This is a genomic window from Longimonas haloalkaliphila (genome assembly GCF_055379825.1).
Map to the genome: position 1 here is coordinate 1 of NZ_AP043949.1, position 57,671 is coordinate 57,671.

Sequence of the window (57,671 nt, forward strand, 5' to 3'; positions counted from 1 at the left end):
AATCTATCGAAGCACTTGATCTTAGACATCCTAAACCGTTTCGAGTACGATGATGGCTCGCCGCTAACATACGCAGACTCCACACGCAGCCGATGGGTGCAGGGCTTTCTCTCCGTTCTCCGTGATATTGGCGTTGTAGAAGGGAAGTACGATGAGTACGGGACGCCTCCTACAATCGATGCGGAGCCCCTCCATACTGCAGCCCTTTATTCCTGGCGTACGGTTGGAGATGATTGGCTGCAGCATCCGGTTGGATTGAGGTATCTCTTCCAGCCGCGCGCTATGATTGACCGCCTCGTGCAACGTCTTGGCAACACCGAGCATTGGCAAGTCTATAACCAACAAGGCACAACCCTTCTAACCCCGGTTCCACAGGAGTAAGGCACTGAATCGCTGTTGCCTCTCTCGCTTCATGGTGGATCTCACTACTGCATCTCGCTTCTATTTCTCGCTTCAGCTTTCCGTGGCATGGACATCAACCGCTCTGATCTCACGTCCTGGTTCCGCTCGTTTCCTCATCGCCTCGAAGAGTCTGTTCGTGTTGATCGTGAACCCGCCGGGTCCGATTCTTCGAATGAGGAGATGACCCAGGAACGACTGGAGATGTTATCGACCTTCCACGTCACAGAGTCTGCAAACGACTACCTGACAGATCTCTTCGCCCGCGTGGCCGGAGAGGCCGAAGGGGATAGACAGGGGGGAAATCATTGGCTATACGGCTACTACGGAAGCGGCAAAAGCCACCTTCTCGCGGTTACCGGGTATTTATTGGACTCGAAGTGGATTTCCGAGGTAGGCAAGGACCAAGTCTGGGCCCAGTTCTCGCAAGGAAATAGCGACTTGGGACAGATGCAGGCGGCATGGGAGCTGTGTCTGAATCGATACCACGTCAAACCGCTGCTGATCAATCTGCTAAAAGATCAGGGTCGGCGCGATCGCGGATTTGGGCGTACCATCCTTCGGCATGTCTACCTCGACAAGAAATGGTCGCCCCACTTACGCGTTGCGTTCTTTGAAAAGTGGTACCTTGAGCACCGAGGCACAGCCGACGAGCTGGAGCAGAAGGCCCAAGTCATCTTGGAAGACAGAGGGGCCAACATTGATGCTCCTGTATGGGAGAAAGTGCAGCAATACCCCATTCTGGCTGAGGGCGTACTTCCACGGCTCTTTGAAAAGGAAGTCGGGACGCGCGACGGGTATGAGGATGTCGTAAATCGAAACCTGAAAGCAGAAGTCGTGGCCGACCAGCTGGAGACTGCCCGTCAGGCCATCGAGGCCGAGGCAGAGAAACCAACCCGCCTCCTTCTGCTGCTGGATGAGATGACGTTGTTCATCGGCACGCACTATTCGCTCCTCACCGAACTCAATGCACTCGCCGAAGCCATTGATGCCGTTGGGGGCGATGAGACGGGTGGTCCGCTATTTCTGGTTGGAACGGCGCAGGAAGACCTCTCTCGTGTTCAGTCAAAATCTGCTGCACAGCAGGCTGACTTTAGCATGTTGGATGATCGTTTCCCGCATCAACCCAGCCTGCCGTCAAGCCACGTTGGGGACATTGTGCAGAGCCGCCTCCTGGAAAAGTCAGCATCTGGCCAGTCCCAGTTCGAGGACGCACTTGCCCAAACAGCCGGAGAGCGCGAAACAGCACTTGTCTTTCGGGGCGTCGAGAAAAACACGACCGGGTCTCCGCTCGATGAGATTCGCCCCGACGAGGTCATACCGCATCTTCCGCTGCTGCCATACCAGCCCGAGCTATTTCTGGACATTCTCGCGAGCTTACGCGAGACAGGGACCGACCGTGCAAAGTCTGTATTTTCTGGAACTGCCCGTGCTGTTTTGGCACTTGTCAAAGGACTTCTGGAGAAATGGGCCGAGGAAGCACAGCAGCTGGACAGTCCGCCGCATCGCATTATCTCGCTGGTTGACTTCTTCGAGATGATTCGGCCTGAACTCAAGGACATTATTCCTCAAGAGCTGAAGACCATCGAAGCGGTTGAACGTGCTGAAGCGGAAGGGACGCTTCGTGAACTGGATGTGAGGGTGTGTAAGGTTGTTCTGCTGCTGCAACACGTCCCCGAAATGATCCCGCTGAGCACGACCCAGAACATTGCCGTTGCCGTTACACAGAACCTAAGCGGCGAGACCATAACTGCAAAAGTAGCTGCCATTGCCGATGCGCTGGATGGTCGGCTCAAAAAGTATATTCGGTCCGATCCCGCATCCGATGCGTCCTTGCGCTTCACTACGCGCCAGGAGCGGGAAGCTATTGAAGACGCCGAAGCAAACATAGCGGCATTCTCGGTGCAAGATGTCTTGCGCGAGCTTACCGAGCCCATCGCAACATTTAGACAGCGGGGAGCCCGGTCGCTCTGGCAGGACGTCTTAAAACAGCTCGACGTACCATACAAGATACAGTACGAGAAGGGAGGGAGTGCATACGCGACGCAATATACATTCGCGATCGACGGCCACGATATTGAGACCACATACGGAGACGACAACGGACTGAAAGTTCGTGTCCAAGTCGAAGGGCTGGTCTACGCAGCAGACGTTCACGACATGGATGCGACGAACGCATTCCGGTGGAGCGTCAGCCAGGAGGCCGATTCGCTGTGGACTGATTTGAAACGATGGGCGGCTTTTGCAGCTGTGTGTCGCGCTTCCAACGTTCCCGAATCGATCGAAAAGTACCTCCTACGTCTTGGGGAAACGCTCCCGGACCGAATTGCACAGTCCATCAAAGACGGCGAGCTAAAAGTTCAGTCTCATGAGCCCGCAACGCTCCAGGAAGGGATAGAGCGGTACATTCGCCGTGTCGGATACCAAGGGGCCTTTCACCCGGAAATGCTGTTCATCACCAAAGACCGTCTTGCCGAACTCAAAGGCATTCGCTCAACCGAAGATCTCCCAGACTGGGCACGGGCCATCGGTGTCGTATGCAGCGAGGCGGACGGCATGGAGCACACCATCTTTCGTCAGATTCGCGGCTATGCGGGCCGTCCGATCAAAGAGCACGAGGGGATGACGGTGCAGGCGGTTATAGAGCACGTCAACCAGCGGGAATCGGCATATGAGGATATCGATCCGGCCCTGGTGGCTCTGCTGTGGGGCCTCTGCCAGTGTGGTACGTTTCTCCCTGTCACGGAGGATGGTGAGCCTGTTGATGCAGATGTCCTGCTCGACGCCACCCAGTGGCACCGGCTCCGCCTGCGGATCGCTCAGGGAGCCAACTCCCGCACTGCCCTGGAGCGTCTGCCAACCGTTACCGCTGCCGATACACACAACGGTATGGTGGTGAAAGCGCAGACGTTCATAAAGAACAAGCAGCAACAGCTCCGCACCTTGCAAGACCGCGTGGATACGGTGCTGCGCGACATGGAGACCGATGCCGTAACGGGTCTATTCAACACGCTGCTCTCCAAACTGCAGCAGATGGAAGCACAAGTAGAACGGTGGGTTGATGAAACCAAAGCGTCCTCTCCGTCCTGGGAGGCAGTCGTAGAAGAAGCCCTCAAACTCGACTCCAAACTACGTCAAGTTGAGAGCCAGTGGACCCACCGCGAGGTCTACCTCCTCCAGCTGGATGCGCTGCTCTTCTTCAACCAGCGCGTCGCTTCTAAAGTGGATGCTTCTCCTGAAGTAAGCCGCGAAGCCAAGAGCGCACTGGATGTGCTTTCAGGTGAAGCGCAGCAGGCCGCCAATATCACATGGTGGACAGAGAGCGGGTGGACTGAGTTCGCTGACCTGCTGGCGCACCGCGGAAACGCGCTGAAAGCACTGCGTACGTGGTGGGAGACCGCCATGCACGAGACGGGGGCTGATGCGCTGCTCGACCACGCAGAAGACCACGCGTGGTTGGTATCCCCAATCCATCTGCCAGGAAACACCATCGGGCGTTCCTTCCAACGGCGCTACTTAGACGGCCCTCGCAGCGCACGCCGCCAGATTCAGCGTGCCGTGCAGTGCATGTACCCACTTATTGAGGACGCTCCTGGCCTCGACACAGCTGACGTGCGACGCACCATGGAGCGGCTGCGAAACGGGGAGTACCCGGCACTGCCTGATCCCGAAACTATCGACAACCATCTAAGCACACTGCGCACCTTGGATGATCTCACAGAGGGCTGTGGCCCGTCGGAAATCGCAGGAGTCGGATTCTGGCCCGATGACAGCGCTCAAATTAGTGAAGCCTTACAGCGTACGTCTACGCTGAGTAAAACCGGTTCCGACATCGAGTTGATCTCTCATTCTGATGGAGTCATTATAACCGCACGCTCATGACTGAAGACAACCCACTTTCTGCATTCAAACAGAAGCTCGTCGAATTTGCCACGGGCAAGCGGCGGGGCATCCGCAATCCATTCGTGATCGTACCGGTTCACCCTGCATATGAACAGGCCGTGGCCCAGCAACTGGCGGGCTGGCAGCCCGGCCGTGGGGCATCTGTTACGCCGATCTACCTGGACCGCGTTATGCCCCAGACCGATGTCTTCCAAACGGTGCTGGAGCTTCCCGATTCATTCTTTCAAGATGAAGACGGTTCCTCAGACGCACAAACACGGGCCGAAAGCGAAGAGGTCACGCTTCGAGAAAATCTGGCCACGGAGATGGTCGATCATATCGTGAAAACGCGCACTGCTATCTGTGATCAGCCCAGCAGCATCCTCTTACTCCTTCATCTGGGAGCCCTGTATCCCTTTGCGCGTGCCTCGGCGCTCCTGGATGAGCTCGACCGGCTGCGCGTACAGGCTACGGTCGGCATTCCCTTTCCAGGACGGGTCATCGGAGGCAAGCTGAGCTTCTTCGGGGAAGAGGCCCAGCACTACTATCCGGCCCACCGCGTAAATGGACCGGTCGACAAGAGCCATCTCTCGCAGCCGGCCATAGGCGCTCCTGCGTAGCGTATATTGGTCTTTCAGCACTCGTCGGTTCGCATTCTCTCTGATTCTGACTCGCTTCTCGTTTATGTCTGACTCTGCTCCTCCACTTGCTTCTATCTTTCATCGCGACCCGACGCGCCCGCTTGAAGAGGTGCAGAAGGTGAACTCGGTCGCACAGGCCCAGCGCGACGTAGAGGAGTTCTACGAGACCGCCAGCGCGCGCCGGGTGCTTGAGCAGCTGGGAGCGGTTGTAAAACGTGGCAAACAGCTTGACCCTCGGTTTCTGTATCTGCATGCCACATTTGGATCCGGCAAGACGCACCTGATGAAGCTCATCGGCTATGCGACCGGACAGGCGGGCGTAGACCCAGAGGTCGTCAACCAGCTAAGCATGCGGTTCGATGGCTTTAAAGCGCTGCGCCAGGCCTTCGAGGCAGCAGACCCGGACCGGTTCGTGCCCGTTTTTCTCAATCTGCTGAGCCGCGACGCCTCGGAAGAACCGCCCATTCCGCTCGTTATCTACGAGTCGATTGGGCATCAGATGAGGTATCCATCAGAACACCGCTGGATGACTGAGTTTCTGCTTCAACTCGAGCGTCGCGTCTCGGCCAACAACGTCTGGGACGCTCTGCGGTCGCACCGCGTCGATGGCAAGGCGTTTCTCGACGATCTGGGAGAAACACGCATCTGGCTCTACGAAGCGGTGCCCGCGGTCATGGATCAGTTCGGCGTGGCATGTGACCATACGGATGTTAAGACGTGGATCCGGGACGCGACCGAGCACGTCACGCCCGGGGCCTTCGATGCCGATGCCCTCGCCACGCGTATTGAGGACGTGCAGACGCTTCTCTCCGAGCGCACGGGCCAGTCCACCGAGCTGATGCTGGGCTTAGATGAGATTGCTCTGTTCATCGGCACGGACCGCACGCGCTACGAGGAACTCCGCACGACCATAACAACGCTCCAGCAGGATCCCGATAGCCCGAATCCGGTGATTCTGGGTACTGGGCAGTGGAGCCTTCAGGGCGTACACAAGCGGTTTATTGGCGATGTCGACGAGCGCGCCTGGTATAGCCAAGAAGTCGAACTGGAAGGCGCCGACACGGAAGCCATTGTGCGCAAGCGCTGGCTGCAGAAAAAGTCAGCCCACCGCCCCCTGCTGGAACGCCGCCTGGAAGCGATGCCCGAGGCGCCGGAAACGCTGTCCAACGGATACTCGGTAGGCGATGTCGTGGATGCGTACCCCCTTCGGCCGGGCGACCTGCGCTGGATCCGGGCCGCGATGCAGTCGCTACTAACGCGCGACCGCGTCAGCGCTACGGATCACATCCAGGGGCGCGCGTTGCTCGTGCTGGTGCGCGCGCTGTTCGTGCGAAAGCAGTGGGCCGACACCCACACCCTGGGCGACCTGGCCACGTGGGCCGATCTCTACGACATGCTGCAGCGCGAGACCAATCTGGTGCCCACGTGGACCGAGGAGCTGCTGGCGCGGCTCGGCACGATAGACCATCAAACGGATGTGCCGGTTATCCAGGTCGCAAAAACAATCTTTCTCCTCAATCAAATTGCCGAGGTCGATGCCACACAGGCGGTCATCGCGTATCTGCTGTGCCCCAACGTCACGTCCGATCTGGACCGTTTTGAGGCTGAAGTCCAAGAAGCGCTTACGGTGCTGGTCGATCACAACTACATCTTTGAGGATGCGCAGGCCCAACCATCCACGTACCGCCTGCTCACGCGTGAGGAAATGACGCTGGAAGATAAGATCGACGAGCGGGAACGCTCAGTGTCCTATCCGCGCATGCGGTCGGTTCTCACCACCTGGATGCGCAATGCCCAGTCGTACTTCGCTGCTGAGGGCAACCGCCAAGAAGTAACGATCGGAAACGAGCGCGACGTTCCGCTCACCTGGTTGTACTCGGTGCTCCAGCCGGTGCCCGATCCCTCCGACCATGCCACAACGGTAGCGGTGCGTGTGCTCGTGGGTACCGAAACCGAGGTCGACGAGCAGCGCCAGACCTGGATGCAGGCCAACCGGGCCTCAGATACACGCGAAGATGCCCTCGTTGTCGTTACGCTCCCTCCAAACTACGTGAACGAACTGCAGCGCCACATTGCACGGGGCGATGTGCTTGGTCGCGAAACGCGCTCCTTTCGCGAGGTGCGCGCTGATCATGATGAGCAAGAGCGGCAGCTGCGCCACGTGCTGCACAATCAGATGAACACGGCCCCGATTTGGGATTCGCAGAAGCGCACGGACTATGGGCCGCTCTCGACGGGGTTTGCGCCCTATGTGACCGATGTCGTGCTGACCCGGGACCGCAAGTTTCCCGATCGCCGGTCGCTGCAGAACGCCTTCCAGCCTATTGATGATGGCCCCAGCTTCGTTTCGTTTTTCCGAGGGGAAGGCGCCTGGCCCCTCGCTGAATCCGATGCCGCCACGCTGGGCGTGAGCCTGAACAGCCACGCCATGATCGATGAGGACGATTCCGATCGGCTACGCCCCGATGGCGATACGTGGCCTGCGCAGTTTATGCAGGCGGCTCGCAATGCGGGCAACACGCTTATACAGGGCCAGGCTGTACTCGACATGATCGAGACGCGCACCGGTCCGTTCCGAGGGACCTCGGTGGAGGCCATAGCGGCGCTTCTCCTCGCGTTGGCTACACGGCCGCTCATCCAGCTAAAACGAGACGGCACCGTGCTGCGCGACCCGGGCGATATGGGCCGGGCCCTAACGACCAAAGGAGGAATCAGGAGCCTCACTATTGGCCTACAACCGCCTCCCGACCAGGACCAGGTTGCGCGTATTCGCACTGTGCACCAGCTCCTTATCACGCAAACCACCGCACCGACTGGCATGAACAAGGCCGCTCGTGAGGTGATCGACTGGGCGGGTAGCCACACCAGCCAGATCCAGCAGGTACGGCAGTTTGTGGAGGCCACATTCGACACAGCATCCGTCACCGCGTTGGCTGACCTGCTCCATCGTGCCAGTGCACAGCCGGCCTCGGTAGATGCCGAGACGCTGGGCAGCGAGCAGCTGGTGCCGGAGGTCCGCTCGTTCGCACACGCACGCAGCTATCATCTTGGCCGTGAGACGCGCCTCTGGGATGACGTCACGACCATGCAGCAAACCCTTCGCACCGAGGCGCCCGACCTCCAATACGCACTGGATCCAATCTTTGCCGAAACCAAGGTGCCGTCCCCAGCCGAGGTGCGCGACTGCCTTTTGCGGGCGAAGGAGCTTCTCGCCAAGGAGCGCGCCCGCGAGGAAGGCAACGAGGACGACCGCGAAGAAGACCCTGCCCCCCAGCCCGTGGCGCCCGATCTGTCTCCAGATACCCCCGACCCGGCGCCTCCAGACGCAGACCCGCTTCCCGACGCCCTCCGCAAGCGCCTGAACGAATCCGCCAACGGCACAATCGTTCTGATTCGCTGAGCACGCCATGCAGCGCCCGATCTTTTGTTTTCCTACGTTCCCCCTTCCGTATGAGCACCCAACTCGATAAAGCCCATCGCGAGCATCTCGAAACGGTTGTCAAAGACCTGCGCTCGCGGGCGGAGCAGACGATTCAGTACCAGATCGACACCCATCTGAATCTGGAGAAAGACACCGACACGGTGCCCGACCGGCTGGAGGAGTCTGAACGCCGCTTGCGCGAGCAGGTGCGCACGGCCATCCGGCGCGAGCAGGCGGGCGACCAGCGCACCTGGGCCACGGCTCGCGACCTGTACGTTAAGGCCGTGGGCTACACGCTCGTGAATCGCCTGGCGGCCCTTCGCTGCATGGAGGTGCGCGGCTTTCTCGACCGCAGCCCCACGCGCTTTCGCGAGGACGGCCTCACCCCAGCGGCCGACCGCCTCGTGATGGAACAGTTCATGACGCCGGAGGAAGGTGTGTGGACCGGCTTTGTGCAGACGTGCCAGAACCGCGCCGAGGAGGTAGACCTGCTCTTTGACCTTCACGACCCGTACAGCCTCCTCTACGGTGACATGAGCGGCTGGACAGGCACCAGCGATCCCTCGTGGAGCACGCGCCTGCGCGCCGATCTGGTGGAGCTGCTCCGCGACCTCTGCGCTAAGCTCGATACGGTCGAAGATGCCGTTTGGCGAGCCGATGATGTGCTCGGCTGGGTGTACGAGTATTATAATATCCCCGACCTCGCGAAGGTAGAGGACAAGCGCTCTCTCAATCCAGAAGATGTCACGGTAGCCAACCAGTTCTACACGCCGCACTGGGTCGTGCGGATGCTCACGGACAACAGCCTCGGGAAGCTCTTTCTGGAGCATGAAGGTACGCTCCAGGAGACCATCCAGGAGCAGGCCGAGCGGTTTTCTCCGGAAGACCGCAAGACCCGTGATCCAGAAGCGGCCAACAGCCTAACTGAACTCTGCACGTATCTTGTTCCTACCGAGGAAGAAGGCGAAGCCACCGACTTCGACCATCCCAGCGAGATTCGCGTGTTCGACCCGGCCTGTGGTAGCGGACACTTCTTGCTCTATGCCTTCGATGTGCTGGAGCGTATCTGGTGGACGATGGAGCCGGGCATAGACCGTGCTGACGTTCCCGCCAAGATTCTGCAGCACAATCTGTTTGGCGTGGACCTGGACCTTCGCGCCTGCCAATTAGCAGCGTTTAACCTGTACCTGAAAGCCCGCACCCGTGCCGAAGAACATGGTGTTACGTCGTTTGAGATGCCGCAGGTGGGCATTGTGTGTGCCGACGCCCACAACATCGACACAGATTTGGCTCATTCAGTATTTGATGAGGTGGCCGGCACCAATAACGCGACGCGAGACTTGCTCGATGAAACGGTAGAGACCTTCGTAACGACGTCTGGGCTCGGTAGTCTGTTTGACCCAAAAGCACCATTCCGAAAGGCTTTTGAGGAACGTGGGGCGGAACTGAGTGCTGTTCATGGGTCCGATCTCACTGCACTCTTCCGGGACATCCGGAAAGCTGTGCAGCAGCACACGGACAATGGTGGCTTCGCGGCGGCAGATCTTAGGAGCCTTGCTCGCCTGCTAGTGCTTTTGTCGCAGGATTACGATGTGACCCTTATGAATCCCCCCTACGGATCCGCTGGAAGGATGCCTGCGGAAGTCAAAAACTATGTATCCCAAAAATACACCTACTCTCCAGAGTACTATATAAACTTTTTTGAAATAGGAAAAAGACTCGGAAAGAAGCATTCCAGGGTCTCTATGTTGGTTCCAAGGTCCTTCATGTTCAACAGGTCCTTTGAGCAGTTTAGAGTGGACTTTGTTAGTGGTAAAGGGAGTTTTGACTTTCTTGCAGAGTTTGGCCGAGAGATTCTAGATAACGCCACTGTGCGTACAGTGGGTACGGTCATTCGAGTAGGCGCAGCAACTGAGCAACGAAAAGGACGTTTCGTCCGCCTGAGTGACGTAGACGGTGATAAAAAGGAGAAGGCGTTTATAGGGGCTGTTTTTGATAATCCACGAGATGGTGACATTAACCGTTTATACGAGCGAGAAATATCAGAATTCCAGTTGGTCCCATCTACTCCGCTTTCGTATTGGGCACCGAAAAGCATTCGAAAGCTTTTCCATGAGAGTGTAGTCTTAGATGCGAATCAGGCTGGCTTACCGGGTCGGGGTAGCGGAGCAGAAGTGGTAACTGGGGTCAAGACAGGGAAAATATCACGGTTCCTCAGAAAATTCTGGGAGGTCCCCAGTTCCACTAGAAACTGGATGCCATTCCCTAAAGGAGGCGAGGAAACGTGGATGCTTCCGCGAATAGATCTTTGCGTGAACTGGAATGGCAATGGTTCCGAGATCGAACGACAGCCGGCAGCTACGCAGGGTACAAAGGGCAATTATTTCAGAGAAGGAATAACATACAACATAGAAAAGAGCAACGGACGCCGATTTGGCATAATGCCAAAATGTTCTGTCTTCTCGGCTAAGGGGGTTGCGATATTCACCGATGCGCCAAGAGCACCAGTCGTAGGCTATTTGAATAGTAGACTTGTCACCTACCTGGTTTTTTGTCTCACTCCGGAACGCACTTGGCAGATTGGTACTGTTGCTAAGTTGCCATGGAAGAAGGAGCTGATGCAGAGTGAGGAGGTTCTGAACCTGTGTCGGCAAATATTATCGGGTTTAGCCACTCTGAGGCAGAGCAGCTTTCTGTCTCCGCATTACAGAGGGCCTTTGATGCTTCGAATGATTGGAGAAACGGAGCCGAGTAAAGCTTACAGATGGCACCCCCACAGAAATACAGTCGAATTTCCCGATACTGTGGATCTCCCGTCGGTTAGTCCAGAGATAAGTTTAGAGGGGTTGGGAATTCAGGCTGAGACTTTCCGCAGTTCAGTTCGGAGGGGCATCTCACGTGCGGAGCTCAGACTCAATGAGATCATATTTGCACACTTCGATATTCGTAGTGATCAGCGTAGTGAAGTGCTCACTGAGATAGCCTTGCGGACCAATGAAGACCCCCAAAGGCTTACGGAGTATAATCCCGAATTAATAACCGAGCCCCCAGAAGATTTTCCCGAACTGGTAAAGAAGATGCTCCTCCACCTCATCTTCGAGATCCTGGAAGAAGACGACGACGGGATCGTGCTACTGGGCACCGAGTCAGACGGCGAAGAGACCGACCTGCTGGCCCAAATGATCGACAAATTTGAATCCATCTGGGGCGAGTACGCCGCCGACCGTCTGCAGGAAGTCGACGACATTCTGGGTAGCCGCGAGGCGACCGACGACGCCTACCCGAACCTGAGGCACTGGCTACAGCACAAGCTCTTTGCGTTTCACTGCAGCCAGTTCGAGAACACCCCTATCCTTTGGCAGCTTAGCACCGATCGGCTGGACGGGGGAAACACCGATGCGGTCGGCTTTGCCTGCCTCGTAGACTACCACCAGATGGACGGCAGCCTGTTCGACCGCCTCAGCACCCGTTACCTGGATGCCCGGAAGACCGCCTTGCGCGAGCGCGAAGCCGCCGCCCGCCGCACCATGGAGGACAACGGCGCAGATGCCGCCACCCAACGTGAAGCTACAGCCGAAGCCAAACGCTGCGCCGCCGGGCTGCGCCAGATTGAGGAGTTGGAAACCCGCATGACCAACCTCAGCCGCACAAAGCCCCGCTCCTGGGCCGCCGACGTGAAAGACATCGCCAAGGAGACCGCTCCGAAGGTCCGCCGCTTCCGCGAGCGCCTCGAAGACCGGCTGGATACGCTCGACCGGCTGCATGAGATCAGTCCGTCCGCGTGGTTCAAAGACCGGTTCAGCGACAAGTTTATGGAGAAGGTGAACGGTGAGCGCGAAGAGTGGATCGACGCGCTGGAGGACCTGGAAGCCGCCTGCAAACAGTTTGCCCAGCCGGCCAACGAGCCGGTGGAAGCCCACCTGTACGACCTGCTGCCCTACTTCAACGACAAGCTCACCGGCTCCACGCACTACGCCAGCTACGGCATCTTCTTCCTGAACTACTACTTCAAGAAAGGCAGCGACCTGGCCGAGCGGTTGGCCGCGGGCGACGGCGACAAGCTCACCGAACAGCAGCGCCTCGTCGCCGAACTCGCCACCCACACCGACGACGACATCGCGCTGGGCGAGGAGATCAAGAGCGCCTGCAAACGCATGCAAAAGCCGATGGACGCCGACTGGAAAGCCCGAGCGCTCGAAGAAGTCGAAACCGCCGGCTACACCCCCGTGAAAAAGCACGGCGTCGCCATCAACATCACGCCCTTGGCCGAGAAGAAGCTCGTCCCGTCGTTGGTGGAGGATAAGGTGCTGTAACCCCACAAACCTACAGAAACCACGACGCCTACGCGTCTGGCTCTCTTTTTCGTAACACTTTTTCAATAACCCCGCATTCCCATGCCTGATACCGGCACAAAAACCCTCGGCGACGTCCTCGCCAGTGGCATTTACCGCATTCCAAGCTACCAGCGCGGCTACGCCTGGACCTCCGATGAGGTGAACGAACTCATCGACGACCTCGAATACGTGACAGACCATCAGTCGGTGCAAAGCCACTATATAAACTCGATCATTGTCACCGAGCCGGAGGAAGAAGATATTGACGGGCTCCATATAATTGATGGTCAACAGCGCGTTATCACGTCCGCGCTTCTTGCCAGTGAGATCCTGCGCACCGCCGAAGCCATTGAGGATTCTGCGGATGCAGGTTTAACGCACATTGGAGATGAGATCTCGAAAAAGCTGCACAACGATATCTATCACACCATTCGTTCCCGGAGTGTACTCCGTCGCGTGTTACCGGCCACTGAGCATCAGGAGATATTTAAAGCGCTCATGCCCAAAGATCCTAATGAACCGAGAAATCTGGAGGCCCTTGAAGCGAAAGCCGATTCCCCTTCAGAGCAAAAGCTTGTGGGAACCGTAAAGGTTATTCGAGAGCGCATAGATGACATGCTACAGTCATGCAAGCCGAATGCGCAGGACCGCCTGCTGTATCTCGATCGCCTCGCGACAACGTTGCACGGGAAGTTTATCGCCACATTGCACGAAGTTGCCAACCCCAGTGAAGCCGGACGTATCTTCGAGGCGATCAACGACCGAGGGCGAGCGCTAAACCGTATCGACAAAATTAAGAGTTACGTCGTGTACCGGGCCAGCCTCAGCGATGTCGGGATGAATGTCACGAATCTGCATGAACAGTTTACCCAGGTCTACGAAACCTTGAACCGGTATGCCCCCACACCCGATCAGGTAGACAAGCTGGTTGACCGGATGACTGCACACCATTGGACCATGTTTGGCGAGCCAGACAAGATCGAGCGCTCTGACGACCTGGTTGGTCGCCACAAAACCGCCAGTCAGGATATCGATCAAATCAAGCACGCAAAGTACCACATTCCGAAAGAGGCTTCAGACGAGCGCGTGCAGCAGTGGATGAGTACGTACGTTGATTCTCTACGTAGGAGTGCAGACGCATACATCCACTTTCGAGGGGTTCTGAATAAAACTCTTTTCAATCAACTGGCTGAACGATTGCATGCGACGGTGGATGCGAAGGCCATCCGCCACTCTCTGTATGTTGCAGAAAAATTTGGTCCTTCAACGACCCATCCGCTCCTTATAGCTGTCTTCTTGCGTTTCGCAGATACAGAGGCCTACGGACGTGTCCTGAAGGCGATAGAACGGTTTGTTATTCGCGTATTTGCCGTGTGCAGTGCCCGCCGTGATACGAAACGGAGCAAAATTGAACCGATTGCCCGAGCCCTCTTCTGGGCCGGACGCGATGACCTGACAGACGTCTTCCCAGAAGACTCGTCTATCGTTGCTATCATCACCAAAAACCAAAACGAGTACGACTTCAACGGAAGTCTGGATGATGCTGACCGACTCATCGACATTTTAGATGGGTGGGCGCGTGACTACTGCTACGCTGAGACCAGCGATGGACGTAGTGTTGATGAGTTTGAGAGGCGTCTCGCGGAAGACAATCTCAACGGACATGGAGAAGCCGGATGGAGCGGCCTGCGTCCCCCAAATGTGCGTAACTACCTTCTGTACTGGTACGAAGCGGCGATCCGAAGAGGAGGTGTTGGCCTGCCCGACTTCTTTGAGAATGACGTCCACGACTTCACTGTAGAGCACGTGTGGCCTCAAACGAACAATGGAGAGACATACCCCGCGGATCTCGACGAAGAAACATATGAACGCTATCTCAACCGCTTCGGCAATCTTGCTCTTCTCTCGCTGTCCGAAAATGTCAAAGCGGGAAATAACGATTACGAGACAAAATGGAACCGCATTTACAGAGATGCGAGCGACGGGACCGCGATGGTCCGCAAGGACTTCCCCGACCCCGAAGGTAAGATATCCAGTCCAGCACGCGATAAGGGATACGAAGCGTGGAGCACTGACCTCATTGAATGGCGGAGCAAGCGCATGGCGCGTACCCTTGCGCAGCACTGGGGGCTTGATGACGGGTCGTGATGATCCACTGCGTTGCAGCTACGATCGACTAAGAACGGAGGTCGCTTTCCGGCTTTCTCAAGCTCGAACCCCTGTATACGTCACCACGTACACTCACTGTACGTCTACCGTATCACTACACCGACCGTTTGGCCATGAAAACCAAACTGACCCTGCGCATCCGCGACGACGTCAAGGCCGAGGCCAAGGAAATTGCCGCCAAGCGGGGCGTGTCGGTCTCCCAGCTTGTGGAAACCTATTTTCAGATGCTGGCCAAGCCGAAATCGGGCGACGATGCCTCCGCCCGGCAAGACACACCGCTTGAGCGCGACACAGCGACAGGTCATGACACCGCACTCTCGCCCCGAATTCAAGCCCTGCAAAAGGCACTCGGCCAGCCTGCCCCTAAGGTTGAGATGGACGAAGACACGCAGCGGTGGGTAGACCATGCCGCTGCAAAGCATGCTTGACTCTACGGGGCGCCTTGCGGCATACCAAACAGATAACGCCGCCTGCTCGTGCCCTACACGGCTGCACTCCGATCTTTCAGGCTTCTACCGTTTGCATGCACGTCCTATTCGACACCAACGTTATCATTGATGCAGCCATCCCGGAACGCGTGTACCACGCTGCTGCGTTGCAACTGCTCTCTCATGTCGACCGTGGACACATTACCGGATTGGTTACCGCAACGTCCATTGCCACATGCTGGTACGTAGCCACAGCACATCACGACGTCGATCCACGTCCGCTATTCGAGGTGATTGAAGCAACGTTTGCCTTTGCCCCAATGTCACGCGCGGCCCTACGTACTGCTTTAGACGCCCCACGCGCTACCGACTTCGAAGACATGTATCTTGCTGCAGCCGGTTCGAATGCGGGTGCCCAGTGCGTAGCAACGCGCAACGAGGACGACTACGCCCAGAGCGGTCTCACCGTGTACCACCCTGATGAACTTGTGTCGATACTCGCCTCGTAACAGTGTACTGCACTGCGTATCCACGCTGTGCATCCACTCACACGCTCTGCTTTTTCTTCCCACTCTTTGCCTATGTCCGTCTCATACTCACAATCCACCTCGCAAGCCCCCACGCGATCGCTCCGTGGCGAAACAGACGCATTCCTCCGTGCCACCTTCGAGCAGGCACCAGGGCCACGACGTCGGATCCTCTGGTGGGATGCCGGTGGCCACCTGAAGGACCTTTTGAAGGAGGTCTGCCGAGACCGCGATATCGCTTTCCTCACCAAATCGCATCCACTGGCCTTTCGGGAATGGGTTGCCGATCAGGGCGATACTCCGGAGGGGGAGCCCGAGCGTGTCGTGTGGTATTTTCAAGGCGCTCCAGCGGGACGCGACTGGTTTCGTGACGTGCAAGAGATGGGCGCCGTGATCGAAAAAGGAATCGAAGACATCGTTGCGCAGCTGTATGACGTCCCCGTCTGGAAAGTCCGCCCATGGGGAAGCGAAGGCACGTCAGTCACTGAAGACATCGCTGCCATCTTCAATACCGAACTGCGCGGCCCGAGTCGCCCCACACTCGACGAGCTGCAGATGCGGCTGCTCACAGGCGACAACAGCAAGCCCGCGGAGTACATTCTCCGGGCGGGATGGGACGGTCTGCCCTCTACTCCAAACGTAGTTGACAAAATACGCGGCCTCCTGACAGCTGAAGGCGTGCCGGGCTTGCACGACGCACATTCTCCCGAAGCAATCGTCGAAGCAGTCCGCCGTTGGGCGGTAGCCGGATGGCTTCACGAAAGCGGAGTCTCCCTGGAGGCATTGCCGTATCACAGTGCCAGCGATCTCAAGTGCGGCCTGCGTCGCCTCAAGAAGGTTCTTGAAAGTGCTGAAGGCTCAACCTTTTTACCTCAGTTTCAGAAGGTATACTGGCCCGAAGTTGTCGACGCACTTGATGCGCCTTGGGAAATGGCAGGCCCCTGCCCGGTCGATGGTGCATTGGAGACGCGATTGTGGACGGACTGGCTGCAGGCGTTTGGCAACGAGCGATATGAGCAGTGTTGTAACCGGGCTACCCAGCGGGCTACTGCCTTCAAAAAGGCAACAGGACAGAGCCAGGCTGAAATTGGCAAGCACGGATCACCGTGGACGCGGGCCTGGCAACAGGCGGCCGCTCTTGCCGACCTTGCTCATCGCTACGCAACGTGGGACAACCGCGACGTGCCTGTCCATGAGCTGTATGCAGACGAGGAGGAAGGCAGTTGGCACATCGACGACGCCGTCCGGCGTATTATCGTCTCAGGAGTCCCTGAGGCCGACCTCCCCGAAGGTCATCCTGCCACCGACGCACTGTCTACGCACCGCTCGAAGCTGGTCACGGGCCGGTATCTGACGTACCTGAAGCGTCTTGCGGATAAGATGGAAACGACGCTGGCTACAGGCAGCCTGCTGGATGACACATTAGCATCCAGCACCACTTTTTGGAACGACAATGATGAGAAGCTCGCAGCAGGCAACGACGGCCTACTGTTCTACATCGACGCTTTGCGCCTCGACCTCGCACGCGCCCTGAAACGTCGTCTTGAAGAGCGCGCCGAGCAACCCACTGTAGATATCTCCCTGACCATCACCGAGTCACGGCGCCTCAGCGTGCTCCCCTCTGAGACCAAGTTCGGGATGGCTGCTGTCTTGCCAATGCAATCGAGTCCATTCGAGATGAAGCTGCACAAGGGGACACTTGAAGCCGCACGTGGCCAGATCCTCGACACAACGCGCCGCAAAAAGCTCCTTGAAGATGACGGCTGGGCTGTGACCGACAATGCCGACGACGAGCGGGCCTGGTCGCAAGGACGTGTGGCGCACACGATCACTGAGCTGGACGAGTATGCCGAGAAGGAGCTTCCAAACATTGAAGACTTGCTGGCTGAGCGTATTGAGAAGTTGGCCGATCGGATCTTTGAGAAGCTGAACAAGGGGCGTTGGAGCCGGGCGTATGTGATCACCGATCACGGCTTTGTACTCCTTCCAGAAAACACCGATTTCGCTCCTCTAACTCCTCCCGAGGGGGATGTGGCCCGGCGCCGGGTAGCTGGCGCGAATGTCGCTGATAGTCAGCATGGTATTCTGCTGCACCGCGAGGAGCAGAATGACCTGTCGTATCTGCATGACCCAGTGCGGATTTTGGTGCAGCCTCAGGAGCGCTTCAGCAAGCACGGAATGAAAAACAAACGGTATTACCACGGCGGCGCACTTCCGCAGGAATGCATCATCAGCTTCCTGGAAATTGAAGTCACGTAACTTGCCGTAGCCTTCGACATCATCTGAAAAGATCAATTCTCCACAGGACCAACTAAGACCTTACCGCACTTATGATCGACACGCTCGCATCTGGCGACCAGATTCTGCTCAACGGCACGCCTGCTGAAGTAATTACGCAGGAGCAGATGGGCGACCTTCTGTACCTGCGCGTATACGTAGAGGACGAAGGCGTCAAGTCAGTTTGTGCCGAAGACGTCGATGTTGAACCGCGTCATAGCACCGAAGAAACAGCTGATAGCAATCCGCTGGACGATCTTTCTGCTGATCGCTTTGACCTGCGTACCCAAGCCGTGCGGTTCCGGTTAGCCCATCAACGCGGACAGCTGCTGAGCATATCGAACTCGCTTGTCCGCCTGGAGCCCTACCAACTTGCCTGCGTGAACCAGGTGATGCAGCGCCTCCGGCAGCGGGCCCTCATTGCTGATGATGTGGGGCTCGGGAAGACGATCGAGGCGGGTCTTATTTTGAAGGAGTTGGACGCCCGCCGGCGTGCCGATCGCGTGCTGTTTGTGGTGCCGGCCCACCTACAGAAGAAGTGGATTCGCGAGATGAAGCGTTTCTTCGACATTCGCCTTACGTTGGCCGACCGAGACTGGGTGAAAGGGGAAAAGCGACGCTTAGGCGAGGAAAGCAACGTATGGAATCAGGACCGTCAGCGCCTTATCACCAGCCAGGCGTTTCTGCGGCAGGAACGATACGAGGAACCGCTGCTCGAAGCGTTTTGGGACGTCGCCATCGTAGATGAGGCACACAAGGCAAGCAAAAAGGGCAAGACGCCCAGCAAAACAGCACGGAGAATAGAGCAGGTCGCCAGCCAGTCGGATGCGTTGCTGCTGCTGAGTGCTACGCCGCACACCGGAAAAGAACAGAGCTTTCGGTCGCTCATCTCGTATGTTGACCCGCTCAAGGTTGCTCAGGACCAAGACTTGACCCATGACATCGTCGATGAGGTCATGATCCGGCGCGGCAAAGAGACGATCTTTGACGACAACGGAGAGCGTATCTTCCCTAATCGAGACGTGAAGACGGTACGCGTTTCGATGACTACGTCGGAGGAGAATTTCTACGAAGCCGTCACTGAGTATGTCCGCACAGTTTACAACCGCTCTGAGGTGCTTAACGCACCGGTGGTCGGGTTCGCGATGGCCCTTATGCAGAAGCGCCTTGTCAGTAGTATCGGTGCGATTCGTTCCACCTTGCGCCGCCGCCTGAAGGGCCTGCTGGAGCACGACGCGGTCGATCTTTCAACCGATGCGCGCAGCTACCTGGAGGGCGAGGACCTGGAAGAAGACGACCAAGTAGAGGCTGAAAAAGAGCTGGAGCGGCTTACCATTTCAAACGATAAGGAGCTGCGCGATGAACTAAGTGCGCTCCGCGACCTGCTGCAGCGTGCCGAGCAGATCACCGTCGATAGCAAGGCGCGGAAAGTCCAACAGTACATCCAGACCCTTCTTGAAGAACAGCCCGACGAAAAAATCCTGCTGTTCACCGAATACCGCGATACCCTGGATTACCTGCTGAAGCTCTTCGAATCCGAGGTATGGTACGACGAGATCATGCAGATCCACGGCGATGTCGACAAAGAGAAACGGGCTGAGGTCGAACACGAGTTTAACTACGGCACAAGCCGACTTCTCTTCGCCACGGATGCGGCCAGTGAAGGCATCGACCTGCAGAAGCGGTGCCACATCATGATCAACTACGAGCTCCCCTGGAACCCAAACCGGCTGGAGCAGCGCATTGGCCGCATCCACCGCTATGGGCAGGAGCACGAGGTGAAAGTGTGGAACTTTCAGTTTGAAGGGAAGCGCGAGGCCGAGATCTTTGAACTGCTTCAAGAGAAGGTCGAGAACATCCGCGAGCGTGTCGGAGCCACAGCAGACGTGCTCGGCATGATCGAAGATCTCAACGTCGAGGAGCTCATCATGGAGTCTATTCGCGACAATGCGCCTCCGTCCGTCACCAAAGAACGGCTGGAGGAGGAGCTGGAAAAGCGCGAGAAGACGTTGCTGGACTGGTATGAGCGCAGCCTGATCGACTGCTCCACATTTGATGCAGAGAGTCGCTCTCGTATCCAAGAGGTGGTTGAGGACTCCGAAGATGTGTTTGGATCCGCACGCGATGTGCAGCGCTTTGTTATCTCCGGCATTCGCACGTTGGGCGGCACGATTGATCAGGTATCGCAGCGACAATTCCGCGTCACGCTTCCTGAAGCGCTGGCATCGGCGGTCCCAAAACCGTTTGAAGACCGTCTGGTAACGTTCGATCGGGATCTCGCCATGCAGTATGAGACGCAGATCACGTATCTATCCCCGGATCATCCGCTCGTTACGGCTCTCGTTCACCATGTCTTCAGCGAGGAGGACCAGTTCGGTGGCAAGCAGGGCGTGAAGGTGCTCTCCTTTGTGGAAGAACCCGGTGTGCTATTCAACTACCGAATCGCCTTTGAGGACGGCCTCGGCGAAATCTTGCGCGAAGAGTTGTATCCAGTCTATGTGAACGCCCGAGCAACTGATGTACAACACACGCTTGGCCAGCGCATTCTTGAGCACGACACGCTTCAGGTGGACCCCGATCCGTCAGTGGTTCAATCGCTTCAGTCACGCGTCTCGGACCTCAAAAGCCACGCTGAAACCTACCTCAGTCAGGCCTTGCGCCACGTGAAACAGAAGTTAGCTGCCGACCGAAAGGTCAAAACAGAACAGGAGTTGCAGCGCCTGGATGACTACGCGGCTTCCGAACGAGAGCGTCTACAATCATTCATTGAGCAATATCGCGAGAAACAGGAGGCTGGCAAAGACATGGAGATTGCAATCCGCGGGCAAGAAAAGCGCCTTGAGGGCTTGCAGCAACGCATCGAGCGACGGAAGGAGAACGTCCACGCAAAAGCCCGGGTCATCTCTCTCGCTCCAGAGTTAGTGAACACATGCTTTGTGGTGCCTGCGTGATGGGGGTGGGGTGAACAGGAGGGTTTAGATGTGTTGGAAGCGTGGTGTACAGAACTCAATCTGAGCTGATCGCGCTAAAGTTCTGTCTATCAGCACCTTCCAAAGTGGTCTCTGAAGTCAGGAAGTACGGAAGAATCGGTGTAGCGTTAACATTCCAGCAATGTGCGTTTCGTTCGTTCACCAAGGATGATTAGGGATATTGTTTGAGACGCCCCCAAATTGATTTACCGGACTGTGTGCACTGCACGGAAGTCCTGAATGTGTCTAAAAAGGGAGATCATCGTCGGGCTCTGATGGCTCTCTGTGTTTTTTGAGGTTTGAGGTGCCCATTCCTGACGGCGCATGTGCAGGATCAAAGGACGATGCCCCAGCAAACATATAGTATGTACGGATATCCTGGACATCCCAGCTACTTAGATCTTGGTTGAAGGAAATTGCTCCACTAAACATATCATTCATACTCTTCACATTAGAAACATCCCAACCACTGATATCCTGATCGAAGGATCGCGCTTCTTGAAACATGCTGCCCATGTCCGTCGCGCTGGAGACATCCCATCCCCCAATGTGTCGATTGAAGGAGCACGCATTCAAAAACATACCTGTCATGTGTGCCACGTTGGAGACATTCCACCTCTCGATATCTTGATCAAATGATCGCGCGCTATGAAACATGTCGGTCATGTTAGTCACGTTTGAGGTGTTCCAGCCACCGATGTCTTGGTTGAATGCCGATGCCCCCCAGAACATGCCTCCCATATTTGTAACGCTGGACACGTCCCATCGCCCGATGTCTTGGTTAAACGACTTCGCCGCGACAAACATGGCTGCCATGTTTGTTACGGCAGATAAGTTCGGAGTATCATCAGATTGGATCAGCAAGGAAGATGCTCCAGCGAAGGCTGCTTGCATACTTTGCCACTTAATTGCCCCCCACTGCTCAACAGTTTGGAGCTTGTCTGCATTTTCTGGGTCACCATTCGATGCCCCAATTGGACTCGCATCCAGGAAGATACGAGGGAAGAGCCCTTTGATGGCAACTGCGTAGGTGCCGGGTCTTCCGTAATCGTGTGCAGGATTCGGGTTTACGCCCTTGATCTTCTCTGTAGTCCCATCTCCCCAATCAATCGTGAAGTCGTATTCCGTCTCTGGCGCTGTTGGGATCACAATCGAATACTGAGATTCAGACGGATCCCACACAGATAACCTCCATGTCGTGATGAAAGCACGTTCTTGCAAAACTTCTACTGTCTGACTTTTCTTTTCCGATTGGTACTCTGATTTTGCGTTGTGCTCACTGGTAGATTTACCCTCTGGAGGAACAGCATTCTCTGCGAGAAGACGTTCAACCTCCGCGAAGCCCGCATTTGCAGCGTATTGTATTGGCGTCTGCCCGCCATCTGCTTTGAGATTAGGGTTGGCTCCCGAATCAAGCAAAAGCTGAATGGCCTTTAACCCTTCTCGACTGTTCATAGCGCATCCCAGGACAGCACGATGCAACGGAGTTGTACCGTCATCTGCTACACAGTTAGGGTCAGCCCCACTGTCGAGTAACTGTTGAATAATTCCCGGACTGGCTTCGAAAGCAGCTAAGTGCAGTGGTGTATCACCTTCGTCTCCTGTAAAGTTGGGATCGGATCCAGCATTGAGGAGCAACTGAACAACTTGTTCAGCACCTGCCTCAGTGGCCTTGTGCAATGGAATGTCACCAAAGGCATCTGCGTAATTAGGATTGGCTCCAGCATTAATCAGTAATTGGACGACTGATTTATATCCCCCAAAAGCAGCGTTATGCAGCGGAGTGACAGAAAAATCAGTTGTACAGTTAGGGTCAGCTCCAGAATCGAGCAGCGATCGCACAGACGCTACGCTCCCATTCTTAGCTGCCCTGTGCAATTGAGTACTTCCCTTATCTCTAACCTGGTCAGCTTGTCCTCCAGCTTCACGGAGCCGGCTTTCGATAATTGAGTCGTCTTTCCCGCTTTTAGGGCGTTCTTTGGTGTTCTTCGTTTGCTGTTTTGGTGTTGAATCGAGGTGCCGTTTCTCGTTCGAAGACACAGCCTCTTCCTTTCTCTCATGTTTTTGCCGCAGTGTACGAGCTTGCTTATCTTCACCAGCCCGCTCCAACAGCCAAATTCGGGCATCGACGTCTTCTATTGTTCTAATCTGATCTAATAGAAAGGATGCACACGGCTGCGGGAGCTGTTTCTGCGTCTTTCGGACGGCCCGGACGATCGCAGATGCTTCGTCGTATCGGGATAGAGCACTGCACACACGCTCCCACTCCTGCTTGCCCTGCCGCTTGAAGCAAAGCGCCGCTTTGTCCCATTCCTCAGCTTTAGTGTAGTACTCAGCTGACTCCCGCCACTTCTCTATCTCCAAGAATGCATCACCCGCATTTTCCCACTCCTCCGCATTGATCCAGCATCGTGCTGCGTCGCTCCAGGCCTCTACCTTCTGATGGTATTCGGATGCTGCTATCCAATTCTCGTTCTCTTCGTCGTATCGCGCCTGGACGGCATCAGCCTCATCGTCACGGCCCAGCACACGAAGCACATGCACTTTTACCTCGAGATTACGAACGGGACGCTCACACTCAAGCAGCACTTGTGCCTGCTCAGCAGAGAAGCCACTGACTTCGTTTCGTATCGTTGCCAGCGACGGCGGTATTGATGGGTTTGCAATCCACTGGCAGACCATGGCCCAATCCTGTTCACCTGCCTCTTGAAAAAGTGACCCTGCTTTCTTCCATTCCTTCACTTCCAAGTGACACCTGGCTGCCGCGCCCAGTTGGTTTGCTCTCTGGTAGTATTCGGATGCCGCTTTCCAGTCCCCTTTTTCTTTAAGGCATCGTGCGCCACGAACCCAGTTACCTGATGATCGGAAACAGGCTACAGCATTATCCCAAGACTCGGCCTTTTGGTACAGTGTGCCAGCTTTCTCATCCTCCTTTTGGCTTCTGTAATATTCGGCTGCATCTACCCAATTCTCATTCTTCTCGTCATAGCGCGCTTGGACCGCATCAGCCTCGTCGTTGCGCCCCAGTACGCGTAACAGATGTACCTTGACTGTAAGATCATGGATCGGATGCTCACATTCGAGAAGCACGCGCGCCTGCTCAGAAGAGAGCCCCTTATTTCGGCTTCGTATCGTTGCCAGCGACGGCGGTGTTGATGGATCCGCGATCCATTGACAGACCATTGCCCAATCTTTTAATTCTGTGTTGCGGTAGCATTCTGCCGCTTGTCCCCACTGCTCTCTATCCCGATAGTATGAAGCTCGCTTTCTCCACTTCTTCTGGGTTTCGTTTTCAGTCCAAACCGGCCTGAATCTCTCTACTTGATTTACATTATCGCGCACTTCCTCTCTATTCCATACTGAATTTTTCTCATCGGGATCAACAACAATAGTGATACTATGACGGGCTCGTGTTGCACCAACGTAGTGAGTTCGAAGGACACGCTGATTCCACTGCCGTGCAGATGCCTTTTGGGCATCTGTAGACATGGGAGAAACATCTTCCAATTTGTCTGCAAGCTGATACATTACAACATGATCGGCCTCAAGTCCTTTTGCTTCAGCAATACTCCACACAAATGGATGTCCCCAACGCTCTCGTAATTCGCGCGCTGTCTGGTCATCTTCAACTAAAACCAGTAGGTCAGGATGCTCTTTTGATAGCATCTCATCTACAGCAGTATCTGGACAAGTCCTCTTGGGGGTAGGCCCACTCTGTCGCGCTTTCTCGGGATCAAGAGGGACGACCTGTGCTTTTTCTTTTCGCAGAAGAGTTGCAAGGCCTTGTGAAAGGCGCAGAAGAGGAGCGCCAGCACGAAACGAACGCTTGAGTGTGTGTGGATCAGGGACCTTCCAATCACGGTGATAGAATACTGCCTTGGGCATACGCCAACCAAACCCGGATCCGTTGAGCACCTGTGTTGGGTCTCCTGTTAAAAAGACTTGCCTCTCATTTTTATTACGCATTGCTGAGAATGCAACGCGCAGTTGCTTTTCCGTTAGATCTTGGACTTCATCAAGGATTAAGGTATCGTACTGATTGTACTGAGCACTCTGATCTTCTGTTAGCAATGTCTGAAGTGCCAGGGTTGCCATGTCCTGGTCATCGAACTTGCTTTCCTCCCGAAGTATTTCTTGGTACTGTCTGGCAAGTTGATACGCTTCTGAACGCTTGAGCGATATAGACCACTTATCAGGTAGATCTTCGTAATCGGTGGGGGTAAGAAGGTTATTGATGTCTTCGCTGCTCTTATAAATTTCTCCTAATGGCAGCATTCCTTTGATCACAGACCAGATCTCAGTTTCGAATAACTGACGGTCTGCCTGTGTTAGATGTCGATGGGCGAGCATGTCACGTAATCGCTCTCTGGACGAAATCTTCTCCCTAAACTCCGATCGAGAAAGGTCAAGAATTTTGGCAATAAGGTCCCGATATGTAAGGAAATCAACGGGCGTCGCCTCTTCAGGCCAGGTTGGAAGAGCCATATACAGCTCTTCGGCATGCCGCACCAGTCGCGGGTTTTGCGTAATGAAGGCTGTGTTTGCGTCGGGATCGTTCTCCTGCAGCACCAGCAATCGGTAGAGCGCCAGCGTCGTCTTGCCGCTTCCTGCAGGTCCGTTCAGGAACATAGGTAGCGGCTCCTGAAGCAGGTTGATCTGCTCCTTGGTCAGAATCAGTTCTGCGGGCACATCCTGTGCTTCGGCCCACGTCTCAAAGGCCACCGGCCCCTCCAAGTACCACGGGAGATTCTCCGGCGGTGCCGTCCACGCCGGGGGATATTCGGAGGAGAGTGCGGCGTATGCATCCCACCGCTCATCGTCGCCCGGAAAGTCTTCCTCGATGGCTTCCAAGTCAGCTCCTGGGTTCTCAGGCATGGACCTGCCCTCCCAGGAGATATCGTCCGCTTCATCCGCCAAGAGCCACTGCATCGTCTCTGGAGCCTCGAACTGTTTGCGCCGCAATTCGCGGGGAACGTCGTCATGATCGAACACCGCGGTCCAGCAATGCACAACTGTCGTGGGCTTTCCGGACGCCCGGTCAGGATGTTCGCCGTAGGTGAAGAGCAGGCGTCCATAGTCACTGAACCGCGCCTCCCAGACTGCCACGTCCGGGCGCGACTGAAGCTTCTTAACGCGCAGCCCGCTGTCAAACTGCTGGTTTTGAATCTTTCGAATCGCGCGCACGATGCGCTCGCGTTCGGTGTCTGGGAGATCGGAGAGCACGTCCGTGAGATGGGACGAGAGGGCGACATCAATCATAGGTCCGGCGATAGATAGGCTCGGAGACGCGAAGTGCACGCTGCTTTCACATCACATGTTAACTCATGCCGGGGTGGGATTCAAGCGTGATGTCCAAGCCGAGTGGTCGCCCAGCACGCGCTCCGGAAAACATATCTTGCTCCTTAATTCCATGTGCTCGGTCTCAACCTCTGATGAAGCTCTAATGCCCAATAACTGACGTTACGGGTCATCTACATCCCATCTTGCTCACTGACCAAGATGTATGAGCGGGAGCACCCACGTGGGCGATCTCAAGCGCAGCACGAGGTGTGTGGGCCTCGGCGATGTCTTTTTTCAAAGCCTTGCGTCGTGCCTCCTCGTACATGGCGGTGTGATGGCTGTGTATCAAAACCGGTCGGTTTTGAAACCACCGCCCGCCTTCCCTCCCACCTCCTATATAATAGGTGTATAACAGACCCGCTCCCACCCCATCGTCTCAAAAGAGGTATCAAAACAAATCGTCTCGCTTGTTGGTATATGCTGTAGGTATTGACACAAACCCCGTGTCAGACGCTCCGTGTCAACCGCGGTTGACTCCTGAATCCGCTCCGACTTCAAGGAGCTCTCGCTCCCAATAGCCGTCACTTCTAAATAGCATTAGCTTTTTATGCACATTGGCTACGCCCGCGTCTCCACCGGTGAACAAAACCTCGACTTGCAGACCGACGCCCTCAAATCGGAAGGCTGCGAGCGCGTCTTCACCGACCGGCTCAGCGGCGCCACCGCCGAGCGGCCGGGCTTGCAAGAAGCCATGGACTACGCTCGCGAAGGAGATGTGCTGGTCGTCTGGCGCCTCGATCGCTTTGGGCGCTCTTTGAAAGACCTCATCTCCAAGGTCGAGGCCCTCAAGGAGAAAGGCGTTCAGTTCAAAAGCCTCAAAGAAAACCTCGACACCACCTCCAGCGCCGGGCGGCTGCAGTTTCATATCTTCGGCGCGCTGGCGGAGTTTGAGCGCGACTTGAACCGCGAGCGCACCATGGCTGGGCTCCGCGCGGCTCGGGCCCGCGGGCGGACTGGGGGGCGGCCAAGAGCCTTATCCGAAGAGGATCTCCCGGAACTGCAAGCCCTGATGCGTGATCCGGATGTGCCCGTGCGGCGCATCTGTGAGCGGTTTGAGATCTCAAAGGCCACCCTCTACCGCTACGTCGGGCCCAATGGCGAGCGGCGCTATGACGAGGAATGACCCTATGAAGAGGGTGGCTTTGTGATGAGGAGTCAAAAACTATGCTTTGGTGACTCCTTTTGCTCTACAATCTCACGCGTTAGCCCTGGGGTTACATAACTAAGGAGGACGCCGTCTTCGAACGGCGTCCTCCTTGTTGGCCTGGAAACTATAAGCGCATACGTTGCTGTCACGAAGCACGAGGGCATTACCGCACTACAGTGATGCGCTGCGTGTGCGTCTGGCCGTCGACCTGCAGGCGACCGAAGTAGGTGCCACTGGCCAAATTGCTTACGTCAAAAGCGACTTCGTGCACACCGGCTTGTCTGGACTCTTGAGTCAGCGTTGACACCCGGCGGCCCAGCATGTCATACACCTCCAGGCGTACATCCGCCTCATCCGGCAGTGTGAACTCGACTGTTGCCTGATCGCGTACCGGATTCGGGTATGTGGTGAAACGAATCTCCGGCGGCACAATTTCCTCGCGCTCCTGACCCACGTACGCCGCTGAGCCGATCGCTACTTGCAGCGACATCGATTCGCCCTCCGGCTCAACCGTGACGGGCGTATCCAGGGAATGAGTCGTACCCGTTTCTGGATTCAACAGGGCCACCTCGTATCCCGACAGCGCGTCGATGGCGCCTGCGGTAAGTTTGACAGGACCATCGACCTGTGGAGTGAGCGTCAGGTCGAAGGTTACGCCTTCGCTTTCAGGAGCGTCTCCGTCTGGCGAGCGCACCGCCTCCAACAGCGCATTGGTGCGCGTCCCTGAAGCATCTGCGCTTTCCGCTTTCGGTTGGATGCGTAGGCTGACGGCTTCGAGCATGCCGGGTGGTGCAATCTGTGCGGTGGTCTCCCGATCGCTTACGCCCAACTGAACGGTAGAGGCCGGGGCCTCATGGTGCACCGGCGTTGCTGAGAGCGCAAGGGTGGGCGGGGTGCTCACAGTCTGTTGGAAATCGTCTGCCGCACCCCCGGTGGCCGGATAGGGCAACTCCAGATCGCTCTGCCCGGCATCATTTAGCACGTAGTAGGCTTCGCCGCTGCGGGCGGAGGCCATCGTGTCAGCAGTGACGAACCCATCGGTAGCGTCAAATCGCCATAGGGGCTGACTGATGTCGTTCGCCTCACGTACACTGCGCCACGCTACATCCCGGTCAAACGGATTCGACACGATCGTCCATCCGTCGTTGAGCGGCACGGTGGTGGCGCCTCCATCTGTCAGCGCGGGAGCATCGTACGACGCATCAACCGTCCAGTCGTCGATGGACGTGAGCCAGAAGCCGCTTCCTGCTTCAAAGGTGAATGCACCGGGCTCCTCGTCGAAGCGAATCAGGAAGTCCTCGTCAGATCCGTCGTCGCGGTAGGCTTGCCACTGTGCGCCCGCCGTTCCATCTATGGCATCGCTCACCGATGTATTTGCAGTGCCAGGGAGCGCGACCAGGCGGTAGTCGCCCGGATTGGCGGCACTTCCGAAGGAGCGGGTAATGTCGGCGGCTACGCTTTCGGGATACGAGAACAGCGGCTCGGTATCGCTACCAAACGCAAACTCGCTAAAGCTACCGACGCTAACAACAAGAACATTTTCGCTCTCATCGAACGTTGTCTCCAGCTCTGTAAAGGCACCGACTCCGGGAATATCTCGCTTGAAAGCAGTCACATCCGACGGATCGGTAACCCCTCCCAATTGATCTACCGAGAACTGCACAGCCGTGTCTTCCCCAAAGGTTAGATCACCACTGGTGCTGATGTCAAAGCGGTACTCCGAGATGTTATTGCGGCCAATGGTGCCTCCTCCGGCAGGACGTTGGCCCTCAAACCGACGGACCTCAACCGAACCACTTCCGGATACGCCGCTGAAGTTGATGCTCACGCCGGTTTCGTTTTCCTCAAAGGGCGCAGGGCCATCCTCCTCCACAGGGGCAGAGGCTTCTGCAACAGGCTCCTCGGGCTCGGTGTCTGCCGGGTCGGTCAGCGGATAGGCATAGGCGGGAGAGCCCCGAAAGTTAGGATCTCCGACCTGGGGCAGGACCATCGACAGCGCTCCATCGCCGTTGAAATCGCCCACGGCGGAGGATCGGTTGTTGCTGTTGATATTGTTGTTGTCTGTTCCCAGTCCCCAGGTCTGGTTGGGAGCACGAAGTAGAACCGATGGCTCAGGGGCCGCGCCCCCATTCCCGGCGTAAATCAGAGCGTTGGTCGTATAAGCTGTGGTGGTGCCAAGCAGCAGGTCATCACTACCATCGCCCGTGATATCAGGAAGGGTCGTGAGTTCGCCTGTGCTCCGCTGTAGGTACTGGTCACCACTTCCATTGCCGCTAAAGTCAATCGGATCGCCGGGGATGAAGAGCTTTTCGTCGGGCGTGCCGTCGAAGCCAGGCCCGCCGTTATAGATGCGAATGGCTTCAACGCCCTCGATGCCCCTATCATCTCGAAATTGAAAAGGCTTAGCGGCCAGGTCGGGGGTACCATCACCGTTAAAGTCGCCCACGGCCATTCCAAAGCCCAGAAGCTGCAGTAATTCGTTCTCCTCCGCTTGCAATTTGATGTCCACATCAGGGGTATCAAACGAGGGGACGCTCCCATCTACATCCTGGCCAAAGAACACAAACACGCCACTGTCCTGACTCCCACCGAAGGCAGACCCGGACACACCCACGGCAAAGTCATCGGCTCCATTCTGGTTAATGTCGCCCAGCGGCTGAATGGCGCTTCCCGGGAAGAATAGTAGCCCCTCCAGATTGACGTCAACATCGGGCGTACCTGAGATATCTGAACCGCCAAGATAGAGGAAGGCAGTGCTGGACATATCGGTGGCGGCGGCTCCAATAAGCAGGTCATCGGTGCCACTGCTGTTCACATCACCCACGTTTCCGATGGCAAAATCAGGAAAGTTAAACAGCGGCTCAATATCGTCGGCAAGGTCACCCAATTCGATGGTATGGATGGGAGCGGATCCCTCGCCTGCTTCGTAGATGGAAACGATGGTGTCTTCCGAGCGCCATGACACCGCCAGATTGAGCTGGTCGTTTCCGGTGAAATCGCCCGTTACCGCCATACTTGGGGGTGCGTTTTCGGGATGCGTGAGCGTCAGGTCGGGTGCTCCATCCGGGGTGCTCTCGTCCAGGTACAGATCAACCTGGCCTTCAAGATCACCCGGTCCGGCTTTTTGTGTAAGAAAGGCGATGTCGTCGGTACCATCTCCGCTCCAGTCGCCGAGCGTAACGGGCTGCCAGACATTGCTGCCACGAAAGCTACCTGCATCAAACTCAAAATCTTGCGTCCCGATGGAGGCCGAGCCCGTAGCCTGAATAAGACGGGGCCCAAAGGTGTTTCCTTCCGTTATGCGCACAATCGCGTTGGTCTGGCCATTGCCCGTCACGTCACCGAACGGAGCAGCACCAAACGGTGGAAGTACACCGGTGTCAAACGGCGTCAGCGCACCGGACCCAACATTGATATCAGTAGCCACCGACGCATCTGCCGTAAGTCCATCGGATGGGTTTTCAGGCGTGAAGCTGACGAACAGTTCCTCATCCTCAACCAGCAGGAAGTCAGTGCGTCCGTTGTCGTTTAAGTCGCCAATGGGGGCAACGTCTTGGGTGGCAGCAATGATTTCTGGTGTTGTATCGTAGCTTTCGTTTTCTGCGGGATACGCGAGTGTATTTTCGTCGGGTAGACCATCAGGCTGAACTACTAATTCCGTTTCGCCCGAGCCATCAAGATCGGCAATGGCAAGCCTCGAAAAACCAGCGCGTCCTTGCAGTGGAAATCCATCCGGCGCGCGTGCCGGGAACTCTTCTTCAACAGTGATTTCCCGGTTCTCATCTATGGTGTACCGGGTAATGAACAGCTCTTCATCTTGACCCAAAACGGTATCGCCAATAAGCCGGGCCAAGGAAGGCTGTTCACCCAGTTCGCCAGCGGCGAAGGTGGCATTCGGACTAAATAATGTTGGGACATCGAGATTGTATTCACGCACCTCAAGATCGCTAACTTCCTCCCCACCAAACACGACTAAAACCTGACTTCCAAAGGCATCGCTGAATACAAGGTCGTCGTATCCACTGCCATCCAGGTCTACAGGTATGCTTTGAAATACTGTAGGGAGATCAGCAGTGATTGTCCCTACCTCCAGGTAGCCTGCATCGGACCCTGCATAGATACGCAGGTCGTCATTATCGAGACGCTCAACAGCATGGGCGTTGTCGCTCTCCCCCGTGAGATTTCCTGCGGGTTGCAGGTTTCCATAGTAGAGTTCATCGTAGTAGCGGTTGGAGAAGTCGGCGTCTCCGCCAAACACGAGCAGCGTCTTATCGGTGCGATCGGAGAGGTCGCCGGTGCGGTCGTCAGCGACGTTGGTATAGCGGTAGATGTAGTCGTTCACACCGTCGCCGTTTACATCGCCGGCTGGAATGGGCGCGTTATCAGGAACAAAGTTCAGATCATTGCGAGGCCACGGGTCTGCACCAAACGTAGCTTCAGCGTCCCGCACATCGAACCCGGCCACCGAGGTTTGTGGAGCCGTGGGCGTGCCATGCGGTTGCAAAGACTGTCGCATCTGCATGCGCGCCTCAGGATCCATCTCTTTCCACTGCTCGGTGTCTTGCAGGTGCTCAAGAAAGGTAGGAGCGCGGTCATCGGGCTGCTGGGCATCTGCCGTGCCGACGGTCATAATTAGTAGGGCAGCGACGAAACAACCAATCACCGCCACACTGCCAAGGCGTAAGAATCCAGTCATAAAGCGCCCTTTAAAGCAATGATCGGTTTGTGTATCGTAAGTCATAGTAGAAGGGTAGGATGCTACTCAAATAGATCGAAGAGGATGCCGAGATGCACGCGCCAAGGAGCAGCGTGCACAAAGCACGTGAGCTGTTCTATCAGGCTTGCGCTATGGCCGGTCGGTGGGCGGTTCGGAGAAGGGCGTCGCCTCCACTTCATCGGAAGGATCACCTTCTTCATCCGCAGAAGCCGTAACCTGGTAATAGTAGAGCGTGCCGTTCTCGACGTTGGTGTCGGTAAAGCTCGTCTCGGTAAGCCCATCGGTTTGCGGGGCTCCGGATGTTGCTTCTCCCGAGGTCGTTGAACGGTAGACGGCATAGCGCTCAGCATCATCGGTTTCGCTCCACTCCAGGGTGATCTGTCCGTCGTCTGATCGGGCCTCCAGATCACTGGGCGCGGCCGGCACAACGGGATCGGGCTCGGGGTCATCGCCCGGTGGGTCTTCATCATTGGCATCGGTGGAACCCCCACAGGCCGCCAGGGAGAAACATAGTGCGAGCAGCGTAACTGCACTCACAAGCCGCCTATGACACGGGCGGTTTGCAGATAGATAAGTCGTAGATGGCAAGCGGTCATACATAAAGCACCAAGGGCTGATTGGAGAGGAGGAACGAGCTTTGGGTTTGATAACGTCAATGTTTATGCCGCTTCACAAAATCCCGGTCTCTGTTGCGGAATGGCCGATTTGCGTACAATGGCGTGCGTTCCTGAATAGATGCGTTGCTGATTCGCAACGTGATATGAGCGCGGTGTTGCGTTTATGCAACACTGTTCATCCAAACGATACCCTCAACAACTACGCGGTCTCACTGCAAAACGTGACGCGCAAAACGTGACGCTGGAGTGCTTCAACATTTTCCAGGATCAGGGGCCACTAATGCTAAATTGGCTGATCGCGTCTTGACTTCCCGCATCGGTGGATGCCGCATCACAGGTCCAGAATCACGGATTCGCATCATCGGGCGAGGAGAGTTCGATCTCTTCGGTCTCGGGCTCAACCTCATCGAAAGCAATGCCGCGCTCGTTGAGCTCAGTACGGAGCGAATCCATGCGCGCCGAAAAGTCCGGGTTTTCGGGGTTGATGCTCCCGGCCTGCTCGTACGCCCAGCGGGCGCCGTCCCACTGCTCCTTGCCCATAAACACATCGCCCAGCAAGAGGTAAAGGCCTGGGGTTTCGTCGTTGAGGGGTTCGCAGCGACTTTGGATGACGGACTGGGCGTCGTCGTATCGCTCGGCGCCGAGAAGGGCTTCGGCTTTACGGTAGTATACGAGCCAGTAGGGCTGGGTGGTAAGCACCGAGTCGGCCTGGCGCACAGCGCGGTCAAACTGATCTTCTTCAATACGTGCCTCGATGGCCTTCAGCATCGGCATCACATATGAGGAGTCCCGCTCGCGAGCACGCTCAAAGTAGAGCAGCGCCGAGTCGATATCCTCTTGGGCCCGGGCAATCTGGCCCTGATAGTACGGAACCAGGGGCGATTCCCCTGCAAGCCGACTGGCGCGCACCATGGTTTGGCGGGCTGCGTCCAGATCGCCTGCTTCAAACTGGGCACGTCCTTCCGCAATCGTCTCCTGAGCACGTTCATCTATGGTGGGCCGGTCGGTATCCCGTTGCATGCGCCATCGTTGCAGGTTGTCAAGCAGCGACGGGTCGGTGACTTTAGCAAGGGCGCCTTCTAAGGCTTCGTCGACCGCGTCGAGCGAGTCTGTGCCCGCTGCATTGAAGGTTTGGGCAATCTCATAGTAGGGTTCGGGCGCACCGGGCCGCTGCAGGCGCAGGTTGCGCATCACCTCCTCCTGGAAAACGACATTCTGCTCGGCCAGGTTGGTATTCACAACGCGAAGGATGTTCTCGAAGTCATCCATCCAGCCATAGCTCTCCAACTCGTCACGATACGGCTGAAGCGCTGGAGCACGGGTGCGGCTCAGGTGAAGTGAGTCGGGCTGCAATCCCTCGTACGCGGGCGCTGCTGGATCGGCGAGCAGCCGACTGAGCAGCGCCAGGGTCTGCCGCATCTGGTAGTCGTCGTAGCTGTTGCGTGAAAGCATCTGCATGGTCGAGCGCCGGAACGATTCGTAGCCGCCCTCTTCGAGCGAAGTGGCGCTTTCCAACAGCATGTCGACGTCCTCTGCAGCCTGCTCATGCGCAGACAGGTAAGGGTCGAGCACCGCCGTGGTGGTATCCAGACGCATGCGGAAAGCGGCTGCGCGGTCAAGGGCCTCTGCGTTCGGGGGATTCATAGCCCCGCGCAGCGTTTCAAGTGAGTCCGTACGTGTATCGACAACATCGGTGACCAGGCTGTCGAGCGTCTGCATCGTGCTATCGTAAAGCGCCATGCTGGCGGTGGCCTCGCTGGCGTCCAGAAACGGCGTGAGCGTGTCTATTGCCTCAAGGGGAGACGCATCAGGGTCCAGCGCGTCGGTACGCGATGCGCGCAGGCTGTCGTACATTGGATAGTAACGCTCGTCGATGTAGAGCTCCTCAGACGACTCGATGCTATTTGTAAACACAAACGGCTCGTGCAGGGCCAATTCGGCGCGCGGGAAGGTGGCAACCGCCGTGTTTTCGTCGATGAACTCTACGGATTCAGCAGATACCGTTGCCTCTCCTTGTTTGACTCGAATTGCGCTCAGTTCATCCTCACGATCTTCGAGCGTCCAGTCGCCGCTGGGCACGTATCGGAAAAAGAGGGGCCCGGCCGGATCGAACGTCTCAACATTCGGCGGAGTCGTAGCATCTTCATTGGAATGCGCAATGGCAATCGCCTGCTGGGAGCGCATGAATCCGTCTTCGCGGACAATAAGCGTGGGGGCATCTTGTGCTTGTACTGCCGTAACGAGAGACATCCCTAACAACGTAGCCCACAGTCCGCCCAACAGCGTCTTCCGCATGACGGATATCGCACGGGCGGCGGTAGCAAGGCGAGACGTATCAGAGTGCAGCATAGTAGTGTAGCGCAGTGTCATATTGCGGAGACGAGAAATTGCGGGAATGAAAGCAGCGTGTTAGAGAAGGCGAACGGTTGTCTGGCTTCTTACAGAAGCACATTTAGCGCGCACTGTAGAGGCGTTGATGGGTATGTATGACTGATCTGCGACCTGTCACCAGAATGGCTACCACTTCGCGACCCCTGCAAAGAGCTACAGCGCTGATAGCCGATGTTTGCTCTGTCTGAACTGCGTTCTATACACCACATTGTCAAACACCATTCCACTTCATCTAAAGCAGGATGTAGAGCCTGTCTGGACATACATGCTGGATGCCAGGCTTTTTGCGTTGCGAAAACGCAACGTCATCTGGCAGTGGTGTTGCGCAATCGCAACATTAAGATGTGCGCATCCCGTACGCGCCGCTCCACAGCCCAATCACACCAAGCGGCACAAGTATGTCTTGAATGGGCTGCTGGGCCCAGGCGCTGAGCCAGACAGCAGCGACCGCGGTGGCCAGCGTCCCGAAGTAGACCCACTCCTTCATGACTCGGGGAAGCGGAAGCACCAGGCCCACCGCTGCTATCATCTTCGCTACCCCAATGACGATGAGCATGTACGGGGGCACGCCCATCGCCTGAACCGTTTCAATGAGGGGATGCCCGTGTGCAATGGCGAGCGCCGCGGTGCCCAGGGCTCCCATGATGAGGGCCAGCAAGCCGGAAAGGCTGCGCTGCAACAGCGACGGGGCCGAGCGTGCATCCCCTGAGCGATGCACCATATGATACAGCGATGGCAGTCCAACGGTAACGACGACAACGACTGCGACCGCTCCCCCAATCCACACTGCATCGCTGGCGTAGGCCGCGAGCTGCGGGGTTCCGCCCCCGTAAATGATGTACAACGTGCGTCCAGCGCCCCAAACGAGCACAAGCCCCACCATTCCGGCTACGCTCCACAGAAGTCGAGCCATGGTGCCAGGGGAACGGCCGCCCTGCGCGTCGGCACGACGCATTCGGAATAGTACATACGACAGGATAAGCACGCCCAGGCTGATACCGGGGGCCAGAAGGCTCCCTGTGGGGTCGCTGGCCATGGTATGGGCAAGCATGGCGAGGCTGAATGTGAGCGCAAATCCGACATAGGCCCACTCTTTCAGAAACCGAGCTACAGGAGCCACGAGCAGCCCGGCGCCGATGAGCTTTGCTGCGCCCAAGAGCCACCGAAACGCATCCCCAAAGCCCAGGGATGCAAACGTGTCGGCAGGCGCTTCGGCGACGAAGTAGAGCGTTCCGACTGCGGCTTGCGAGAGCGCGAGGAGTCCGGTGAGAATCCAGTAGGCCCAGAAAGAAAATGTGCGGTTTGGCGAGAACGGCATGGGTGCAAAGCTGAAAGGGAGAACAGCGCGAGATTGGATGTTGAGCAGGCGGAGACCCGACCGATACGCCGGTTACGCTACTCCAGTGCGTAGATGCGTCCGTCATGACTGCCGACGTACACTACGCCTCCGGTCACCGCGGGCGAGGACACGACCGGGCCGCCGGTTTCAAACTGCCATGATACGGAGCCCGTGGCCGTGTCCAGCGCATAGAGATGCCCGTCGGTGCTGCCCACATACAGCGTCTCATCCGCCACAGCAGGCGAGGAGCGGATTGCCCCGCCGAGTTCGGCCTTCCACTGCACGGCTCCTGTGCGTGCATCCAGCGCGACGACCTGCCCTTTTTCGGTACCGATATACACGGTTTCGTGGGCCACAGCCGGGGATGCAGCGATGCGTGCAACGTCGCGCTCGGTGTCGCTCCACGAATTGAAATCGGGGGTGGTGTCGAACGTCCATACCGGCGCCCCCGTGATTGCATCCAGCGCGTAGACGACGCCTTCATCGGTTTGCGTGTAGAGCATGCCATCGGATACAGCCGCCGTAGCGCTTCCCAAGGGCCCATACGTGGTCATTGCGGAGGCAGCATGTGTAGATGCATGCGTAATTGGACGCGTAGACTGTGCGGTGTCTCCGTTGCGGCGAGCGGAGGGATCCGGCGCCAGGTCTTCCGCATCGGCCCGAATGCTCTCGCCCATCGGGTTGGGGAAGAAGAACGGCGGTCTCCGTTCGGCGTCGGTGAAGCGCCACCGTTTGCTTCCGTCGCGGGCCTGGCGGGCAGCGATGGTGCCAATGCGCTCGGGTCCAGGTGGATGACGGCTCGACTGCGTGATCGGTCCTCGATAGGTGGTGACGGGATGGCCGCTAAATACGGTGCCCTCAGCTACCGTGGGAGCGTACAGATACGTCGGAATCAAAGGCGAGTCGTCCCATACGTTGGATCCGCGATCTGCGGTTAAAACAAGAAGTTGGCTGCCTGTAGTGGTGTACACGCGTCCCTCATCAACAGCAGGTGCTGCAAAGAGCCCCGATGCGTTTTCATTCCAACCCTCCTCGTGTTCACTCGCATTCCAGCGCACGGCGCCTGTTGCCACGTCTAATGCTTGCACCCCCACATAGACCACGCTGTCGGCCACTGTTGCGGAAGCGGCAATAGCCTCATCGCTCACTTCTGCTTCCCATTGCACCGCGCCTTGGTCCGTATCCACGGCGTAGAGGGTGCCGTTCTGCGCGCCCACGTACAGCGTGCCGCCGACCACTGCAGGCGACCCGTGCACCGGCGCTCCGGTATCGACGACCCATTGTTCGGAGACATCAGGGCCCGACGGTCCAGGTCCGGGCATCCAACCGGTGCGGGCGGCGTTCCCGCGAAACGTGGGCACATCGCCATGTGGAGGCGGAGCCGATTGCTCAGCAAACGACGGGTCTGGGTCGGGCGCGCTGCGGCATCCAGAGAAGACACCGACCCATAGACTGCCCACCAAAAGAGCCGTCAGAACGGACAGATGGTCGGAGTAAGAACAGATGTTAGAGAAAACTCCGAAAGAAGGTAGCATGGATATCAGTCAGGCGCTCAAAACGACTATCGGTATGGAAACATTGGGGTACACGAAGATATGAACAAGCCATCTTCGGTAAGAGAGCATCTTCAAAGTCTGTTGGATACCCGTTTTCCTATCATCCGGGGTGCAAAAAGACGATCTGTTAACGCAAGCAGCGGCATTTTTTCTCTTGGTTCTCATCGCGCAGATCACCCTGACTCAATCTTACCGATTCTCGGATATCTTTTAGAGCGTTAATGGGGTGCCTTATTATCGCACCACGGTCACTCTTCTATTTTCGATTACATCTCCCGCACGAAGGCGCAAAAAGTATGTGCCGGATGCCCACCCAGAAACGTTTACAGATATCTCCTTTCGACCAGGACTTTCAGTACCTTCGGCAAGTGTGGCAATCCGCTGTCCTAACATATTGTAGGCAGAAAGATGAATGGGCTGCTTAACCCCTTCAGGTATGACATACTGAACTGTGATGCGCTGGCGCGCTGGGTTGGGAAATGGAGACTCGAAGATAACTTCTGTACCAGGTGTGCGACGCACAACAGTCTCCGGGGAGACTTCCACGGATCCATCGGTATCGACCTGTTCTAACCGATACACCAGCGAGTCAGCGTATGGTGGTCTTGCGTCGTGAAAGCGGTAGTCCTGCGGTTCGGGTGTGGTGCCCGCTCCTTCAATAAAAGAAAGAGTTTCCCACTGGCCATTGTGGAACCGCTGCACATTGAACCCAGCATTGTTCGTTTCAGATGCAGTTTGCCAAGTGAGTGTGATTCCGTCATTCGAACTCATGCCCTCGAATGAAGCAAGTTCTACCGGTAGGGCAACCGATTCGCCTGACAAGAAAAAAGGAAAGTTTTCGGGTGCATTTGTGAGGACCCCACCAGTGATGCTCACATCTGCTCCTGACTCAACTACCGGTTCAATACTGCCTGTGGCATCTGCGTCTAAGTCAACTACGAGAAAAAGGTTACCTCCTGCCTCAGTAAGGTTCTGTGCCAGGCCGTCAAAATTTACGCTAGACGGCACATCTTGGTCAGGGTTTAGAGCAACGGCAGCGAGTTCCTCTGCCACAGTGGCATCAAATGTCTCGTCTGTACTTTTCCATAGCTCAACGCTATTTACTCCTTGCCCGCTGCCATTCAACGCTACTCTGAGGTCTTGCAGCGCAGCACCATATGCATTGGCACTGATGCCAAGCCGACCAACGGGGTTTGCGTCAGTCCCCGGTTGGACTGATGGAGGGGTATATAGAAACCCATCTGTGAGTGACACTTCCACCGGCGTGACAGCATCAAGAATTGTGAACGGTTCGGACTCGAAAGGAATTTGTGTGATGCCATCTGGCTCAATAAGACCCGTGTTGTTGAATCTGATTTGCGCTTCTGCGTCTCCGTCGCGCCGAAATGTTGCTGTAAAAAGCGTGTCCGCTTCCGTGGTACTGATTCCACCGATATCATTTCCGATGCGCGACAAACCAACTACCAGAACGCCCGCCTCATTGTCTACCTGTGTGGTAAATGAAGTGCTTGCTCCGTCTCGTCCCAGGAGTGGGCCCTCGGCCGATTCTACGTAAGTCAGTTGATTCGGATCGAAAACCAGATCTGGAGCTACAGAAAACAAATCCTCCACATTTTCCACTGTCACTGCAAGCGTAAACAACTCGCCAGGTGAGGTCTGAAGTGATGTAGGGGAAAAAGATAACGTTGTGGCATCGTCTCCAGGCGATGTAGATGTTGTTTCCTGGATATGAAGCGTATCCGCAGCTTCGATAGAGGGAACAGATGTCCCATCAGGATAAAGAAGACCAACATTGTCTGTCACCAGATTGGTGGGATCACCACCACTGCGATCAAAGCGGACAGTGCAGAGCGTGTCTGCTTCAGCAACATTCACTCCTTGATCTTCTCCTAACTGCGTGATACCAACTACAACCGTATCCAGTCGGGTCTCATAGGTGAGGGACGTCTGCTTACGGCCGCGATCACTCAGAACCGGGCCCTCAATGACATCAACAAAGCTCAGTTGATCGGAATCAAACGGCAACTCTGCGGCAAAGGCAGAAAGGTTGTTAACATGAGCAGCCGTGATATGTGCTTCCACAACTTCCCCGGCGTTCACATGCAGAGTATCGGCAGTAAAAGCGACCGTTGGGTCTGGTGGGTTCTCGTCTCCCGAATCATCGTCCCCCTCGCCGCTCAAAACAAACTCGCCATCGCGTGACAAGTGGGGCATAGAAAGGTCATTATAGCTTGAGATAACATTCGCTGCTTCGATCTGAACAGGCACGTTTCCAGAAACAAGAGGATCATATACTACGCCTGCAACCAATCCTGAACTCACTTCTACACCGGCCTGCTGACCTGTTCGGGTGATTGCAAATTGTACCGTTCCTTCCTCTTGATCAATGTCTTCGACAAAAAGGGTCTCCGCTTCCCAGTTTTCGCTGAGTACGTCTCCCTCCACAACGCTAATAATATTGACTTTGTCGCTCGGTAGGGAAATTTCTGCTTCAAAACCTTTCAATCGGTAGGCATCCGTCAAGCTGATCCAGGATGTGTCTCGTTCTACGGCTGTATCCACGGTATCGCGTGAGATAATAGAGACGGCCGCATTTTGCTCTACAATCGTTGCTTGCTCCGAAGATGACGCAGCACGAACGGCCATGGGTTCTCCGTATGAGTCGGCGAGACCTACGTTATCAAGGGAAAACGACGCATCACCCGGAGACACACCTATGAAGGCCATAGAGAGCAGGTTGGCCCCACGCGTAGACGTAGCTCCAGCGGTCTGTCCGAGCCGAGTAATCCCCGCGACTACACGTCCGTCCTGATCCGCTGTCTGTACAGAGGTGTCGAAAGAACCAAAGTCACTTAGGAAAGGCGTCTCTGCACTTCTATGATAGTCTACGACCGAGTCGTCGTACAGAACGTCAATCGAGGCTCCATGGAGACCTGCTACGTTGGTCGTTTGAATGTCGATAAACGTGCTCTTCGCAAGCACAACTTCTTCTTGTTGTATTTCAGTAGAGACATCCACATATGCTTTGGCCGTCAGGTTTTCTGCTTCCCCTGGACGGTAAGGGGGACGTTCAGCCTGTACACGAAGCCGGTAGTTGCCCCCGAAGTTTGCATAAAATGTGCCTTCGTAGAAAGACGTCTCTGGATTAAACTCCAAGTTGATCTCTTTCTCTCTCCCCCCTGGAAACAGCACGGTACCTGTCACCGAGGCATCGTCTATTTCTATGTCATTGCTTCCAACAAAGGCTCTTGCACGCACTTCATCACCGACTTCCACTGGCGATTCCAAAGAGCGCACTTCTACATCGATCTCCGGAGGAGTAATCAGGGTAATAGTTTCCTCATACTGGTTATCCGCTGGGCTCTCATCGCTACTTTCAGGAAGTGCAAGAGAAATCGTGTAATCAGCATCAACTTCGAGACCTGTCGTTGGCCACTCGAAAGAAAAAGAGACTGTCCCTGGTCCAGGAGGCGAAGAGAAAAAGCGAGTAGAGTCAACAGTTACGTATACCTCTTCAGAGAAAATAGCATTTTCCCCTTTTCGGACAACAAAGCTAAGCGGAAACCGCTCCAGGTAGTCCCCCTTATTCTGGACCTCTCCGGTCACGCGCACAGTCGCGCCAGGAATGAAGTCAGGAATCGCTTCATTGGACTCGGGAATAATACTCTCCACATCCACGTTTGCTATTTCGAGGTCGTGAAGGGGACGAGAACGAATTGCAACCTCTTTATAAAAGCTATACTCTGGATCGCTCCATTCCATCCATCCAGAGTAATCACGTAATACTGCGGTGCGCTCGACTTCCAAGCCCAAGGTGGCGGTCCGGTCGTCTACGAAGTCGTTCCCCGCGTTCCCGATCCATGTGTTCAGTGTGTCCCGATCCGCCCCAAAAGGAAAAGTAATGTTGGAAGGCGTAGGCGATTGCCCATCTCGGTATTGGACTGTAAAGGATGTGCGGGCGCCTCTTCGGGCCTGAAGACGCTGGGGAGCCACAGAGGTAGATGTCGTGGAGCGACCGGCATCAAACGTTACTGTGGAGTCGCTCTGTGCAAACGAACGTGGCAGGAGAAGAAAATCCTCCGTACCGCTGACCCAGTGTGCTTGCTCTTCTCCATCGAGGGGGAGTTCTCCTGTTTGCTCTCCTCCAACTCGGAGCGTTACAGTAGAATCGGTAAAGTCTTCGAGGGTCACCGTCTGGTTATCTACTTCAATTGAGTTTCCCAGCCCGCTAATCGAATGGGATTGTGTCCGGTAAACCGGCGACGAAAAAGAGGTGGGGTCTACGTAGATGTCTGTTGATGTCGTATTATCTGATGGGTTTTCGTCCAGCTCTTCTGTGTTTTCAATGGAAGCTTTCAACTGATAGCTCCCCCTCGGAATATTGGAGGGAAGCGACAAGGTGGATGAAATAAGCTGCGAGGAGCTTCCAAATACAACCGCCTCCTGTGTTTCGCGAAGTGATTCGGTACCGTTGTCACGAACCAAGGTGTATGTGACAACCACCTGTTCATCCTGCGTGGAATTGTTCAGCACTCCCAGGTCCACTTCAACCACATCACCTCCCTCGACCAAAGAGTCTGCAACGGCCAGCGTGCTCAATGACAGGTCTCGCCCCCACTCAGGACGAGGACTCACGATTAAAGACTGCGTCTTACTCCGAGCTGTGTTGCCTGCACGAGCGGTAACCCGAAGCGTGTATACGCCTTCCTTTCCCGGAACGAAGTACTGCGTGCTGAAATTCCCAGTATCGTTGGTTATAATGCTTGATGCAGTCCACTCAATATCGGGAATAGACAGGGTGACATTTGCATTTGGCACCGGGTCGCCCTCAATCGTCTCCACGCGCCCCTCAATGGTACCTTGATCATACGCAATGGCCTCCTGTGTAGACGCATCCAGGCCCGTGATCCGGTATTCCGACCTAATTTGCCCTTCAACTTCTTCGGAGGGTGCGCTGTACTTCCCTGAGTTGGCGCTTACTGCAATAGCTTTGTAGTAGTACTGCTGACCAGCAATGAGCGAGTCGGCATCGGTATAAGTAGACTCAGTTGTTGAGGTTAGTCGGCTGCTTTCCGTCGGTGTAAATCCACTTTCCGTTGAGCGATGAATGACATAATCGCTTGCATCACCACTAATAGACAAGGTAATGGTGTTCTCACCTTCCGCAACCGAAAGCGAGGGTGTGCTGGGAGGAAACGTTGCCCCCTCTGGAGTTAGCCGCACTGTTCCCGTGGAGTCTCCGCGGCTTCCGCTGAAGGTGCCAAAGAAACTAAGATCTCGGAATGTCACATCCGCAGAAAGAGATTCTTCACGGGTGAGATCCTGAAGGTACCTGTAACTGCTATAAGGAAGCTTTCTGAGAGAAATCTGGCCTCCCCCCCTTAATTCGCTCAGGTTGACACTGGTTGTGTAAATGGGCGTCGTTCCTAACTTTAGTGTGACCTCTGCTCGGACAGGTCCTCCTGCATAAAGAGGAGCGTAGCCGAAGAGGGCAAAGGGATTCCCCTCCCATTCAGCAACATTGGCTATCGTTTCGGGCCCAACACGCCCGTTAGTAATTTGAAACCACCCGTCTGTAACGTCTGCCCCAAGCACGTCTTCATAGATTCCTGCTGTGAGACCAATGCAAACCTCGCCCTGTCTTTCGTGCGTACCGCACCCCTCTAAGCGCTCACTTTGGACCGTTGCGGGATCGTTTACATAGAAGTCAAAAGACCGATTGAAGCGCTCAAACAACTCGCGCTGATATGCAACAATAGGGCGCAGGAGGCTGGTCTGCGGCCCTTGAACAAGGTTACCCAGCACCGTGCAACCACTGATCTCAAAGTACTGAGCCTTATTTAATGGATTCCCATCGATATCTGTTAATGGATCTCCATTGGGTTTCGTGAACCCGAGTTCCAGCCCCCCATCGCGGTATGCTGCTGAACCAACGACTGCCTGTACATTTTCTCCTGTATCCAGAACAATGCTCACAAATGAGTCCACTATCGGGACTCTCGGACCCGGGACCAGATCAGCTGCACAGCCGATTGCCTGAAGGGCTTGCTCAGCATACACCTCTGCTGTAGAGTCCCCTCCTTCCTGAGCAACTGCTTCTGTGGAAATCAGTGTGCACCAAGTGAGACAGATCGCAAGAAAGATGAACGATGAAGACCGGAAGCGAATGGGTTCTATCATGGCTTTATAAGGCGCAAACATACACATGCTGAAGCAGGCGACGGAGGCGTGGAAGTTAGGTATCTCACAAAGTGATCTATCTCACGATGTGTACCTTCACTGTCTGAATGCGGTCTTCAGCTCGCATTCGGCACAAGTACACTCCACTCGATAGCCTGTGACCTTCCAACAGTACCTCGTGTTGGCCAGCCTCATAACTTCGGTCAGTGAGCGTCTGTACTCGCCGTCCCATCAGGTCATAAAGCGCGATTGTGACCCGCTGTGAGGCTTCTGTCGTGAATGTTATCTGTGATGAGGTGGACACTGGGTTCGGAGATACGCCCTCCAGTCGTGTGCTCGCTGGTACGACCGGGTCAGAGGGGGAAGAGGCACCATCGACTTCAGTGTCATACTGCGTGATTCCGTTCGGAGCGATAAGCCCCACGTTCGATAAGGCAAGTGCCGGGGCGGCTTGTAGATCACGGGTAGCGACGAACTGAAGCGTGGCGAGCGTACCACTTCCCGCAGGACTACTGTCTCGCCCGGACTTCATGCGCGTCAGTCCGAGGGTTCCTGCCCCATCAGATGCCGTTAACAGCGACACAATTGAATCCGTGCCTCCTGCGCTTACGAACCCTCCGTCGTGGCCGGCTACAAACCGAATACGTTCGCTATCGTAGCGAAAAGCACTGTTTGCCGCAAACAGTGAGGGCGTGCCCTCAACCTGTACCGCGTAGCTGAGCGTATCGCCTGGGGCAAAGGGACCCACGGGCCCTTCTACGCGAATAGTTGATGGGTCACGTGCGAGCACACTGTCAGGCTCTGAGCTAAACGAGGGCGCTAACGTGCTGGGATGAACAGGTGCCAACGCGATGACCCGGCCTGGTTCAGGTTCTGCTATGCGCTGGAGAAGCGTTGCGCCCAACTCCCCAAACCGCGTTCCTAAGATGGCAAGATCGAAGCCGTCGATGCGCGTATCCTCATCATACAGGTTGGCATCAGGGTTATAGCCTTCATCACCGTCCCGCAGCCCGAAAGCAGTGGCCAGGATGGATAAATCAAAACCATCGGTCTTGCCGTCTCTGTTAATGTCTGCAAGACCGTACGTGCCGTTCTCAGACGACGCGAATGGATCGAAGTCGATGCGGGCTACGGATTCGTTGTCACCGCGATCAAATACTCCTTGAGCAATTGTGGTGGAGTCGCTTGCTGACCACCAGTTGCCGGTGAAGTCAAACGTGGTGCTTCCCGGGTCTCTGCCCTGTTCAACCCGGACGTTCCAGTCCAGATTGCCCAGAATATCGTTCCCCGATGCGCTAACTGATGGATAGGGGTCGTTGTCGTCGCGCGGGTCGATCCGAATACCAATGTTGTTGTTCACCAACACCGTGCCAGTAATATCAGCAGTCGTTGGGTTGCTCTGGGAGCCATCGGAGTAGGCGTTTATACCTCGGTTACAGGAAGCGATCGTCGACTGCCGCACGTACACGTTGCTGCGATTGCCTACAGCCACACACGTCCCTGTTCGGGCATTTATGCCCTGCTGTGCAATAGTGCTCTGATCTGTCAAGTATACCTCTGACTGATCCCCATCTACACGTAATCCGTTATTTGCAAAGCCAATGATCTTGGAGTTGGCAATGTCTACCCGGCTGTTCTCAACACGGATACCGGTATCGGAGGCGCGGATGTCAAGGCCCTCAAATACTGGGAACCGGTCAAACCGATCTTGGGGTACGTCCAGGACACGAATACCGGTGCCGACTCCCTTAATGGTGGCATAGGAAATCTGAGAGCTCTGCGATCCATCACGAAGGAGAATGCCTCCCCAGGATCCTCCTTCTTGTTCAGGGAGAAATTGAATCCGCTGGTCATCAGTGCCAGATATGAGGAGACTCCCGTTAGCATCTATCGTACCTTTGACAAATGAGATATCCGTGCCTGGCTGTATGGTAAGCACCCCAGTGCCCAGAACGCTGATGTTACCGACGACCACATGATCTGAGGAGGCATTCCAGACCGGAGAGTCTGCTACAATGCCTGCATGTATTTCCCGTCCGTCGGCATCGGTGGTGGTGGGGCTGCCGCCCTCGCTGTCGAGGTACGGGATGAACTTCGCAAACGCCGAGCCCCCGTCGTCGCTCTGGTCCCGGATGCGCTCGGCAATGGCTACCCCATCGCGGGTGCCCCACCAGTTGCCCGTCAGGTTCAACTCGGTGGACCCTGCGTTTCTCCCGTCGTAAATTGCCGCATCATAGTCAACGTTACCTGCAATGACGTTGCCGGTCACTTCAAACTGATCTGGATACTGCCTGCCGCGTGAGTCTCGGTTATTAGGCCGGACGCGCACCCCAATAGCATTAGCCGTGATCTGATTTCCTGATGCTATAACACGTTGTGGATACTCGTCATTGCCGAAGCGCTGCTGATAGACATCTATCCCAACCCCATTGCTGCGCAGCGTCGACCCGGTCAGGTTCAGTAGTGCGCCGTTACGTATCCGCACGCCGCTGCCGCTGCGAATGCGGCTTCCGGTCTGCTCGATGGTGACGTTGTCGGCGGTCACCGACGCCGAGGTGCCTGTCACGTACATGCCGTAGTCCTCAAAATCTCGGATCTGCATGCCGCTGATCGTTGCCGTAGCCCCGCTGATGTTGAGGGCCGTTGACCCGATATCCTGGAGCGTCGCTCCCGTCATGGTCAAGTCACTGTTATCCTCGGCCTTGACGCCCTCTCCACTGGACTGCGAAATCGACCAATCCTGTGCGTCGACCGAACTGCCCTGGAGGAGCACGCCCCGGTTGCTGACGTCCATGACATCCAGTGCGCTGATCTGCCTCGTGCTGCTCCAGTTTTGGAGTACGAGTCCTGTTCGGGCATGTCGTATCTGCCAGTGGGCCAGGTCCGCGGCAGCGCCTGCCTTCAAAGTAACCCCTGCCCAGTCACCTGCACGGGGCGTGCTCTGGTCCGAGACAAACGTTACTGGACTGCCCGCGGTCGCATTTGAAACGACCTCTCCATAAGCGATCAGCCCATTGCCCCGTGAGCGCACCTCAGTCCCGGCAGCAAGCGTAAGCCGGCCGTTCATAATCGTCTTGCCGACCAAAACAACCGGGGTTGCTGGTGACCAAGTCTCGTCATCAAAGACATACCCCGCGCGCATCTCCCGTCCGTCGGCATCGGTGGTGGTGGGGCTGCCGCCCTCGCTGTCGAGGTACGGGATGAACTTCGCAAACGCCGAGCCCCCGTCGTCGCTCTGGTCCCGGATGCGCTCGGCAATGGCTACCCCATCGCGGGTGCCCCACCAGTTGCCCGTCAGGTTCAACTCGGTGGACCCTGCGTTTCTCCCGTCGTAAATTGCCGCATCATAGTCAACGTTACCTGCAATGACGTTGCCGGTCACTTCAAACTGATCTGGATACTGCCTGCCGCGTGAGTCTCGGTTATTAGGCCGGACGCGCACCCCAATAGCATTAGCCGTGATCTGATTTCCTGATGCTATAACACGTTGTGGATACTCGTCATTGCCGAAGCGCTGCTGATAGACATCTATCCCAACCCCATTGCTGCGCAGCGTCGACCCGGTCAGGTTCAGTAGTGCGCCGTTACGTATCCGCACGCCGCTGCCGCTGCGAATGCGGCTTCCGGTCTGCTCGATCGTGACGTTGTCGGCGGTCACCGACGCCGAGGTGCCTGTCACGTACATGCCGTAGTCCTCAAAATCTCGGATCTGCATGCCGCTGATCGTTGCCGTAGCCCCGCTGATGTTGAGGGCCGTTGACCCGATATCCTGGAGCGTCGCTCCCGTCATGGTCAAGTCACTGTTATCCTCGGCCTTGACGCCCTCTCCACTGGACTGCGAAATCGACCAATCCTGTGCGTCGACCGAACTGCCCTGGAGGAGCACGCCCCGGTTGCTGACGTCCATGACATCCAGTGCGCTGATCTGCCTCGTGCTGCTCCAGTTTTGGAGTACGAGTCCTGTTCGGGCATGTCGTATCTGCCAGTGGGCCAGGTCCGCGGCAGCGCCTGCCTTCAAAGTAACCCCTGCCCAGTCACCTGCACGGGGCGTGCTCTGGTCCGAGACAAACGTTACTGGACTGCCCGCGGTCGCATTTGAAACGACCTCTCCATAAGCGATCAGCCCATTGCCCCGTGAGCGCACCTCAGTCCCGGCAGCAAGCGTAAGCCGGCCGTTCATAATCGTCTTGCCGACCAAAACAACCGGGGTTGCTGGTGACCAAGTCTCGTCATCAAAGACATACCCCGCGCGCATCTCCCGTCCGTCGGCATCGGTGGTGGTGGGGCTGCCGCCCTCGCTGTCGAGGTACGGGATGAACTTCGCAAACGCCGAGCCCCCGTCGTCGCTCTGGTCCCGGATGCGCTCGGCAATGGCTACCCCATCGCGGGTGCCCCACCAGTTGCCCGTCAGGTTCAACTCGGTGGACCCTGCGTTTCTCCCGTCGTAAATTGCCGCATCATAGTCAACGTTACCTGCAATGACGTTGCCGGTCACTTCAAACTGATCTGGATACTGCCTGCCGCGTGAGTCTCGGTTATTAGGCCGGACGCGCACCCCAATAGCATTAGCCGTGATCTGATTTCCTGATGCTATAACACGTTGTGGATACTCGTCATTGCCGAAGCGCTGCTGATAGACATCTATCCCAACCCCATTGCTGCGCAGCGTCGACCCGGTCAGGTTCAGTAGTGCGCCGTTACGTATCCGCACGCCGCTGCCGCTGCGAATGCGGCTTCCGGTCTGCTCGATGGTGACGTTGTCGGCGGTCACCGACGCCGAGGTGCCTGTCACGTACATGCCGTAGTCCTCAAAATCTCGGATCGTTGCGCTTCCGCCAGTGCTGTTTAATTCCAACGGCGCGTTTGAGACATTGATACCTGTCTCTGAAACATCTTTAATGGTAATGTTGCTCACCTGCAGCGTCATGGAACTGCTACTGGCTGCGTACAGCCCGGTACTTGCGTACTGAACGACAACATGATTTAGCACAGAAGCTGGAAAGGCATCCTCGTGAAACCGAATCTGTCCCCAGTCTCCTGCAGACGGGTCGTCTGCCCCTGAAGTGAACGTTATCGGCGAAGAGGCGGTGCCTTCCGCCTCCATATTTCCTTTTACTGTCAGCGAGAATGAGCCAGCGAAAGTCAACATTGCTCCCGGCTCGATGGTGAGCGTTACGCTGGGCTCTACGGTCACGTTACCCGTGACTGTTGTTTCGCCGGGTCCAACGGTAGTATCCGTTGTGATGGAGCCCGACAGGTCATTGGCGTACAACGTAAAGGGAGCCAGGGTAAGGAAAAGGAGGAGCACCAAAAATCGCAGTGACCTACGGTGGGCAATCATGGAAGAAGGGGGTTTATTGCAAATGCGCAGATGAGAACGTGAAGTGCTCCGGCCTTCCACTGCTCTTCAGCCAACAGACATCTTCTGTAGAGATGCCGACGAAGGAAAGCCCACTCAAATCATAACAGCGCTACAGCCCTTGTAGGCTGGTTTTTCTGCTACGTGAGGGATCTGTCTACACGCTCTGCCTGAGTACACATCAACCTCTATTCCACTTCATCATATCTAAATAAAAAAAGCTCCATCGGGGGCGTGTTGCCTGCGCCGATGGAGCTGGTCGGGCTCATCCGTCTTTTCTGTTGCGTATCTGCAACGCGTTTTGAGGCCCGTGTTGCGTTTTGGCAACGTTGTTTGAAACGGGTTTTGTCATTCTGAGGAGCGCAGCGAGGGCCGGAGGTCATGCCTGTTGTACGAAGGGGCCGACAGGTCATCCGTTGCGGTAATCTCTTTGAGCCGAGCGGAAACAAGGGCGGATCGCTGTCTGTCTGCGGTCTAATTCCGCCGATTCCGGGGAGATCCCTCGACTGCGCTCTGTCTCTATATCACATTTATTCGTTCGCGGTGCAACTCACCGAATGACGTGGCGTTAAGCGCCGACCGTTGGTCTCTTCAGCAGCCCAACTTTCGGAATACAATCATTCAAGATGAAATCATTCAAGGTGCAATCATGTTCATAGCCGATCAAAAGCAGTGGGCGGAAGCCCTCTTTGGGGCCTGCCAGCTCGGAGACAAGCGGCGCACCAAGCGCTTGGTGAGCTATGCGGCCGACCAAGCACGCTTTCCCGATGCTTCCACTCCCGTAGCGACTGACGGCGACCCGGCGCGTTTGCTGGGCGCCTATCGTCTTTTGAACAACCCTGCTGTCGACCCCGCGGCCATCGCAGAGGCCGGGTTCGAGAGCACTCTCCGCACTGCCGCGCAGGCCACCGCACAGGCCACCGCACAGGCCACTGCGCAGGCCGGCGGGACGCTTTTAGCGATTGAAGACACCACGTCGCTGGCGTTTGAGCACGCGGCACGCTTGGCGTTGGGGGACCTCGGCGGCCACTTCGGGACGTACACCGCGCGCGGCTTTCAGGTGCATTCGGTGCTTTTAGCGGAGGCCGGCGGGGCCGAACGGCTCTACGGGCTCGTCGAGCAGTATCGCTGGATGCGCCCGAAGTCGGAGCGCGGCAAGAAAAACCGACGGCGCCAGCGCCCCTACCAGCAGAAGGAAAGTTACAAGTGGGAGCGCGCGGGGCGGCGGCTGCGCCCGCGCTTAGCCACCTGCGGCCTTGACATAAATCGCGTGGTGTCTGTTTGCGACCGTGAGGCCGACATCTACGAGTACCTTCAGGAGAAGACCTATCGTTTGGAGCGCTTCGTGGTGCGCGCCGCGCAAACGAACCGCTTGCTGCACACTGCTACTCCGGCTGACGCTGCGGTTGAGGCTTCGGTTGAGGCTTCGGTTGACGCTGCTGCCCCGGCCACAAAGCTCAAAGCGCACATGCAGACCCGGCCGGTGGAGGGCTATCTCGAAGTCGATGTACCGCAGCGCGGCGGGCGCAAGGCGCGCAACGCGGTCCGGCTGGCGGTGCGCACCGCCACGGTTGTTTTGCACCCGACCTCGCGTCGAGGCAACCCCGGACAGAAACGCGCGCTCGCTCCGCTGCCGGTCCACGTAGTGTGGGCGAGCGAACCTCCAAGTCCCGGCCCGAGCGAACCTTCGAGTTCCCCCGGCCCAAGTCCCGACCCGAGCGAGCGCCTCGACTGGATGCTTCTGACGAGCGAACCGGTCGGCTCCTTCGAGCAGGCCGTGCGAGTGGTCGGCTACTACCGTCAGCGGTGGAAAGTCGAAGAGTACCACAAGGTCTGGAAAAGCGGATGCAAGGTCGAAGAGCGGCGTTTGCAGTCTCCAGAGGGCTTGGAGCGCCTGTCGGTTATTCTCGCGTTCGTGGCCGTGCGGCTGTTGCAGTTGCAGCAGGTGACGCGCTCCGAGCCGCAGGCGCCCTGCACGCGCGTCTTAACCGAACCGGCATGGAAGTGTCTGTGGACGAGCACCGAAAAGCACGCGCCGATTCCTTCAGAGGCGCCCACGGTGGCGTGGGCCTACCGGGCCCTGGCGCGTCTGGGCGGCTTCTACGATAGCAAGCGCACTGGTCGGGCTGGATGGCAAACGCTATGGCGCGGATGGCAACGCCTGAGCGAACGCCTGGAAGGTTGGTATCAGGCCTGCAATGCCTTGAATCTGGAGATGTGATATAGAGACAGCGACTGCGCTCGGGATGACGTGCCGGGGGCGTGGGAATGCCAGTTCTGTGAAGGCTCGCTCAGGTTTTGTCGTGTACTGTGGGTGCATCTTGTTGATGGCTTCGGCAGCGTGGCTTGGGGAGTCGCTATTCACCGGGAGCCTCGATCTGGTAGCGCTTCATCTTCTTCCAGAGGTGGCTGCGGCTGATCCCGAGGGCATCGGCGGTATCCTGGATTCCGCCGTCATGAGCGACCAGGGTGCGGTGGATAAAGCTGCGCTCAAACTCTTCGCGGGCTGATCGCAGGTCGTTATTCTCGGCTGTTGACTCTGCGGTGGGCGGGGTCTCCTGCAAGGCGCGGCCTACTTCGGCCACCTGGATGGTCGCGCTGTCGCTTAGGGCCACGAGGCGTTCGACCACGTTGCGCAGTTGCCGCACATTGCCGGGCCATTCGCGTCCCATGAGCTTGGCCAGGGCCCCCGAGTCGATGGTGCGGGAGGCCACGCTGTTGGCTTCGCTGAACTGCTCCAGGAAGTGGTCGATGAGCTTGGGGATGTCTTCGCGCCGGGCGCGCAGTGGCGGCACCTCAATGGCGATGATGTTCAGCCGGTAGTAGAGGTCCTCCCGAAACGTCCCATCATCAATCTCTTCCTTCAGGTTCTTGTTGGTGGCCGCGATGACGCGCGCATCGACCGAAATGGGTTTTTCGCCCCCCACGCGCTGGATCGTGCCCTCTTGCAGCGCACGGAGCGCCTTCGCCTGCGTCATGGTGCCCATGTCGCCGACCTCGTCCAAAAACAGCGTGCCGCCGTCGGCCTGCTCGAACTTGCCCTTGCGCCGTTTCTTGGCGCCGGTGAACGCGCCTTTCTCGTGCCCGAAAAGCTCGCTCTCGATCAGTGACTCGGGGATCGCGGCGCAGTTGACGGTCACGAACGGTTCGCTGGCGCGCGCGCTGTTGTGGTGAATCGCACGGGCGACAAGCTCCTTTCCGGTGCCGTTTTCGCCGGTTACGAGCACCTTGCTCGACGTGGCGGCGGCCTTGTCGATCAGGTCGTATACGCGCTGCATCGGCTCGCTCGACCCGACCATCTGGTATCGCGCTCGCACCTCGCGCAAAAGCCGGCTGCGGTCGTGCTCCAACTGCGACTTCTCCAGCGCATTGCGCACGGTGATGAGGGTGCGCTGTGCATCGACCGGCTTTTCGAGGAAGTCGTAGGCGCCGAGCTTGGTGGCTTCCACGGCAGTTTGAATCGTGCCTTTTCCGCTGACGATCACTACGGGCAGGCCAGGATGGGTGTGGGCCACCTGCTTCAGCACGCTCATCCCGCCAACGCGCGGCAGCTGTAGGTCGAGAAGCATCAGGTTGATGTCGCGTTCCTTGATGAGATGCAAGGCCGTTTTTCCATCGCTTGCTTCGATGATGTCGTGTCCGGCATGATCAAGAATGTCGGAGAGCCCTTCGCGAATGTGCGGGTCGTCATCGACGACCAGAATGGTACCGCACCGCGTGTGATCGTCTCCTGATTGGTTTCCCACCGGTTGAGTTTCGTCTAAATGCGTGCGTTGTGTTGACTGTGCCATGAGGCTCTACGATGTGTCAGCAAATATCTCATAGGTGTATTCCTCTTAGTCCGTAGCAGAGGCCACATGCTGCTCTGAATCGGTCTCTGGGGGGGCATCTGCCGCTGTGGGGAGGTAGATGCAGAATACCGATCCGGTGTCAACCTCGCTCTGGATCTCGATCTCGCCATCGTGGTCGCGTATGATCTTGTTAACGATGGCCAGCCCGAGCCCCGTGCCGGTTTCCGAGGTGGTAAATCCGGGCTCGAAGACCTGTTCGCGTTCGGCGCTGGTCATCCCAGTGCCGGTGTCCATCACTTCCAGAATCACATAATCCGTGGGCTTGGTGTCTGCAGAAATCCGCAAGTTGCGTTCCATAAATGTGGCGAGGGTGATTTTGCCGCCATCGGGCATCGCTTCAACAGCATTCGCCACGAGATTGTCGAGGACCGATTGCATCTGTTCGGTATCGACCTGAACCGGGGACAGGTCGCCCGCGAACTTGCAGTCCAGTGTAATATCAGGAGGCAGTCCCCGCCGTAGGTTCTCTACCTGTGCATCCAAAAACGCATTCAGGTTGGTTTTGGAAAACGCGGGATCTTCGACATCCATAAACTTCATGACGTTCTTGGTCATGCGCCGCAGGTACTCGATCCGCTCTTCGATGCGCGTTGTGTAGGGGTCGAGATCCTCGGCCAGATCTGGAGCCCGGTCGCGGTACTCCATCTGCAGGCGCTGCAGCGTGAGTAAGATGCTGGTGAGTGGGTTCTTGAGATCGTGGGCAATGCGCCGCGTCATGAGTCCCCAGGCGCGGTTGTCTCGAAACTGGTCTTGTTCGGGCTCCAGCGTCAGCACCCAGAATCCCTCGTCGCCATAGCGCCCCGGCATGGGTTCGGCGTGGATCTGCATAGCCTGCATGGGCCCGTTTGTTGGCGTGTGATCGGGCCGCTCATCACTTGTACCCGCACTCGCGTCCGCCTGGCCGTTTGTGTTGATTGGGACTGTCTGATTGAGAGGCCGCCGGGGAGCCGTCTGTAGCGACGCAACGAATTCAATAAATGCGGCCTGGCGCTCTTGGAGCGTTGGATTAGAGAGGGCGATGGGCGTCTGGCTATTCAGGGAGAGCCATGCGCGGGCCGCATACCCAACAGGCTCGATGCGTTGATCCGGGTACACCACCACAAGGGCTTCTTGCTCGGTAACGAGGGGAGTGGCCTCTGGGATAGTTTCGAGCAGGGCATTGCGCCGTCGCAGCCGCCACAGCATGCCGCCCGTTCCGGCAATGAGGAGCGCTCCTATGCCTCCCAGCACCCACAGACCGTATCGGTAGACCATCCAGAAGGGGTTGGAAGTGATCGAAAGAATGGCGTACCGCCCCCCTTTCTCGGCCAGCAGATAGGGTGACGACGCATCGCGCTGCATGATGTCGCGCGGGCGCATGCCCGGAAGAACGGCCTGGGTGGTTAGATTGCGACCAAGCAACCGGCTGCCCATTGGCGTTATCAAGAACACGTTGTCCCGCCCGGCCTCAATAAGTCCGGGTAGAACAATGAGACCGACGTCACCCAACTGTTCGGCTTCTGTTAAAACAGTCCGTTCCTCGATTACAGTCAGGTCGCCATTGAGCACGACCAGTACGCCTTGGCCATCGATTGCAATAATTTCGTCGCGTCCGTTGCCGTAGAGGTCACCCACGGCAAAGCCCTCCAGTTCGGTCGGATGGGTATACGACGCCTCTGTGTTGCCCGACGCCGGATCAAGTCGCAAAATACGGTCGGGGCTGGGGCGGGCTTTATCGCTCCTTCGGTGCACGATAAAACTGGATGCGCCCGTGCCGTCAAAGTCACCGATATGCAATTTCGTAATGCTCCAAAGCCCTCCCATGCGGCGGTACCAGTCCAGCACCGGGTTGCCGTTTCGTTCTCCACCGAGCCCAATGCCTGCTACGTACGAGTTGCGGTCGTTCATGAGACCGACGGATGCCTGGTTGTTTGTAGCGGTGGATCCGAAGATCAGGCGAGCGCTGCCGTTCTCATGGTCATAAAAAACAGGCGTTCTAATCGACGCCCCGGTGCGGTATTCGCCGATGGGTTCGCCTTCAGGAAACGACCGCACGAAAACGCCGCGTGGCGTCCGTGCGAGCAGGGTCTTAGCCACTACGATTATTTCTTCGTCCCCATCAGCGGTTACATCATCGAACACAATGTCCATGACTTCCGCTCTCCACGGTATCGTACCATCAGGTTCAACGCGTGGCTCGCCGCTCATCACGAAGATCTGCTCGCGCTTTTGCGCCTGCGCATCGACGACCGCAATATAAAGCGAATCGTTGCGCATAACAGGAGCAAGTATTTCCAGGCGACCGTCTCCGTTTGTGTCTTCAAAGTAGAGGTTCTCTCCGATTTGACCGGCGAAGTTCACCTGGTCAATCGTGCGTCGCTCATGCGTGTGGAGCCTGACGCCGTTGCCCTCTGCACCAGATAGAAGCATCACGCGTTCGTCTCGGCCGTCTCCTGTTAGGTCAACCGGATAAAACGGCTTGCTTCCGTCAACAAGTGTTGCCGTGTACGGAAAGGCCTCTGGACTTGAAAAGTCGTCGGTGGGGCTGCAGGCTGCAAGCAGTAGGGCAAGAGCCATCCACAGGACAAAGTAGAGATAACGCATGTATGGATTGGGGGACGTTAGCCTGATAGACGTGTGCTCCGAATGGAGGATAAAGATGTACGTACCCAATAAAATACGTGCACAATAAAACGCACGTGCACAATAAGATTAAGACGGGGCGTCGACGGAGCGTCGAAGAGACGCAGGCAGGTAGCGAAAGGCGAGCAGCACGTAGCGGGCTATCAAAAGAAGGGGCCCGCTCTGCTATGTCCTACTGGTCTATGTCCTACTGGTCCAAAAATACGGGCACACATCCTACGTCTCTCACCGAAACTGATCCGGCACTGGACACTAATGGCATAGTCGTTGGAGTTCACTCCGAGGAGCCCACACTGTAGAGTTTACACTGTAGAGTTTACACTGTGGAGCCCACACTGGCGCTGCCATCTAAGCTTGCAGTCAGATCATTCGGCTGCTTCGCTTTTGCTACTTGCTTCGCTTTTGCTACTATTTGCTCAAGCTCCAGCGTATGGCTTTGACTCAAACGCAGGGAGAGAGGGGATTCTTCTCTGTCCGAACATGACGTCGGAATACATGACGTCGGAATACGTCGGTACGAGGACTCCTACACATATCGTTTCCGGTACATTCAAAAAGATACCCCTCTCGTAAGGAAAAGTCAACATACTGGCCGCCGCGCAATTGGGCTACAGCCGCTTCATCGCCTCTCTCGTCTCGCTAACGGCTTCCTTCGCATCTGAGAAGAGTATGCTGAGGTTATCAAACAGCATGTGGGTGTTATCCTGATAGAACAGACTGTTGGGCACGCCCGAGAAGCCCAGACTCGGGCTGCGGACTCAGGACTCGGACTCGTGCGTTTGAGGACGACCACGGTCTCAGCCACTGTTTCAGCTTCGTCCACGTTCAAGACGCCACCATCAGGAAGTCACCATCAGGAAGTCACCACCGCCCGCACCCGCTCCACGTCTTCACTCGTCCAGGCGATGCACCGCAGGGCCGGGTCGGTGGGGCGTTCGTGCGACTCGTAGTTACTTTCGCTCATGCCGGTGTCGACCAAAGGCGGCACCTGGCTGGCGGCACTTACGACCGCTTCCGGCGCCACGCCCAAGGCATCCGCCCAGGCCTGAACGTAGGCACTGGCAATGCCGCCATACTCGGTGATGTCACCATGGGCGACGTGGGCATTGTGGGCCGTTGCTCGTTTGCCTTGCATCGGAAACGTAGGATCTCATTAGGGAAAAACACGCGTCAGGGAAAACCGGGGCCAGGACCCGATCAGTTCTCCAAGTTGAACAGTTCAGTCGACCCGTTCAGTCGACCAGGGCCTGCACCCGTTTCACATCTGCGCGGCGCCACGCGATGCATCGCAAGGCCGGGTCCGTCGGGCGCTCGTGCGACTCGCGGGCCTTATTCGTCCCCGTATCCATCAATGGCGTCACGGCGTGGGCCGCCTCCACAATCGCGTCTGCGCTGGTACCGAGCGCCTCGGCCCAGGCCGTGACACGGCCGGCGGTAATACCGCTCCACTCGGTGAGGTCGCCGGTGGCGGCGTCGGGATGCGGCGTGCTTTTGCCGTGCTGCAT

Annotated in this window: 24 protein-coding genes; 12 read left to right on the top strand and 12 right to left on the bottom strand. The window is 56.7% G+C overall.

From position 1 onward, the window contains the following. Positions 1 to 15: 15 nt before the first annotated feature. The 10 genes from ACZ48V_RS14945 (at position 16) to ACZ48V_RS14990 (ending at position 21,029) form a co-directional block, all read left to right on the top strand. Complete coding sequence (locus tag ACZ48V_RS14945; protein WP_464543227.1) at positions 16 to 381, top strand: hypothetical protein; 366 nt, start codon at positions 16 to 18, stop codon at positions 379 to 381. A gap of 87 nt (positions 382 to 468) precedes the next feature. Continuing rightward, positions 469 to 4,281 carry a hypothetical protein gene (locus tag ACZ48V_RS14950; RefSeq protein ID WP_464543229.1) on the top strand — a complete coding sequence of 1,271 codons (3,813 nt, stop codon included), beginning with the start codon at positions 469 to 471 and terminating at the stop codon, positions 4,279 to 4,281. Next, positions 4,278 to 4,901: a BREX protein BrxB domain-containing protein gene (locus ACZ48V_RS14955; protein ID WP_464543230.1), complete on the top strand. Its 624-nt coding sequence runs from the start codon at positions 4,278 to 4,280 to the stop codon at positions 4,899 to 4,901. Before ACZ48V_RS14950 ends, ACZ48V_RS14955 begins: the two co-directional genes overlap by 4 nt. 64 nt (positions 4,902 to 4,965) lie before the next feature. Then, positions 4,966 to 8,322, top strand: a complete 3,357-nt coding sequence (locus ACZ48V_RS14960) for a hypothetical protein (RefSeq protein ID WP_464543232.1) — start codon at positions 4,966 to 4,968, stop codon at positions 8,320 to 8,322. A gap of 50 nt (positions 8,323 to 8,372) precedes the next feature. Continuing rightward, on the top strand, positions 8,373 to 12,656 hold the full coding sequence (pglX, locus tag ACZ48V_RS14965; RefSeq protein WP_464543233.1) for a BREX-5 system adenine-specific DNA-methyltransferase PglX: 4,284 nt from the start codon (positions 8,373 to 8,375) through the stop codon (positions 12,654 to 12,656). Between the two features lie 81 nt (positions 12,657 to 12,737). Beyond that, positions 12,738 to 14,825, top strand: a complete 2,088-nt coding sequence (locus tag ACZ48V_RS14970) for a DUF262 domain-containing protein (RefSeq protein ID WP_464543235.1) — start codon at positions 12,738 to 12,740, stop codon at positions 14,823 to 14,825. 134 nt (positions 14,826 to 14,959) lie between these two features. Further along, positions 14,960 to 15,274 (top strand): DUF6364 family protein, encoded by a 315-nt coding sequence (locus ACZ48V_RS14975; protein WP_464543237.1) that lies wholly within the window; start codon positions 14,960 to 14,962, stop codon positions 15,272 to 15,274. A gap of 95 nt (positions 15,275 to 15,369) precedes the next feature. Next, positions 15,370 to 15,783 carry a type II toxin-antitoxin system VapC family toxin gene (locus ACZ48V_RS14980; RefSeq protein ID WP_464543238.1) on the top strand — a complete coding sequence of 138 codons (414 nt, stop codon included), beginning with the start codon at positions 15,370 to 15,372 and terminating at the stop codon, positions 15,781 to 15,783. Positions 15,784 to 15,855: 72 nt separating this feature from the next. Beyond that, positions 15,856 to 18,060: a BREX-5 system phosphatase PglZ gene (gene pglZ / locus ACZ48V_RS14985; protein WP_464543240.1), complete on the top strand. Its 2,205-nt coding sequence runs from the start codon at positions 15,856 to 15,858 to the stop codon at positions 18,058 to 18,060. A gap of 71 nt (positions 18,061 to 18,131) precedes the next feature. Next, positions 18,132 to 21,029: a helicase-related protein gene (locus ACZ48V_RS14990; protein ID WP_464543241.1), complete on the top strand. Its 2,898-nt coding sequence runs from the start codon at positions 18,132 to 18,134 to the stop codon at positions 21,027 to 21,029. Positions 21,030 to 21,293: 264 nt separating this feature from the next. Here the strand turns inward: ACZ48V_RS14990 and ACZ48V_RS14995 are convergent, their stop codons facing one another. Further along, positions 21,294 to 26,231, bottom strand: a complete 4,938-nt coding sequence (locus tag ACZ48V_RS14995; RefSeq protein ID WP_464543243.1) for a BspA family leucine-rich repeat surface protein — start codon at positions 26,229 to 26,231, stop codon at positions 21,294 to 21,296. Positions 26,232 to 26,934: 703 nt separating this feature from the next. Between ACZ48V_RS14995 and ACZ48V_RS15000 the strand changes: the two genes are divergently transcribed. Then, positions 26,935 to 27,510, top strand: coding sequence for a recombinase family protein (locus ACZ48V_RS15000; RefSeq protein WP_464543244.1), 576 nt, complete (start codon positions 26,935 to 26,937; stop codon positions 27,508 to 27,510). A 187-nt stretch (positions 27,511 to 27,697) separates the two neighbouring features. Here the strand turns inward: ACZ48V_RS15000 and ACZ48V_RS15005 are convergent, their stop codons facing one another. From ACZ48V_RS15005 to ACZ48V_RS15035, 7 genes are all read right to left on the bottom strand, one after another. Next, positions 27,698 to 32,275, bottom strand: a complete 4,578-nt coding sequence (locus ACZ48V_RS15005; protein ID WP_464543246.1) for a T9SS type A sorting domain-containing protein — start codon at positions 32,273 to 32,275, stop codon at positions 27,698 to 27,700. 105 nt (positions 32,276 to 32,380) lie between these two features. Further along, positions 32,381 to 32,788, bottom strand: a complete 408-nt coding sequence (locus tag ACZ48V_RS15010) for a fibronectin type III domain-containing protein (RefSeq protein WP_464543248.1) — start codon at positions 32,786 to 32,788, stop codon at positions 32,381 to 32,383. A gap of 425 nt (positions 32,789 to 33,213) precedes the next feature. Then, on the bottom strand, positions 33,214 to 35,217 hold the full coding sequence (locus ACZ48V_RS15015; protein ID WP_464543249.1) for a tetratricopeptide repeat protein: 2,004 nt from the start codon (positions 35,215 to 35,217) through the stop codon (positions 33,214 to 33,216). Positions 35,218 to 35,596: 379 nt separating this feature from the next. After that, on the bottom strand, positions 35,597 to 36,577 hold the full coding sequence (locus tag ACZ48V_RS15020) for a DoxX family protein (RefSeq protein ID WP_464543251.1): 981 nt from the start codon (positions 36,575 to 36,577) through the stop codon (positions 35,597 to 35,599). A 77-nt stretch (positions 36,578 to 36,654) separates the two neighbouring features. After that, complete coding sequence (locus ACZ48V_RS15025) at positions 36,655 to 38,058, bottom strand: outer membrane protein assembly factor BamB family protein (RefSeq protein ID WP_464543252.1); 1,404 nt, start codon at positions 38,056 to 38,058, stop codon at positions 36,655 to 36,657. Between the two features lie 330 nt (positions 38,059 to 38,388). Continuing rightward, positions 38,389 to 44,355, bottom strand: a complete 5,967-nt coding sequence (locus ACZ48V_RS15030) for a T9SS type A sorting domain-containing protein (RefSeq protein WP_464543254.1) — start codon at positions 44,353 to 44,355, stop codon at positions 38,389 to 38,391. Positions 44,356 to 44,410: 55 nt separating this feature from the next. Beyond that, positions 44,411 to 49,675, bottom strand: coding sequence for a right-handed parallel beta-helix repeat-containing protein (locus tag ACZ48V_RS15035; RefSeq protein ID WP_464543193.1), 5,265 nt, complete (start codon positions 49,673 to 49,675; stop codon positions 44,411 to 44,413). Between the two features lie 580 nt (positions 49,676 to 50,255). Between ACZ48V_RS15035 and ACZ48V_RS15040 the strand changes: the two genes are divergently transcribed. Next, complete coding sequence (locus ACZ48V_RS15040; RefSeq protein ID WP_464543195.1) at positions 50,256 to 51,914, top strand: IS4 family transposase; 1,659 nt, start codon at positions 50,256 to 50,258, stop codon at positions 51,912 to 51,914. A gap of 136 nt (positions 51,915 to 52,050) precedes the next feature. On the opposite strand, the gene ACZ48V_RS15045 is transcribed toward ACZ48V_RS15040, so the two are convergent. From ACZ48V_RS15045 to ACZ48V_RS15060, 4 genes are all read right to left on the bottom strand, one after another. After that, entirely contained in the window at positions 52,051 to 53,439 is a 1,389-nt protein-coding gene (locus ACZ48V_RS15045; protein WP_464543197.1) for a sigma-54-dependent transcriptional regulator, read from the bottom strand. A gap of 90 nt (positions 53,440 to 53,529) precedes the next feature. After that, positions 53,530 to 56,100, bottom strand: coding sequence for a sensor histidine kinase (locus tag ACZ48V_RS15050; protein ID WP_464543199.1), 2,571 nt, complete (start codon positions 56,098 to 56,100; stop codon positions 53,530 to 53,532). 919 nt (positions 56,101 to 57,019) lie between these two features. Beyond that, on the bottom strand, positions 57,020 to 57,301 hold the full coding sequence (locus ACZ48V_RS15055) for a hypothetical protein (protein ID WP_464543201.1): 282 nt from the start codon (positions 57,299 to 57,301) through the stop codon (positions 57,020 to 57,022). Between the two features lie 97 nt (positions 57,302 to 57,398). Further along, positions 57,399 to 57,671 (bottom strand): hypothetical protein, encoded by a 273-nt coding sequence (locus tag ACZ48V_RS15060; RefSeq protein ID WP_464543202.1) that lies wholly within the window; start codon positions 57,669 to 57,671, stop codon positions 57,399 to 57,401.

Coding starts and splice junctions, on each gene's coding strand:
- pglX (WP_464543233.1), top strand. CDS start 8,373: ATGAGCACCCAACTCGATAAAGCCCATCGCGAGCATCTCGAAACGGTT.
- ACZ48V_RS14970 (WP_464543235.1), top strand. CDS start 12,738: ATGCCTGATACCGGCACAAAAACCCTCGGCGACGTCCTCGCCAGTGGC.
- ACZ48V_RS14960 (WP_464543232.1), top strand. CDS start 4,966: ATGTCTGACTCTGCTCCTCCACTTGCTTCTATCTTTCATCGCGACCCG.
- ACZ48V_RS14990 (WP_464543241.1), top strand. CDS start 18,132: ATGATCGACACGCTCGCATCTGGCGACCAGATTCTGCTCAACGGCACG.
- ACZ48V_RS15060 (WP_464543202.1), bottom strand. CDS start 57,671: ATGCAGCACGGCAAAAGCACGCCGCATCCCGACGCCGCCACCGGCGAC.
- ACZ48V_RS14955 (WP_464543230.1), top strand. CDS start 4,278: ATGACTGAAGACAACCCACTTTCTGCATTCAAACAGAAGCTCGTCGAA.
- ACZ48V_RS14980 (WP_464543238.1), top strand. CDS start 15,370: ATGCACGTCCTATTCGACACCAACGTTATCATTGATGCAGCCATCCCG.
- ACZ48V_RS15035 (WP_464543193.1), bottom strand. CDS start 49,675: ATGATTGCCCACCGTAGGTCACTGCGATTTTTGGTGCTCCTCCTTTTC.
- ACZ48V_RS15030 (WP_464543254.1), bottom strand. CDS start 44,355: ATGTTTGCGCCTTATAAAGCCATGATAGAACCCATTCGCTTCCGGTCT.
- ACZ48V_RS15000 (WP_464543244.1), top strand. CDS start 26,935: ATGCACATTGGCTACGCCCGCGTCTCCACCGGTGAACAAAACCTCGAC.
- ACZ48V_RS14975 (WP_464543237.1), top strand. CDS start 14,960: ATGAAAACCAAACTGACCCTGCGCATCCGCGACGACGTCAAGGCCGAG.
- ACZ48V_RS14950 (WP_464543229.1), top strand. CDS start 469: ATGGACATCAACCGCTCTGATCTCACGTCCTGGTTCCGCTCGTTTCCT.
- ACZ48V_RS15055 (WP_464543201.1), bottom strand. CDS start 57,301: ATGCAAGGCAAACGAGCAACGGCCCACAATGCCCACGTCGCCCATGGT.
- ACZ48V_RS15050 (WP_464543199.1), bottom strand. CDS start 56,100: ATGGCTCTTGCCCTACTGCTTGCAGCCTGCAGCCCCACCGACGACTTT.
- ACZ48V_RS15005 (WP_464543246.1), bottom strand. CDS start 32,275: ATGACTTACGATACACAAACCGATCATTGCTTTAAAGGGCGCTTTATG.
- ACZ48V_RS15020 (WP_464543251.1), bottom strand. CDS start 36,577: ATGCCGTTCTCGCCAAACCGCACATTTTCTTTCTGGGCCTACTGGATT.
- ACZ48V_RS15015 (WP_464543249.1), bottom strand. CDS start 35,217: ATGCTGCACTCTGATACGTCTCGCCTTGCTACCGCCGCCCGTGCGATA.
- pglZ (WP_464543240.1), top strand. CDS start 15,856: ATGTCCGTCTCATACTCACAATCCACCTCGCAAGCCCCCACGCGATCG.